58 protein-coding genes and 2 pseudogenes (1 of these 60 only partly in view) are annotated in these 53,805 nt (G+C 73.6%); 30 read left to right on the top strand and 30 right to left on the bottom strand.

Annotated elements, in window-relative coordinates:
- A protein-coding gene (locus tag ACWEN0_RS30100) for an MFS transporter (protein WP_451980891.1) crosses the window boundary here: on the top strand, positions 1–196 show its end. The gene continues 1,100 nt to the left of window position 1, outside the view; 196 of the gene's 1,296 nt are visible here — the last part of the coding sequence; its start codon lies off the left edge, out of view; its stop codon occupies positions 194–196.
- A gap of 4 nt (positions 197–200) precedes the next feature.
- Here the strand turns inward: ACWEN0_RS30100 and ACWEN0_RS30095 are convergent, their stop codons facing one another.
- A complete protein-coding gene (locus ACWEN0_RS30095) occupies positions 201–1,418 on the bottom strand; it encodes an oxygenase MpaB family protein (RefSeq protein WP_451980888.1) in 1,218 nt (405 codons plus the stop codon).
- A gap of 113 nt (positions 1,419–1,531) precedes the next feature.
- Here ACWEN0_RS30095 and ACWEN0_RS30090 point away from each other — a divergent pair, with 113 nt between their 5' ends.
- The 6 genes from ACWEN0_RS30090 (at position 1,532) to ACWEN0_RS30065 (ending at position 5,932) form a co-directional block, all read left to right on the top strand.
- The gene (locus ACWEN0_RS30090; RefSeq protein WP_451980885.1) at positions 1,532–2,203 is read left to right on the top strand and encodes a TetR/AcrR family transcriptional regulator; all 672 of its coding nucleotides are present in this window, start codon (positions 1,532–1,534) and stop codon (positions 2,201–2,203) included.
- A 147-nt stretch (positions 2,204–2,350) separates the two neighbouring features.
- The gene (locus ACWEN0_RS30085) at positions 2,351–3,070 is read left to right on the top strand and encodes a hypothetical protein (protein WP_451980882.1); all 720 of its coding nucleotides are present in this window, start codon (positions 2,351–2,353) and stop codon (positions 3,068–3,070) included.
- An 82-nt stretch (positions 3,071–3,152) separates the two neighbouring features.
- Entirely contained in the window at positions 3,153–3,710 is a 558-nt protein-coding gene (locus ACWEN0_RS30080; RefSeq protein ID WP_451980879.1) for a TetR/AcrR family transcriptional regulator, read from the top strand.
- A gap of 10 nt (positions 3,711–3,720) precedes the next feature.
- A complete protein-coding gene (locus tag ACWEN0_RS30075; protein WP_451980876.1) occupies positions 3,721–4,443 on the top strand; it encodes a cupin domain-containing protein in 723 nt (240 codons plus the stop codon).
- An 18-nt stretch (positions 4,444–4,461) separates the two neighbouring features.
- Entirely contained in the window at positions 4,462–5,166 is a 705-nt protein-coding gene (locus tag ACWEN0_RS30070) for a class I SAM-dependent methyltransferase (protein WP_451980873.1), read from the top strand.
- A gap of 1 nt (position 5,167) precedes the next feature.
- Positions 5,168–5,932 carry an SDR family NAD(P)-dependent oxidoreductase gene (locus ACWEN0_RS30065; protein WP_451980870.1) on the top strand — a complete coding sequence of 255 codons (765 nt, stop codon included), beginning with the start codon at positions 5,168–5,170 and terminating at the stop codon, positions 5,930–5,932.
- Between the two features lie 115 nt (positions 5,933–6,047).
- Here ACWEN0_RS30065 and ACWEN0_RS30060 read toward each other — a convergent pair whose 3' ends face one another.
- A complete protein-coding gene (locus tag ACWEN0_RS30060) occupies positions 6,048–9,668 on the bottom strand; it encodes an nSTAND1 domain-containing NTPase (RefSeq protein WP_451980867.1) in 3,621 nt (1,206 codons plus the stop codon).
- Positions 9,669–9,934: 266 nt separating this feature from the next.
- Here ACWEN0_RS30060 and ACWEN0_RS30055 point away from each other — a divergent pair, with 266 nt between their 5' ends.
- Positions 9,935–10,918, top strand: coding sequence for a DUF5937 family protein (locus ACWEN0_RS30055; RefSeq protein WP_451980864.1), 984 nt, complete (start codon positions 9,935–9,937; stop codon positions 10,916–10,918).
- Between the two features lie 46 nt (positions 10,919–10,964).
- On the opposite strand, the gene ACWEN0_RS30050 is transcribed toward ACWEN0_RS30055, so the two are convergent.
- The 6 genes from ACWEN0_RS30050 to ACWEN0_RS30025 all read right to left on the bottom strand — a co-directional run bounded on the left by ACWEN0_RS30050 (position 10,965) and on the right by ACWEN0_RS30025 (position 14,388).
- Complete coding sequence (locus tag ACWEN0_RS30050) at positions 10,965–11,282, bottom strand: hypothetical protein (RefSeq protein ID WP_451980861.1); 318 nt, start codon at positions 11,280–11,282, stop codon at positions 10,965–10,967.
- Between the two features lie 116 nt (positions 11,283–11,398).
- A complete protein-coding gene (locus ACWEN0_RS30045; RefSeq protein ID WP_451980858.1) occupies positions 11,399–11,773 on the bottom strand; it encodes a hypothetical protein in 375 nt (124 codons plus the stop codon).
- Complete coding sequence (locus ACWEN0_RS30040; RefSeq protein WP_451980855.1) at positions 11,770–12,708, bottom strand: metallophosphoesterase family protein; 939 nt, start codon at positions 12,706–12,708, stop codon at positions 11,770–11,772. Before ACWEN0_RS30040 ends, ACWEN0_RS30045 begins: the two co-directional genes overlap by 4 nt.
- On the bottom strand, positions 12,705–13,091 hold the full coding sequence (locus ACWEN0_RS30035) for a cupredoxin domain-containing protein (protein ID WP_451980852.1): 387 nt from the start codon (positions 13,089–13,091) through the stop codon (positions 12,705–12,707). The genes ACWEN0_RS30040 and ACWEN0_RS30035 overlap by 4 nt, the downstream gene beginning before the upstream one ends.
- A 38-nt stretch (positions 13,092–13,129) precedes the next feature.
- Entirely contained in the window at positions 13,130–13,810 is a 681-nt protein-coding gene (locus ACWEN0_RS30030) for a QcrA and Rieske domain-containing protein (RefSeq protein ID WP_451980849.1), read from the bottom strand.
- A complete protein-coding gene (locus ACWEN0_RS30025) occupies positions 13,807–14,388 on the bottom strand; it encodes an RNA polymerase sigma factor (protein ID WP_451980846.1) in 582 nt (193 codons plus the stop codon). The genes ACWEN0_RS30030 and ACWEN0_RS30025 overlap by 4 nt, the downstream gene beginning before the upstream one ends.
- 114 nt (positions 14,389–14,502) lie before the next feature.
- Between ACWEN0_RS30025 and ACWEN0_RS30020 the strand changes: the two genes are divergently transcribed.
- Positions 14,503–15,777: a vanadium-dependent haloperoxidase gene (locus ACWEN0_RS30020; protein WP_451980843.1), complete on the top strand. Its 1,275-nt coding sequence runs from the start codon at positions 14,503–14,505 to the stop codon at positions 15,775–15,777.
- 27 nt (positions 15,778–15,804) lie between these two features.
- Here ACWEN0_RS30020 and ACWEN0_RS30015 read toward each other — a convergent pair whose 3' ends face one another.
- A complete protein-coding gene (locus ACWEN0_RS30015) occupies positions 15,805–16,395 on the bottom strand; it encodes a TetR/AcrR family transcriptional regulator (protein ID WP_451980840.1) in 591 nt (196 codons plus the stop codon).
- 112 nt (positions 16,396–16,507) lie between these two features.
- Between ACWEN0_RS30015 and ACWEN0_RS30010 the strand changes: the two are divergent.
- Positions 16,508–18,418: pseudogene (locus tag ACWEN0_RS30010) on the top strand (primary-amine oxidase); the annotation flags it as partial.
- A gap of 14 nt (positions 18,419–18,432) precedes the next feature.
- On the opposite strand, the gene ACWEN0_RS30005 reads toward ACWEN0_RS30010, so the two are convergent.
- Positions 18,433–18,732 (bottom strand): EthD family reductase, encoded by a 300-nt coding sequence (locus tag ACWEN0_RS30005; protein WP_451980837.1) that lies wholly within the window; start codon positions 18,730–18,732, stop codon positions 18,433–18,435.
- Between the two features lie 64 nt (positions 18,733–18,796).
- Entirely contained in the window at positions 18,797–19,294 is a 498-nt protein-coding gene (locus tag ACWEN0_RS30000) for a MarR family winged helix-turn-helix transcriptional regulator (protein ID WP_451980835.1), read from the bottom strand.
- A gap of 65 nt (positions 19,295–19,359) precedes the next feature.
- Here ACWEN0_RS30000 and ACWEN0_RS29995 point away from each other — a divergent pair, with 65 nt between their 5' ends.
- Positions 19,360–19,734 (top strand): DUF6069 family protein, encoded by a 375-nt coding sequence (locus ACWEN0_RS29995; RefSeq protein WP_451980832.1) that lies wholly within the window; start codon positions 19,360–19,362, stop codon positions 19,732–19,734.
- Here ACWEN0_RS29995 and ACWEN0_RS29990 read toward each other — a convergent pair.
- Positions 19,718–20,842, bottom strand: a complete 1,125-nt coding sequence (locus tag ACWEN0_RS29990) for an FAD-dependent oxidoreductase (RefSeq protein WP_451980830.1) — start codon at positions 20,840–20,842, stop codon at positions 19,718–19,720. The genes ACWEN0_RS29995 and ACWEN0_RS29990 overlap by 17 nt on opposite strands.
- 74 nt (positions 20,843–20,916) lie before the next feature.
- Here ACWEN0_RS29990 and ACWEN0_RS29985 point away from each other — a divergent pair, with 74 nt between their 5' ends.
- The 3 genes from ACWEN0_RS29985 (at position 20,917) to ACWEN0_RS29975 (ending at position 23,443) form a co-directional block, all read left to right on the top strand.
- Positions 20,917–21,585: a TetR/AcrR family transcriptional regulator gene (locus ACWEN0_RS29985; RefSeq protein ID WP_451980827.1), complete on the top strand. Its 669-nt coding sequence runs from the start codon at positions 20,917–20,919 to the stop codon at positions 21,583–21,585.
- Positions 21,586–21,625: 40 nt separating this feature from the next.
- The gene (locus ACWEN0_RS29980) at positions 21,626–22,819 is read left to right on the top strand and encodes a GNAT family N-acetyltransferase (RefSeq protein WP_451980824.1); all 1,194 of its coding nucleotides are present in this window, start codon (positions 21,626–21,628) and stop codon (positions 22,817–22,819) included.
- A gap of 159 nt (positions 22,820–22,978) precedes the next feature.
- Positions 22,979–23,443, top strand: coding sequence for a mycothiol transferase (locus ACWEN0_RS29975; protein ID WP_451980821.1), 465 nt, complete (start codon positions 22,979–22,981; stop codon positions 23,441–23,443).
- A 94-nt stretch (positions 23,444–23,537) separates the two neighbouring features.
- Here ACWEN0_RS29975 and ACWEN0_RS29970 read toward each other — a convergent pair whose 3' ends face one another.
- Entirely contained in the window at positions 23,538–24,275 is a 738-nt protein-coding gene (locus ACWEN0_RS29970; RefSeq protein ID WP_451980818.1) for a TetR family transcriptional regulator, read from the bottom strand.
- Between the two features lie 87 nt (positions 24,276–24,362).
- Between ACWEN0_RS29970 and ACWEN0_RS29965 the strand changes: the two genes are divergently transcribed.
- Both ACWEN0_RS29965 and ACWEN0_RS29960 read left to right on the top strand, forming a co-directional pair.
- Entirely contained in the window at positions 24,363–24,830 is a 468-nt protein-coding gene (locus tag ACWEN0_RS29965; RefSeq protein ID WP_451980815.1) for a glycogen operon protein GlgX, read from the top strand.
- A 307-nt stretch (positions 24,831–25,137) separates the two neighbouring features.
- Entirely contained in the window at positions 25,138–25,800 is a 663-nt protein-coding gene (locus ACWEN0_RS29960; protein ID WP_451980812.1) for a signal peptidase II, read from the top strand.
- A 116-nt stretch (positions 25,801–25,916) separates the two neighbouring features.
- Here the strand turns inward: ACWEN0_RS29960 and ACWEN0_RS29955 are convergent, their stop codons facing one another.
- The gene (locus ACWEN0_RS29955) at positions 25,917–27,341 is read right to left on the bottom strand and encodes a hypothetical protein (protein ID WP_451980809.1); all 1,425 of its coding nucleotides are present in this window, start codon (positions 27,339–27,341) and stop codon (positions 25,917–25,919) included.
- A gap of 160 nt (positions 27,342–27,501) precedes the next feature.
- Here ACWEN0_RS29955 and ACWEN0_RS29950 point away from each other — a divergent pair, with 160 nt between their 5' ends.
- The 3 genes from ACWEN0_RS29950 to ACWEN0_RS29940 are packed head-to-tail and all read left to right on the top strand — an operon-like array spanning position 27,502 to position 29,832.
- Positions 27,502–28,026: an RNA polymerase sigma factor gene (locus tag ACWEN0_RS29950; protein ID WP_451980806.1), complete on the top strand. Its 525-nt coding sequence runs from the start codon at positions 27,502–27,504 to the stop codon at positions 28,024–28,026.
- Positions 28,023–28,682: a Rieske (2Fe-2S) protein gene (locus ACWEN0_RS29945; protein ID WP_451980803.1), complete on the top strand. Its 660-nt coding sequence runs from the start codon at positions 28,023–28,025 to the stop codon at positions 28,680–28,682. Before ACWEN0_RS29950 ends, ACWEN0_RS29945 begins: the two co-directional genes overlap by 4 nt.
- A gap of 55 nt (positions 28,683–28,737) precedes the next feature.
- The gene (locus ACWEN0_RS29940) at positions 28,738–29,832 is read left to right on the top strand and encodes an ANTAR domain-containing protein (protein WP_451980800.1); all 1,095 of its coding nucleotides are present in this window, start codon (positions 28,738–28,740) and stop codon (positions 29,830–29,832) included.
- A 5-nt stretch (positions 29,833–29,837) separates the two neighbouring features.
- Here ACWEN0_RS29940 and ACWEN0_RS29935 read toward each other — a convergent pair whose 3' ends face one another.
- From ACWEN0_RS29935 to ACWEN0_RS29925, 3 genes are read right to left on the bottom strand one after another with little or no spacing between them, the layout of a single operon-like run.
- Positions 29,838–30,794, bottom strand: a complete 957-nt coding sequence (locus ACWEN0_RS29935) for an anti-sigma factor RsbA family regulatory protein (RefSeq protein ID WP_451980797.1) — start codon at positions 30,792–30,794, stop codon at positions 29,838–29,840.
- Positions 30,791–31,630, bottom strand: coding sequence for an MEDS domain-containing protein (locus ACWEN0_RS29930; protein WP_451981540.1), 840 nt, complete (start codon positions 31,628–31,630; stop codon positions 30,791–30,793). Before ACWEN0_RS29930 ends, ACWEN0_RS29935 begins: the two co-directional genes overlap by 4 nt.
- A 29-nt stretch (positions 31,631–31,659) precedes the next feature.
- Positions 31,660–32,055: an STAS domain-containing protein gene (locus tag ACWEN0_RS29925; RefSeq protein ID WP_451980794.1), complete on the bottom strand. Its 396-nt coding sequence runs from the start codon at positions 32,053–32,055 to the stop codon at positions 31,660–31,662.
- 170 nt (positions 32,056–32,225) lie between these two features.
- Between ACWEN0_RS29925 and ACWEN0_RS29920 the strand changes: the two genes are divergently transcribed.
- Positions 32,226–33,347 carry an STAS domain-containing protein gene (locus ACWEN0_RS29920; protein ID WP_451980791.1) on the top strand — a complete coding sequence of 374 codons (1,122 nt, stop codon included), beginning with the start codon at positions 32,226–32,228 and terminating at the stop codon, positions 33,345–33,347.
- 239 nt (positions 33,348–33,586) lie between these two features.
- Here ACWEN0_RS29920 and ACWEN0_RS29915 read toward each other — a convergent pair whose 3' ends face one another.
- Entirely contained in the window at positions 33,587–34,714 is a 1,128-nt protein-coding gene (locus ACWEN0_RS29915; RefSeq protein WP_451980788.1) for a mandelate racemase/muconate lactonizing enzyme family protein, read from the bottom strand.
- Positions 34,711–35,460: a creatininase family protein gene (locus tag ACWEN0_RS29910; RefSeq protein ID WP_451980785.1), complete on the bottom strand. Its 750-nt coding sequence runs from the start codon at positions 35,458–35,460 to the stop codon at positions 34,711–34,713. Before ACWEN0_RS29910 ends, ACWEN0_RS29915 begins: the two co-directional genes overlap by 4 nt.
- Before the next feature lie 41 nt (positions 35,461–35,501).
- Between ACWEN0_RS29910 and ACWEN0_RS29905 the strand changes: the two genes are divergently transcribed.
- On the top strand, positions 35,502–36,428 hold the full coding sequence (locus ACWEN0_RS29905) for an ROK family protein (RefSeq protein ID WP_451980783.1): 927 nt from the start codon (positions 35,502–35,504) through the stop codon (positions 36,426–36,428).
- A 5-nt stretch (positions 36,429–36,433) separates the two neighbouring features.
- On the opposite strand, the pseudogene ACWEN0_RS29900 reads toward ACWEN0_RS29905, so the two are convergent.
- The 5 genes and pseudogenes from ACWEN0_RS29900 to ACWEN0_RS29880 all read right to left on the bottom strand — a co-directional run.
- A pseudogene (locus tag ACWEN0_RS29900) lies at positions 36,434–37,147 on the bottom strand (ATP-binding cassette domain-containing protein); the annotation flags it as partial.
- Between the two features lie 83 nt (positions 37,148–37,230).
- Positions 37,231–38,025, bottom strand: a complete 795-nt coding sequence (locus tag ACWEN0_RS29895) for an ATP-binding cassette domain-containing protein (RefSeq protein ID WP_451980780.1) — start codon at positions 38,023–38,025, stop codon at positions 37,231–37,233.
- The gene (locus tag ACWEN0_RS29890; protein ID WP_451980777.1) at positions 38,022–38,900 is read right to left on the bottom strand and encodes an ABC transporter permease; all 879 of its coding nucleotides are present in this window, start codon (positions 38,898–38,900) and stop codon (positions 38,022–38,024) included. Before ACWEN0_RS29890 ends, ACWEN0_RS29895 begins: the two co-directional genes overlap by 4 nt.
- Complete coding sequence (locus ACWEN0_RS29885) at positions 38,897–39,862, bottom strand: ABC transporter permease (protein WP_451980774.1); 966 nt, start codon at positions 39,860–39,862, stop codon at positions 38,897–38,899. The genes ACWEN0_RS29890 and ACWEN0_RS29885 overlap by 4 nt, the downstream gene beginning before the upstream one ends.
- Complete coding sequence (locus ACWEN0_RS29880) at positions 39,859–41,394, bottom strand: ABC transporter substrate-binding protein (RefSeq protein ID WP_451980771.1); 1,536 nt, start codon at positions 41,392–41,394, stop codon at positions 39,859–39,861. Before ACWEN0_RS29880 ends, ACWEN0_RS29885 begins: the two co-directional genes overlap by 4 nt.
- Positions 41,395–41,463: 69 nt before the next feature.
- On the opposite strand from ACWEN0_RS29880, the gene ACWEN0_RS29875 reads away from it, so the two are divergent.
- Positions 41,464–42,252, top strand: a complete 789-nt coding sequence (locus tag ACWEN0_RS29875) for an IclR family transcriptional regulator (protein ID WP_451980768.1) — start codon at positions 41,464–41,466, stop codon at positions 42,250–42,252.
- Positions 42,242–43,240: a serine hydrolase domain-containing protein gene (locus tag ACWEN0_RS29870; RefSeq protein ID WP_451980765.1), complete on the top strand. Its 999-nt coding sequence runs from the start codon at positions 42,242–42,244 to the stop codon at positions 43,238–43,240. The genes ACWEN0_RS29875 and ACWEN0_RS29870 overlap by 11 nt, the downstream gene beginning before the upstream one ends.
- Here ACWEN0_RS29870 and ACWEN0_RS29865 read toward each other — a convergent pair whose 3' ends face one another.
- Positions 43,241–43,699 carry an ATP-binding protein gene (locus ACWEN0_RS29865; RefSeq protein WP_451980762.1) on the bottom strand — a complete coding sequence of 153 codons (459 nt, stop codon included), beginning with the start codon at positions 43,697–43,699 and terminating at the stop codon, positions 43,241–43,243.
- Positions 43,700–43,714: 15 nt separating this feature from the next.
- On the bottom strand, positions 43,715–44,092 hold the full coding sequence (locus ACWEN0_RS29860) for an STAS domain-containing protein (RefSeq protein ID WP_451980759.1): 378 nt from the start codon (positions 44,090–44,092) through the stop codon (positions 43,715–43,717).
- 200 nt (positions 44,093–44,292) lie between these two features.
- Between ACWEN0_RS29860 and ACWEN0_RS29855 the strand changes: the two genes are divergently transcribed.
- Complete coding sequence (locus tag ACWEN0_RS29855) at positions 44,293–44,667, top strand: STAS domain-containing protein (protein WP_451980756.1); 375 nt, start codon at positions 44,293–44,295, stop codon at positions 44,665–44,667.
- On the opposite strand, the gene ACWEN0_RS29850 is transcribed toward ACWEN0_RS29855, so the two are convergent.
- Positions 44,664–45,236, bottom strand: coding sequence for a TetR/AcrR family transcriptional regulator (locus ACWEN0_RS29850; RefSeq protein WP_451980754.1), 573 nt, complete (start codon positions 45,234–45,236; stop codon positions 44,664–44,666). The genes ACWEN0_RS29855 and ACWEN0_RS29850 overlap by 4 nt on opposite strands.
- A 110-nt stretch (positions 45,237–45,346) precedes the next feature.
- On the opposite strand from ACWEN0_RS29850, the gene ACWEN0_RS29845 reads away from it, so the two are divergent.
- Both ACWEN0_RS29845 and ACWEN0_RS29840 read left to right on the top strand, forming a co-directional pair.
- Positions 45,347–46,636: an alpha/beta fold hydrolase gene (locus ACWEN0_RS29845; protein ID WP_451980751.1), complete on the top strand. Its 1,290-nt coding sequence runs from the start codon at positions 45,347–45,349 to the stop codon at positions 46,634–46,636.
- Positions 46,637–46,647: 11 nt separating this feature from the next.
- Positions 46,648–48,042 carry an MDR family MFS transporter gene (locus ACWEN0_RS29840; RefSeq protein ID WP_451980748.1) on the top strand — a complete coding sequence of 465 codons (1,395 nt, stop codon included), beginning with the start codon at positions 46,648–46,650 and terminating at the stop codon, positions 48,040–48,042.
- Between the two features lie 14 nt (positions 48,043–48,056).
- On the opposite strand, the gene ACWEN0_RS29835 is transcribed toward ACWEN0_RS29840, so the two are convergent.
- Positions 48,057–49,073 carry a sigma-70 family RNA polymerase sigma factor gene (locus ACWEN0_RS29835; RefSeq protein ID WP_451980745.1) on the bottom strand — a complete coding sequence of 339 codons (1,017 nt, stop codon included), beginning with the start codon at positions 49,071–49,073 and terminating at the stop codon, positions 48,057–48,059.
- A gap of 73 nt (positions 49,074–49,146) precedes the next feature.
- Between ACWEN0_RS29835 and ACWEN0_RS29830 the strand changes: the two genes are divergently transcribed.
- Positions 49,147–49,728, top strand: coding sequence for a dihydrofolate reductase family protein (locus ACWEN0_RS29830; protein WP_451980743.1), 582 nt, complete (start codon positions 49,147–49,149; stop codon positions 49,726–49,728).
- Between the two features lie 115 nt (positions 49,729–49,843).
- Positions 49,844–50,281 carry a hypothetical protein gene (locus ACWEN0_RS29825; protein ID WP_451980740.1) on the top strand — a complete coding sequence of 146 codons (438 nt, stop codon included), beginning with the start codon at positions 49,844–49,846 and terminating at the stop codon, positions 50,279–50,281.
- On the opposite strand, the gene ACWEN0_RS29820 is transcribed toward ACWEN0_RS29825, so the two are convergent.
- Both ACWEN0_RS29820 and ACWEN0_RS29815 read right to left on the bottom strand, forming a co-directional pair.
- Positions 50,265–50,885, bottom strand: coding sequence for an NAD(P)-dependent oxidoreductase (locus tag ACWEN0_RS29820; RefSeq protein WP_451980737.1), 621 nt, complete (start codon positions 50,883–50,885; stop codon positions 50,265–50,267). The genes ACWEN0_RS29825 and ACWEN0_RS29820 overlap by 17 nt on opposite strands.
- On the bottom strand, positions 50,882–51,799 hold the full coding sequence (locus ACWEN0_RS29815; RefSeq protein ID WP_451980734.1) for an EamA family transporter: 918 nt from the start codon (positions 51,797–51,799) through the stop codon (positions 50,882–50,884). Before ACWEN0_RS29815 ends, ACWEN0_RS29820 begins: the two co-directional genes overlap by 4 nt.
- Positions 51,800–51,877: 78 nt before the next feature.
- Here ACWEN0_RS29815 and ACWEN0_RS29810 point away from each other — a divergent pair, with 78 nt between their 5' ends.
- Together ACWEN0_RS29810 and ACWEN0_RS29805 are read left to right on the top strand one after the other, a co-directional pair.
- The gene (locus tag ACWEN0_RS29810) at positions 51,878–52,759 is read left to right on the top strand and encodes a LysR family transcriptional regulator (RefSeq protein WP_451980731.1); all 882 of its coding nucleotides are present in this window, start codon (positions 51,878–51,880) and stop codon (positions 52,757–52,759) included.
- Between the two features lie 212 nt (positions 52,760–52,971).
- The gene (locus ACWEN0_RS29805) at positions 52,972–53,706 is read left to right on the top strand and encodes an ATP-binding protein (RefSeq protein ID WP_451980728.1); all 735 of its coding nucleotides are present in this window, start codon (positions 52,972–52,974) and stop codon (positions 53,704–53,706) included.
- The last annotated feature ends 99 nt before the right edge of the window (positions 53,707–53,805 follow it).

Below are 53,805 nucleotides of genomic sequence, written 5' to 3'. Positions count from 1 at the left end.
CCTGCGCAGCTCGGGTGTCGGGCTGCTGAACGGCTTGAGCCGCGTGGGCTCGGCGATCGGCACGTTCCTGCTCCCGCTGGCCCTGGACGGAATCGGCTTCTCCCCGACGATGCTGATCCTGACCCTGGTCCTCGTCGTGGGGCTGGTGGTGTCGGTCCTGTGGGCCCCGGAGACGAAGAACTCGATGCTGGACTGACCCTTCAGGAGGGCCGGTTGGTCTCGGGGATCTCGATGCTGATCGGCTTTCCCTCCGACAGGAACAGCAGTGCCGCCTGGCGGAGGAACTCGTCGAAGGTCCAGTACGCCGCCGGGGCCAGGGGGAACGGCAGCAGTCCTTCGCGGACCGCGACGAACGGGCCCCAGGACGTGCTCAGCAGCGGGTCCCAGACCGGTTCGCGCGGGATGCGCAGCCAGCCTGCGATCCGATCACCCAGCACGTACCGCGTGAACGCGCCCAGGACGTGCGTGCTCAGCACGCCACCGTCCACTGTGGACCCGAGGTTGAGCAGGATGCGGGCCAGCTCGATGCCCTCGTCCGTCGGGGCCAGGATCGGCGTGAGGACCTGGTCGGCCTGCGCGTCGGCTTCCGCCCAGGACGCCGGGATGTATTCGTCCACCACGCCGAGCATGTGCGCCGTCAGCTGCCAGGAGTGCAGGTACGCCTCGGACTCCGCGCGCGGGATCGGGATCTCCCACGCGACCAGCTTCCGCATCACGGTCGTGGGCAGGCTGTGCCAGGTGACGAGCAGGTCCCGCTGGCTGATCGGCACCGCCTGGTCGGCCGTGCCCGTCCACTGCGGCGACCGCGGCAGGAGGTGGCGCACGGCGGCGTGCACCAGCCGCGTCTTGACGCACGTCACGATCATCTCGCCGTCGGGGTCGAAGGCGTTGCGCGTCATGATGTCGTAGCCGAGCTTGGCGGTCTTGGAGATACGGTCCTTCATGGCCGCGCCGCCCTTGGAGTAGTACACCGCGCGGGCCTCGTGCGGGATGACCGTGCTGATCATGCCGCTCGCCAGGCCGTACAACAGGCCGAGGTAGAGCCCGCGCTTCTCGGTGAACGCGAACGACGTGGCCAGCTTGCCCGGGTCGGCCCACGACGGCAGCTGCCGCGCCCGTTCGACGAAGTCGTGCACGTCCGCGGGCAGCCCGTCCGGCAGGGGCTGGCCGTTCGTCTTCCACGTCCGCAGCAGCGCGTTGACCTTCGGCACGTCGCCGCGGTCGATGACGGCCGCGAGCAGCGGGTCGGCCTCGGGGTCCCACACCCACCGGGGATCCGCGCCCGCCCCGACGCGGGCGACCGATGCCTCCGCCGGCCACGTCCACAACGCCGGCGACGCCACCGTCACCGCGCCCAGGATGCCCAGCGCCCCACCGCGCTTCAACGCGAGCCGGCGACTGACTTCGTCCTTGGCCATCGCTTCTCCTCCCGGAGCTGAGATCACCGTGATACTCTGATACGCGATCTGGCACTCTGTATCAGACCATGCCGGGGCGCCGGTCACAAGACCTAAGCTGACAGGATCAGGAGGTGGCTGTGGAACCCGCGGCGTCGCCGTTCACCGCCGCGCCCGGCGCGGAATCCCTGCTGGCGCGCGCCTACACCGACGCGCTCGAGCAGGTCGACGACGCGGACCGGATCCGCGTCCGGGTGCTCGACGCGGCCTACGAGCAGTTCTGCCGGATGGGCATCCAGCGCTCCACGATGGAAGACGTCGCCAAGCGCGCCGGGCTCTCGCGCATCACGGTCTACCGGCGGTTCGCCACGAAGGACACGCTCGTCGAACACGTGGTGCGCCGGGAGTACCGCCGCTACTTCGACCGGTTCCTCGTCGAGATCAAGCAGGCCGAGACGGTCGCCGATCGGGTGGTGCTCGGCTTCGTCAGCTCGCTGCGCGCCATCCGCGGCAACCCGCTGATCGGCGGGCTCATCGCCGCGGAACCGGGCCTGCTCGCGTCGTCCATGATCACCGACGACGGGCGGACCCTCGCGACCGTGCGGGAGTTCGTGGCCGGCCAGCTCCGGCAGGAGCAGCACGCCGGGACGGTGCCGGCCGCGCTCGACCCTGACGTCGTGGCCGAGCTGATGGTCCGGCTGTCCGCATCGTTCCTGGCGATCCCGAGCCACGTCATCGACCTCGACGACGACGAGCAGCTGGCCACCCTCGCGCGCCGCTACCTCGTGCCCATGCTCGAAGCCTGACCGCGGCCCGGCCGGTCGATCTGCGGGATGCCTGCTGCGCTCCCCATCGGCAAGACCCACGGCTGATGACCAGCTGTAACGGATCACCCGTTCGGTCGATACACCGTTCGTGTCCGGGACGCCCGGACCCTTCACGAACGGACTCCGATGCCTCGTCTTCACCTGGCGGCACTCGTCGCTGTCGCCGCTCTCTGCGCGGCCTGCTCCAGCACTTCCGGCACCACCGCGCCGGCCGCCGACACCTCGTCCGCCGCCGCCGCGCCGTCGTCGACCGCCGCGCCCGCCGGCCTCGACGCCGCCAAGGTCGGCCAGGCCGTCGCCGACGCCGCCAAGAAGGCCTCCGCCGTGCACGTCCGGGGCACCATCACCCAGGAAGGCACCATCAACCTGGACCTGCAGCTCAACCAGGACAGCGCGAGCGGCACCGTGGTCAAGGACGGCATCGAGATCCCGGTGCTGCGCGTCGGCGACAAGTACTACTTCCGCTTCACCGACTCGCTGATCAAGGAAGCCGGCGTGCCCTCCAGCGCGGCCAAGCTCCTCAAGGACAAGTGGGTGCCCTCGACCGCCAAGATCGGGGCCGGCATCGGCGAGGCCTTCAAGGAGTTCATGGACTACAAGACGTTCACCGACAACACGGTCGGGCAGCTGGCCACGACGACCTTCACCGAAGGCCAGCCGGCCGGCGTGACGGCCCAGACCTACAGCAGCTCGGAGGGCACCGCCACGGTGTCCACCACCGAGCCGCACTACCTGCTGCGCATCGTGCAGCCCAAGACCGGCACGATCGACTTCGCCGACTGGGACAAGCCGGCGCCGGTCAAGGAGCCCGCGAAGGCGGACATCTACTCGGGCCCCGGCGCCTGACACCGGCGGAACGGCGAGCCCGGCTCCGGGCTCGCCGTTTTTCTCGCTGGATTCTGTACCTACTGGTATGTACAGTACCGGCATGGACACCCGGGACCAGCTCGTCGACAGCACGCGGGAGCTGCTGTGGGAACGCGGCTACGTCGGCACCAGCCCCAAGGCCATCCAGCAGCGCGCCGGCGCCGGCCAGGGCAGCATGTACCACCACTTCAGCGGCAAGCGGGAGCTCGCCCTGGCAGCCGTGCGGCGCAGCGCGGAAGAGCTGCTGGCCGCGGCCGAAGCCCAGCTGGGCCGGCCCGGGACCGCCGTCGAGCGGATCACCGCGTACCTGCGCCGCGAGCGCGAAGTGCTGCGGGGGTGCCCCATCGGCCGGCTCACCCAGGACCCGGAGGTCGTCGCCGACCCCGAACTGCGCGCACCCGTCGACGAGACGCTCACCCGGCTCCAGGCCCGCCTCGCCGAGGTCCTCGACGACGGCCGGGCCGCGGGTGAGCTGCCCGCGGACCTCGACCCCGCGGCCTTGGCCGCCACTGTCGTGGCCGTCCTGCAGGGCGGCTACGTGCTGGCTCGCGCCGCGAACTCCCCCGAACCGTTCGACCGGGCCGTTTCCGGTGTCCTCGCCCTGCTCGTCACCCACTGAGGAGTCCTTCGTGCCCGTCCGCCCCAGCACCCCCGCACCCGCCGGCGCGGTCACCGGCAGCGCGTGGATCACCTCGCTCGCCGTCCCGTCCGGGCCGTCGCGCACCCGGGTCGACCGCGTGCAGTTCGCGCCGGGCGCCCGCACGCGCTGGCACCGGCACCCGCTCGGCCAGGTCCTCGTCGTCACCGAAGGCACCGGGTACGTCCAGTGCCGCGGCGGTGCGGCCCGGCTGGTCCGGGCCGGCGACACGGTCCGCGTCGCCGCCGGCGAGTGGCACTGGCACGGCGCCACCGACACCACCGCGATGACGCACCTGGCCATCGAAGAAATCCCCGAAGACGGCACGGGGACCGAGCTCGGCGAGCCGGTGGCCGGCGCCGAACCCGCCCCCGTCCCCACCCCGCCCGTCACGCGGACGCTGGTCATGGCGCAGCAGCTCCCGGCACCGCGCCTGGTCGACCACGTCGAGATCCGCCGCATCACCATCGCCCCGGACCAAGGCTCCGGCCTGCACGTCCACAATGGACCGGTGTTCGGCAGCATCGAGACCGGTTCGGCCGTCTTCCAGATCGAGGGCGAACCCGAGGCGGTGCTCACCCCCGGCGACGTCTTCTACGAACCGGAAGCGGCCCGGATCGCCCGCTTCGACGCCCAGGAAGAGGGCGTCACGTTCCTCGCCCACTTCCCCGCCGGACCGGGCGAGACCCCGCGCCTGGACCCGCTCGAAAGCTAGCTGTGCCACGATGGCCGCATGGCCACCGGTTACGACGGTTTCGCCGAGGCTTACACGGCCGAGAACGAAACCAGCCTGATGAACGCGTACTACGAGCGGCCGGCGACCTTGGACCTCGCCGGGGACGTGGCCGGGCGGCGGATCCTCGACGCCGGCTGCGGCTCGGGCCTGCTGGCCGCGCAGCTGCGCTCCCGGGGCGCGGTCGTGAGCGGCTTCGACAGCAGCGCGGGGATGCTGGCCCAGGCCCGGCAGCGGCTCGGCGAGGACGCGGACCTGCGGGTCGCCGACCTGGCCGAGCCCCTGCCCTTCGCCGACGGCTCGTTCGACGACGTCGTGGCGTCCCTGGTGCTGCACTACCTGCGGGACTGGACGCCGCCGCTCGCCGAACTGCGGCGGGTGCTGCGGGCCGGCGGGCGGCTCATCGTGTCGGTCGACCACCCGTTCGCGATCAACCTCCTGCACCGCGCGGCCGGGCCCCGGCCCGACTACTTCGCGACCTACGAGTGGACCGAGGACTGGACGATGGGCGGCCGGCGCGTTCCGATGGCCTTCTGGCACCGGCCCCTGCACGCGATGACCGACGCCTTCACCGCGGCCGGCTTCGGGATCGCCGTCATCAGGGAACCCCGGCCGGTGCCGGCCGCCCAGGAGCGCTATCCCGAGGACTTCCCGATCCTCGACACCTTCCCGAGCTTCGTCCACTTCGTCCTCGAGGCCCGTTGAGATGACCGGGAAAGGCGTGCTCGTGACCGGCGGTTCGCGCGGCATCGGCCGGGCCACCGCCCGGGCGTTCGCGGCCCGCGGCTACCGCGTGGCGGTCCACTACGGCACGCGCCGCGAGGACGCCGAAACGACGTTGGGCGAGCTGGCGGGGTCCGGCCACACGTGCCTGCCCGGCGACCTGGGCGACCCGGCCGCAGCGCGGCGGGTCGCCGACGAGGCGGTCGCGGCGCTCGGCCGGGTCGACGTCCTGGTCAACAACGCCGCCCAGGCCCCGACCGAGCGGACCCGGCACGCCGTCGCCGAAGTCGGCTACGACCGGTGGGTGGAGGTCTGGCGGCGGACCGTCGAGGTCAACCTCCTCGGCGCCGCGAACGTCACCTGGGCGGTGGCGCAGCACCTGATCGAGGCGGGCCGGCCGGGCAGCATCGTGAACGTCGGCTCGCGTGGCGCGTTCCGCGGCGAACCCGAGCACCCGGCCTACGGGGCGAGCAAGGCGGCGCTGCAGGCGTTCGGCCAGTCGATGGCGATCGCCTTGGCGCCGCACGGGATTTCGGTGACGTCGGTCGCGCCGGGGTTCATCGCGACCGAACGCCAGGAGCAGGCCCTCGCCGGCCCGCGCGGCGACGGGCTGCGGGAGCAGAGCCCGTTCGGCCGGGTCGGCACGGCCGAGGACGTCGCGGCGGCGATCGTCCACCTCGCCTCGCCGGAGGCGGCGTGGAGCTCCGGCGCCGTCCTCGACGTCAACGGCGCGTCCCACCTGCGCTGAACCAGCTGCGGCCGCACCGGGAATCCCGGCACGGCCGCAGCGTCCTCCCCCGGGCGTGATCATCGGGGGCGCCCGCCGTCGCGGGCAACCCTTTCGAGCACCGTCGAAACCCGGGTCAGCACAGCGTGCGGAACGGCGCGCCTTCGACGTACTGGTCCCACTCCTGCGGCGTCAGCGCCGGGCCGGCCAGCTCGCAGATCCGCGCCGCGGCTGCTTCCGGGCTGGTCTGCCAGAACCGGACCGCCTTGTCCTCGCTGCCCGTCGCCAGCTCGCCGCCGCCCGGGGCGAACGCGAGCGCCGCCGCGAGGCCGGTGTGGCCGGCGAACGTCGCCGTCGGGGCCGGGTCGCGGGGGTCGGCCAGGTCCCACAGGCGGGCCGAGCCGTCCACGGCCACGGTCGCGACCTGCCGGCCGTCCGGGCTGAACGCCACCCGCTGCACCGAGCTCGCCTGGGTGAGCACGGCCAGCGCCGCCGGCTGCGGACCCGTGACGTCCCAGAGCCGGACCGTGTGGTCGTCGCCGCCGGTCGCCAGCGTGCGGCCGTCCGGGGTGAAGGCGACCGTGTTGATCGCGTTGGCCTGCCAGGGGATCTTCACGCCCTCGCCCGGGTGGGCCGGGTCGTGGACGTCCCACAGGCGGGCGCTGTAGTCGTCGCTCGCGCTGGCCAGCCGCCGCCCGTCCGGCGCGAACGCGAGCCCCCGGATGATGTTGTTGTGCCCGGCCAGCCGCGCCAGCGGCGCCGGGAGGCGCGGGTCCGCGATCGACCAGAGGCCGATCACCTGGCTGTCGCCGCCGACGGCCAGTTCGCGGCCGGACGGGGCGAACGCGAGGGCCTCGAGCTGCTTGTCGCCGGGGGTGAACGTCGCCAGCGGGGCGAGCCCGGCCGTGCTCCACAGCCGGACGGCGCCGTCCTCCCCCGCGGCCGCGAGCAGGGTGCCGTCGGGGCTGAACCCGACCGCGCGGACCGGCGCGTTCCCGGCGGGCAGCCGCGTGAACGTGGTGCCGTCACGCAGTTCCACCGTGCCGTCCTCCTCGCCGAGCGCGAGGGTGCCGGTGCCCGGGCGGTACGCGAGCGAGTCGACACCGGCGGCGCGGGAGAACATCGGCGGCGGCAGGCGCCAGAGCCAGAGCCCGCCGACGTCGTCGCCGGTCACGAGCAGCCGCCCGCCGTCGGCGAACGCCGCGCCGCGGGCGGGCGCGGGGACGTGCAGCGTGGTGATCGCCGTGCCGCCGACGTCCCACAGCCGGACGGTCTGGTCGTCGCCGACCGCGGCGATGGTCCGGCCGTCCGGGCCGAACGTGAAGTGGTGCACGGACATGGTGTCCTCGGCCAGCGGGCCGGTCCGGACGAGGTGCGCCGGCCCGGCCGGGGCCCAGAGATCGGCCGTGTGGTCGTCACTGGCGACGACGGCGTGGCCGTCCGGGCCGAACGCGACCGACCGGACCGCGGCAAGCTTCGTGGCCAGGACGACGCCGGTGCGGGCCGGACCGGTCAGGTCCCACAGCCGGGCCGTGAAGTCCTCGCCGCCGCTGAGCAGCACCCGCGCGTGCGGCGCGAACGCCAAGCCGGCGACCTTGCCGGTGTGCCCGGTCAGGACGCCGAGCGCGGCGGGCTTCGCGGGATCGGTGGTGTCCCACACCGAGATCGTCCCGTCGGCGCGGCCCAGGGCGAGCACCTTGCCGTCGTCCCCGAACGCGGCGGATTCGACCGGCGGGCCGTCCGGAACGGACCCCAGCGCGACCGGCTGCGCGCCCAGCCGCCACAGCCGGGTGCTCCCGGACTCGCCGGTCTTCGCCAGCAGCGTGCCCGCGAGCGCGAGCGTCGTGAGCTGCTCCGGACCGGGGATGGTCGCGACCGGGGCGAGCGTGTCGCCGGCGGTCACGGACCAGACGCGGGCCGAGCCGTCCTCCCCCGTCGTGACGACCGTCCGGCCGTCCGGGGTCGTGACGATCTTCGTGATCGACCCCGGCTGCCCGGCCAGCTGCCGCACCGGCGTGGACCCGGAGGACGCGAGCACGGCGCTGCGGGCCTCCGGGGTGTCGGCGATCCGGTAGGCGGCCAGGCTGAGGCGGGTCGCGAGGGCCGGGTCGGTGGAGCGCAGGTCGCCCGCCTGCCCGGCGACCGCGCGGGAGATCGCCAGGTCGCGCTGGCGGGTCGCGGCGCCGCCCTGTTCGACGGCGACGACCGTGGCGGTGACCGCGAGCAGCGTCATCGCGGTGAGCCCGGCGACGAGCCGCCGCAGCCGCCGGGTCCGCCGCCGGGCGGCGAGCCGGCCGGCGTCCTCCTCGGCGCGGGCGGCGGCCAGGAAGTCGTGTTCGACCTCGCCGAGCCGGGACCGGTGCCCGGCCGCCCAGCCGGACGTGAGCTCCAGCCGGGCGCCGCGGTAGAGCAGGCCCGGGTCGCGCCGCTCGCGGTCCCAGGCTTCGGCGGCCTCGCGCAGCTGCTGGTGCAGCCGGAGGCCGGAGCGGTCGGACTCGATCCAGTCGTGCAGCCGCGGCCAGGCGTGCAGCAGCGCTTCGTGCGCGATCGTCACGGTCTCGCCGTCGACGGTCAGCAGGCGGGCGGCGGCGAACGCCTCGACGGCGGTCTCGACGTGGCCGGGGTCGGGCAGCTGCCTCCCCAGCGCGGCGCGCCCGGCCGGGCGGCGGGAGTCCTGCTCCTGCTCGCCGACGCGCACCAGGTGCAGCAGCAACGCGCGCGCCGCGTCCCGGGCCTCGGCGGGCAGCTCGGCGTAGGCGCGCTCGGCGGTCTCGGCGACGGCGTTGCCGATGCCGCCGGTCCGGCGGTACCCCGCGACGGTGAGCGTGGTGCCTTCGCGTTCCTGCCAGGTCGCCAGCAGGGCGTGGGAAAGCAGCGGCAGCGAACCCGGCCCGACCTCGGCGAGCAGGACGTCGACGAGGCCCGGTTCCAGCGTCAGCCCGGCCAGCTCGGCGGGCCGGGAGATCGCGGCGCGCAGCTGCGTCCCGGTCATCGGGCCGACCGTGACCTGGTTGCCGCGCAACGCTTCGAGCAGGTCCGGGTAGGCCAGGCAGCGGTCGTAGAAGTCGGCGCGCAACGCGAGCACGACGAGCGCGCGGCCGGTCGCGGCGATCCCGGCGAGCGCGCGGACGAACGCGGCACGTTCGCTTTCGTCCGGGCAGAGGGTGAACAGCTCTTCGAACTGGTCGACGACGAGCACGATCCGCTCGGCCGGGGTCGTGGGCACGGTGCCGGCGCGGCGGGCGAGCTCGGCGCCGGGGTCCGCGGTCGGCGTCATCGTCAGCACGGGCCAGCCCGCCGACCCGGGCAGGGCGTCGCGGGCCAGTGCCGGCAGCAGGGCCGCATGCACCAGGGACGACTTGCCGACGCCCGAGGGCCCGACCAGCACGGCCGGTTTGCCGTTGCGCAGGGCGCCGGCGACCGCGCCGAGGATCTCCCCGGTCGTCTCCTCACGCCCGAAGAACCACTGCGCGTCGGCCTCTTCGAAGGCGGCCAGGCCGCGGTACGGGCAGACGTCGGCGCGCGGCGGGCCGGGCACGGCCGCCAGCAGGCGCACGAGGTGGCCCCCGGCGTCGAGGACGTCGTCGAGGCGGCCGGCCAGCTCGGCGGACGCCGGCTTCGCGCCGTTCTCGATCTTGCTCAGGTAGCCCTTGCTGTAGTGCGTGATCTCGGCGAGCCGGGCGAGGGAAAGGCCCCGCGCGGTGCGGATGCGCCGCAGTTCGCGGCCGAAGGGCGCCCGGATGTCCTGCTCAGCCACGATTCCCTGTCCAGCCTCGACGACGTTCCCGCCGCCGAACCGCGGCCGGCCAAGGCTAGCGGAGCCCGCGATCAGGACATCCGCGGCGGCGAGTGTCACTCAGCTCTCAACGGCTCCTTTGCGCTGGTCGGACCGGGTTTCCCGACGTCGCCGGCCAAGAGGCAACCCCGGGGATCTTCTCCGCCGTCGGTGCCGCCTCCATGATCGGACAGCCGCCGCCGATGCCCGAGCCGTCTCGCGGCGTTCCCGAAAGGTGCCCACCGACCATGCCGCTGCGCATCCGCTTCGCCACCGCGGACCTGACCCGGCTCACCCTCGCCCCGCGTCCCGACCCGCTGTGGGAGCTGCTGCTCAGCCTGCACGCGCTGCAGAGCCGGGCCGCCGACCCCCGGCTGGACCGCTGGCGCGCCGGCGTCACGATCGACGCGAAGACCCGGGCGCTGTTCCGGCTCGCGCCCCCGCGCGGCTACTCCCCCGACTTCCTGACGCCGGCCGAAACGGCGACGGGGTTCGAAGCGGGTCTCGACGCGGTGCTGCGGACCCCGGCGACCCGGCTCTCGGGTGAGCTGGCCCAGCTGACCGGCCGCCCGGCGCCGCCGTCCTGGGCCACCCGCCTCGCTTGCGGTGACCGGCACGAACTCGGCGAACTGGGCCGCGGCCTGGCCGAGTACCACCGGCGGACGCTGCGGCCGTACTGGACGCGGGTCGAGAAGGTCGTCGACGACGAGGTCGCCGCGCGCACCCGGGTGCTGGCGACCCGCGGCACCGACGGGCTGCTGGCGTCCCTGCACCCGGCGATCACCTGGCGCGATCAGGTCCTCGAGCTGGCCGGCGACCACGTCCAGGGCGACCTCGACCTCGCCGGCCGCGGGCTCCGGCTGATCCCGGCCTACTTCTGCCGGCACGCCCCGACGGTGCTGGCCGACCCCGGCCTCCCACCGGTCCTGGTCTACCCCGCCGAGGTCCGCGCGGCGCCGGCACCCGCGTCCCCGGCCGCGCTGCCCGATCCGGCGGCGCTGGCCGACCTCCTGGGCGCGACGCGGGCGACGGTGCTGCGCGTGCTCGCCGAGGGCTGCACGACGACCGAGCTGGGCCGGCGGACCGGGATCACGACGTCGGCCGCGAGCTACCACGCGTCGATCCTGCGCTCCTCCGGCCTGGTGTCGAGCGAGCGCCGCGGCGGCGCGGTCCTGCACCGGCTGACGGTGCTGGGCGCGGATCTGCTGGGCCGCCGCGAGGCCCGCTCCTGAACGAGCGGTGCCTCCGGCACGGGGGGTGTGCCGGAGGCATCGCGGGTTACGGCCGGTGCCAGTAGAGCCCGACGTTCAAGCCGCCGCTGAACTGGAAGCAGTCGGCCGTGTCGTACTTGCTGTGGTCGAAGTTCCGGTTCCTCGGGTCGGCGCGGCAGTTCGAATAGGTCCAGAACCAGTCGACGTAGTCCCAGCAGTTGTGCTGCTGGCCCGACTGTTCGCATTCGTTCGGCGTGGTCAGCACCGACGCCGGTTTCGCGACGGGCGCGATTTCCGCGGCCGACGCCGTCCCCGCCGTCACCGTGCCCAGCAGCGCCATCGCCGCCAGGCCCGCCCCCGCGGTTTTCGCGAATGTGAAACGCATTCTGCTCCCCTTTTCCGTCCGGAACCCGGTTCCCTCCGAACCGGGTTCCATGATCGAGAGTGGGGTGCGGGAAGGGGGCGGGGCAAGGCCTTTCGAAGCTCGTCGAAAGGTACCGCTCAGCGGGCCCGGGACCGCCGCAGCCGGTAAAGCGTGATCGCGACGAGAACGAGTACCGCGGCTTCGGCCAAGACGCTCAGCAATGCCTCCGGCGCGGGCTGGAAACCACGTTCGGAAAAGCCGAACAACCCCGTCGTCCGCGAAAGCACGAAGCCCGCCAGCGCCCCCGCCGCCAGCGCGGCCGCCGCCAGCCGCAGCAGGACCGGACCACCCAACGCCACCAGCACGGCCACCGCGAACGCCGCGGACGCCTGAAGGAGGAACGACGGCCCGATCACCGGGATCACGCGGTAGCCACCGACGTACAGCTGCGCGTGGAGATAGCCGCTCACCGCGAGGCACACCGCCGTCGCGAGGCGGAGGACGGTGTTCATGCCAGCTTCACGTCCTTCACCGCCAGGCCCGGCCCGCCCGGGCGGTAGGACACCTCGCGGATGCCGAGCGCGTCCTTGAGCTTGCCCGCGGGCAGGGTCACCGGCGTCGGCGCCGGCCGCGATCCCGGCTGGGGCAACGGGTACGCGGTCGTCGTCGCGCTGTGGAAGGTGATGTTCCCTTCGGTCTTCGTGAACAGCTGGTGCACGTGCCCGTTGAGGCAGGTCACCGACGAGAACCGCCGCAGGTACGAAAGCGCCTGGGTCGCGTCGTCGGTGCCCCAGCCCCACGCCGGGTACATCGCGAACAACGGGATGTGGCTGAACACCACGATCGGCGTGTCCGAGCCGAGCTTCGCGACGTCCTTGCGCACGAACTCCAGCTGGTCCGGCCCGAGGTGGCCGAGCTTCTCCAGGCTCAGCGTGTTCACCAGCGCGATGAAGTGGAGGCCCTTGACGTCGAAGCTGTACCAGCCGTCGCCCGCGGTGCCCGCGCCGAACGCCTTGCGGTACTTCTGGCCGGAGTCGTCGATCGAGTCGTGCTCGCCGGGCACCGTGGACACGTGCCCGGTGTCGAGGGTGCCCATCATCTGCTTGACCTGGTCGAACTGGGCGGCCGTCGAAAGGTGCGTCAGGTCGCCGGTGTGCATGACGAAGTCCGGGCGGCGGCCGAGCGCGTTGATCTGCGTGATGGCCTCGGAAAACGACGACTCGACGGCGGTGTTCGCGGGCCCGGTGAAGCCGAGGTGGCTGTCGCTGACCTGGACGAACCGCAGCGCGTTCGGGTCGTCGTCGGCGGCCGCGTCGCCCGGCGTGGCGATCCGGCTGATGACCTCGCCGCCGGCGACGGTCAGCACCACGGCGGCACCGAACCACGCCGTGTGGCGCAGGAGCTGGCGCCGGGTCATGCCTTCCAGGCCGTGGTCGTCTTCGGTCACGGGGTCACCGTCACGGTCGCGGTCATGAACGGGTGGATGGTGCACAGGTACTCGAACGTGCCGGGCGTGCCGAAGGTGTACTGGTAGGACTGTCCGGTTTGGAGGGTCGGCGACCGCAGCGGGCCGCCGGATCCCGTGCTGGTGACGGTGTGCGCGTCCTGGTCCTGGTTGGTCCAGGTGACGGTGGTGCCCTTCTTCACCGTCGTCGCGGCGGGCGCGAAGGCGAAGTCCTTGATGGCCACGGCGTTCGCCGTCGAGTTCGCGGCGGAGGTCGGCGACGGCGGCGTCATCCCGGGCATCGACGTCATGGGCGCGGCGGGCGGCGACGCGGCACAGGCCGTCAACGTCAGCGCGGCCGCGGTGACGAGCAGGAAGTGTTTCACCCCAACGGATTTCCTCATGCCAGGAATACGCCCGGGGGTTACGCTCCCTCCGGCGGCACCAGGACCTCGACGACCCCGCCCGCCTCGCGCACCACCAGGTGCGGCAGCGGCGGCGGGGTCACCGGCAGCTGGTGCATGAGGACCGCGCCGTCGACGGCGAACGACGTCCGGTGGCACGGGCAGTCCAGCCGCCGCGCCGGCGCGTCCAGGTTCAGCCGGCAGCCGAGGTGCGTGCACGTCGCCGACACCGCGCGCACCTGCCCGCCGGAGCGCTGCACGAACCCGGCGATGGCCCCGAAGTCGAACGGCAGCACCCCGCCCTCGGGCAGGTCGTGCGCCGCCACGACGGCGCGCCACTGGCCGTTCTCCGGCCGCAGGGTTTCCTCTTCCGGAGGCGCGGCGGCCGGTTCGGCTCCGGACGTCACCAGGTACTCGACGCCCGCGCCGGCCGCGGCCGCCACCGCGGCGGCCGAGGACACCTGGATGAACCGGCGGCGGGTGCCGCCCCGCACGGGAGCCGGGTCCCCGAGCTCCTGGGCGAGCCTGCGGTGCAGCGCGGCGACGAACTCCTCGCCCGCGGCCGCGCCCCCGGGCCGGGCGGCGCGCAGCAGCACCGCGGTCCGCAGCTCGGCCTCGTCGCCGGGACCGGCTTCGAACGGGCGCGGCCGGCGCCGGCGCAGGAGGTCCTTGACGAACCGGCGGACGCCTCGAGTGCTCACGTCTCCATCCCTTCCGCCAGCTGGGCCGCCTGGCGCAACGCGCGGTGCTGCAGCACCTTCGCGTTGCCGACGGTGGTGCCCAGCTCGGCCGCCGCCTCCTTCAACGAGCAGGCCTGCAGGAACCGCAGGCGCAGGATCCGGCCGTAGCGCTCGGGCAGCTGCGCGAGGATCGCCTCGGCGCGGGCGAGCACGCCCGGGTCCACGGTGTCCGCCTCGAACGCGGCGACGTCGCGCTCCTCGTCCAGGGTCGTGATCTCCCGGCCGAGCGTGCGCCGCCAGTGCCCGGCCAGCACGGTCCGCGCGGTGGCCAGCAGGTAGGCCCGCACCTCGCCCACGCTCGCCGAGACCCGAAGCGGCCGCAACGCCGTCAGGAAGACCTCCGTGGTGAGGTCCTCCGCGTCGGGCCGGTTGCCGACCTTCGAGAACATCAGCCGGAACACGCGGTCGACGTTGTCGCGGTAGACCGCCTCCCAGTCCGGGTAGACGTCCGCGCCGACCGCGTGCAGCCGCGCACGGGGCGCGTCGCCCGCTTCGTCCTGTTCGGCGCGTCTGCGCCGGAACCGCTGTGCCACCGGCACCGCCCGCCTTCTCCCCACCGGTCTCTTCCCGCCACCAAGGGGATAAGGGTTGGGGTTACGCCGTAACTCGGAACCGTATCGATGAACGGAGTTTCCGACGACCCGGGGAGCGAAATGACCACATCGATGTCACGCCGGCAGCTGCTCGTCACCAGCGGGGCGGCCGCCGCCGTGCTCGCCACCACCGGCCTGCCGGGGCCCGCGGCCGCCGCGGTGACGCCGATCCGGCCGGGCGGTGCGGACGTCGTGCTCGCCTGGAACCGCGAGCTGCTGGCCATCGTGCGCACGCCCGGCCTCCAGCCCGCGACCGTGCACCCGACGCGCGGCTTCGCGCTGCTGCACGCCGCGATCCACGACGCCGTCGTCGCGACGACCGGCACCGGGCACCCCTCCCTGTTCACCCTCGACGTCCGGGGCCCGGCGGCTCCGGAAGCGGCGGCGGCGCAGGCCGCGCACGACGTCCTGGCCGCGCTCTACCCGACCCGGTCGGCGGAGCTGGCGGCCCTGCTGGCCGGGCAGCTGACCGCCGTGCCACCGGCGGCCCGCGACGGCGGCGTGCGGGCCGGGCGGCTGGTGGCCCGGCTCCTGCTGGGCCTGCGCGCGGACGACGGCTCCGCGGCGACCCCGCCGGTGCTGACGCCGGGCACGGCACCCGGCCAGTACCGGCCGACGCCACCCGCGTTCGCGCCCGCGGTGTTCACCCACTGGCCCGCCGTGACGCCGTTCGTGCTCGACCGGGCCGGGCAGTTCCGGCCTGGTCCGTACCCCGCCCTGGACGGCCCTCGGTACGCGAGAGCGCTGAACGAGGTCGCCGCGATTGGCCGGGACGCGAGCACCACGCGCACCGCGGACCAGACCGTGCAGGCGAGGTTCTGGGCGGCGCCGATCTGGAACTACTGGAACGAGATCGCGCAGTCGGTCGTCGCCGGTTCGCGCAGCAGCCTGCTCGTCGCGGCCCGGGTGTTCGCGCGGCTGAACCTCACCTTCGCCGATGCCGTGATCGCGTTCTACGAGGCGAAGTACCACTACCGGATCTGGCGGCCGATCACCGCGGTCCGGCTCGCCGCCGACGACGGGAACCCGGCGACGGACGCGGTCCCGGACTGGTCGAGCCTCGCCACCACGCCGGCGGATCCGGCGTACCCCGGCGCGCACAGCGTCGTCTCGCAGGCGGGCGCGCTGGTCCTGCGGCAGGAGTACGGGCCGCGGTGGGCACTGGAGGTCACGTCCGAGGCGCTGCCGGGCGTGGTCCGGCGGTTCGGCACGTTCCAGGACGCGGCCGACGAAGCCGGGTTGAGCCGCATCGCCGCGGGCGTCCACACGCGGCTCGACCACGAGGCCGGCCGCCAGTTGGGCCTCGACGTCGCGGCGTTCGTCCTGCACTCCTGAAGCCTTCGCGGCTGAGGACGCCCGTCCTCAGCCGCGCAGCCGGGCGAAGAACTCGTCCAGCTGCGCCAGCTGCCGTTCCGGCGTCGCTTCCCGGGGCGAAAGCACGCCGAGGATCTGCAGCCCCATGAGCATCGCGAGCAGCTCGTCCACGACCGCGTCGACGCTCGGCGGCTCGGCGATCTCACCGCCCGCCGCGGCCTCCGCGAGGCGGGCGCTCATCTCGACGCGCCAGTGGTTCACGAAGCCCGCGTGCAGCTCGGCCTTCTCCGGGGAGTTCAGGGCCTGCTGCCAGAAGGTGATGGCCAGCCGCGCTTCCGTGAGGCGTTCTTCGTCCAGCGGCATGATCTCCAGGCACAGCGTGCGGAGCCCGGCCAGCCCGCGGCGGTCGCCCTCCACCTTGTCGGCGCGGGTGTTCGTCGCTTCGAAGATGTGCCGGAAGGCGGCGGTGAGGACGGCGTCCTTGTTCGGGAAGTAGTAGAGCAGGGCGCCGTTCGCGAAGCCGGCCGCCTCGGCGATGCGCCGGGTGGTCACCGACTGGATGCCTTCTTCGGCGACCAGCTTCCACACCACGCCGATGATCTCCCGACGGCGCGCGTCGTGATCGACAACCTTGGGCACGCGTGCTCTCTTTCCGCCGGCGGCTCGACTCCCCCAGCCTAGGCCGTGACCCAGCCGTTACTGGCGAGGCGCTTTATTTTGTACAGGTGTTCAGTATAGTTGCGCCACGCGCTCAAGGAGGACGCCGATGCCGCAGCATCCGCTCGCCCCGGTGACAGCCGAAGAGATCCGCACCGTCCGCCGGACGGCCGAGCAGGCCGGGCTGGCCGCCGACAGCACCCGGTTCGTCTACATCGGACTCGAAGAACCCCCGAAGGCGGACGTGCTCGCCGGCACCGCGGACCGCCGGTTCCGCGCCCTGTTGCTCGATCTGGCGACGCAGGTCTCCCGCGACGTCGTCGTCGACGTGGTCGCCGGGGAAGTCGTCTCCGCCACCGAGCTCGACACCGCGACCAGCGGCCAGCTGCCCGTGCTGGACGAGGAGTTCGAGCTCGTCGAGCAGGTGCTGGCCACCGACGAGCGCTGGCTCGCCGCGCTCGAGGCGCGCGGGCTGGCGGTCGAGAACGTCCGCGTGGCACCGCTTTCGGCGGGCGTCTACGCCGGCGAGTACCCGGAGGAGTCCGGCCGGCGGATCCTGCGCGGCCTGGCCTTCCTGCAGGAGAGGAAAACCGACTCCGCGTGGGCGCACCCGATCGACGGTCTCGTCGCCTACGTCGACACGCTGAACCGGGTGGTCGACCAGGTCATCGACAGCGGGCCCGTGCCCGTGCCGCGTGAATCCGGCAACTTCGACGATCCGGCCGTCACCGGGCCGCCGCGCACGACGCAGAAGCCGATCGAGATCACCCAGCCCGAGGGGTCGAGCCTGCACCTCGACGGCAACCTCCTCACCTGGGAGAAGTGGTCGCTGCGCGTCGGCTTCGACGCGCGAGAAGGCCTGGTGCTGCACCAGATCGGCTTCGACGAGGGCGACGGCGTCCGCCCGGTGGTCCACCGCGCGTCGATCGCCGAAATGGTGGTGCCGTACGCGGACCCGGCGCCGGTGCGGTCGTGGCAGAACTACTTCGACACCGGCGAATACCTGGTCGGCCGGTACGCGAACGCGCTGGAGCTCGGCTGCGACTGCCTCGGCGAGATCACCTACCTGGACGCCGTGATCGCCGACGAACGCGGCGAACCCAAGACGCTCCCGAACGCCATCTGCATCCACGAAGAGGACTTCGGGATCCTGTGGAAGCACACGGACCTGTGGTCCGGCTCGGCCCAGACGCGCCGCCAGCGCCGGCTGGTCGTGTCGTTCTTCACGACGGTCGGCAACTACGACTACGGCTTCTACTGGTACTTCTCCCTCGACGGCACGATCGCGTTCGAGGCCAAGGCGACGGGCGTCGTCTTCACGTCGGCCCACGACGGCGGCGACTACCCGTACGCGTCGCAGATCGCCCCCGGGCTCGGCGCGCCGCTGCACCAGCACCTGTTCAGCGCCCGGCTCGACATGACCGTCGACGGCGTGCGCAACCGCGTCGAGGAGGTCGACGTCGCCCGGGTGCCGATCGGGCCGGACAACCCGCGCGGTAACGCGTTCACCACCCGCACCACGGTTCTAGCAAAGGAGTCCGAAGCCCGGCGCGACGCCGATCCCGCCCGCAACCGCGTGTGGCACATCGTCAACCCCGGCCGCGAGAACCGGCTCGGCCGGCCGGTGGCCTACGCGCTGGTCCCCGAAGGCCTCCCGACCCTGCTGGCCGACCCGGGCTCGTCGATCGCGCACCGGGCCGGGTTCGCCACGAAACACCTGTGGGTGACGCGTTACGACCCGGCCGAGCGGTATTCGGCGGGCGACTTCGTCAACCAGCACGCGGGCGGCGCCGGTCTCCCCGCCTACGCGGCCCAGGACCGGCCGCTGGACGGCGAGGACATCGTCGTCTGGCACACCTTCGGCCTCACGCACGTGCCCCGGCCCGAGGACTGGCCGATCATGCCGGTCGACTGCACGGGATTCACCTTGAAGCCGGTGGGGTTCTTCGACCGCAACCCGACGCTGGACGTCCCGCCGTCCGCGGGCCCGCACTGCCACCGCTGACCATGCCCCGCGCCTCAGCCGAGCGGGTAGTGGATCATCTCCACGCCGCCGGTGGCGTAGTTCGGCACGTCCGCGGCGACGGCTTTGCCCGCTTCGGAGCCGAGCGCGGCGGCCATGGCTTCGGCGGACTCGAAGTCGGCGTTGAAGACGGCGAAGTACTTGCTGTCGCCGGCGAGCGAGGCGACGTCGAACGAGTACTGCGACTTCACGAGGCCGGGGAGCTTCGCGGCCAGCGGCAGGTGGGTGCTGACGTAGTACTCGCGGAAGTGGGCTTCGTCGGCGGGCGGCGGGTAGAGCACGGTGAGCCGGTGCATCGGGTTCCTCTCGCTGCGGGTACGCGCTGCCGACCTTAGTCCCACACGGCGGCCCGGCGCCGGATCAGGACTCCGGAGCCTTGAGGACTTCGGTCGGCAGGCCCAGGTTCTCCACGATCCGCTCGACCGCCGCCCCGAGCCGCGCGAAGTCGTCGCCGAGGGGGTCGAGAACCAAGCGCCGCACCGTCTCCACGTGGGCCGGCGCCGCGGCCGCCAGGTGCGCGCGACCGGCGTCGGTGAGGGTCGCCGTCGTGAACCGGCGGCCCTGGCCCGTGCAGACCTTGCGCGTCACCCAGCCGCGGTCCTCCAGGCGGGCCACCGCGTGCGAGATCCGCGGGAGCGAGCCGTTGGCCATCTCCGCGATCACGCTCATCCGCAGGGTTTCCCGCGGCACCACCGAAAGCCGGGCCAGGATCATGTAGCCGAGCAGCGTCAGGTCGGCGTCGCGCAGCAGCTGGCTCTCCAGCGCACCCGGCAGCGTCAGCAGGACCTTGGCCAGGTTGATCCAGGTCCGCTGCTCGTCGTCGTCGAGCCAGCGGACCGGCTCCTCCTGATCGCTCATCCTCTTGACTTTAACACGCAACCCAACCTACCGTTTGGGTTGAACACGCAACCCAAGGAGGAGCGATGACCACCACCGCCACCCGTACCCCGGTCACGGCCCTCCGGCTGGGCCTCGCCGTCCTGGCGGCCGCCGCCGTCAACACCGTCATCGCGCTCGCGGCGTCGGCCCTCGACGACGGCGGGATCGGCATGGGCCTCGCCCCCGTCGCCTACCTGCCCGCGACCGTCGCCGGCCTCCTCGTGGGCGCGGCCGGCTGGACGCTGGTCGCCCGCCGCGCCCCGAAGCTGCTGCGCGTGCTCGTCCCCGCGGTCCTCGTCCTGACCTGGGTCCCGGACCTGCTGCTCCTGACCGCGGGGGCCACGGCCGCCAACGTCGTCGGGCTGATGCTGATGCACCTGGCCGTCACGACGGCGATCGTCGTCACGATGCGCCGCTGAACATGGCGATCAGGCGGTGCGGCGCGTCGTCGCCGAAGAGGAACTCGTGCAGTTCGTCGCCGTCCGCGGCCGCCTCGGCGCTGCGGACGAACATAGCCGCCTCGTACTCGGCCAGGGCCGTCTCGACGTCTTCGGGGTGCGCCGCGAGGGCCTTGCCGAGTTCGGCGCCGTCGAGCATCGCCAGGTTGGCGCCCTCGCCGTTCGGGGCGGCGAGGTGCGCGGCGTCGCCGACCAGCGTCACCCCGGGGACCCGCTCCCACCGGTGCCCGGCCGGCAGCTCGTAGAGCGGGCGCAGCACCGGCGCCGTGTCGCCGCCGGTGATCAGCTCGGTGAGCTCCGGCGCCCAGCCGTCGAACTCCGCCGCGACGCGCGCCGCGGCGGCTTCGGGGTCGGTGAAGTCGATGGCGGCGAACCACTCCGGTGACTCCGTCAGGGCCACGTACGTGTGCAGGGTGTCCCCCTTTTCGCGGTGGGCCTGGATGCCCTTGCCCGGCACGACCGCGAGCAGCGACCCGCCGCCGACCGCCTCGGCCGCGGCCGGGTGCCGGGTGTCGCCGTCGTGGAGGAACGTCTCGACGTACGACCGGCCGGTGTACTCCGGCTTGGCCGCCGAGAGCAGCGGCCGGACCTTGGACCAGGCGCCGTCCGCGCCGACCAGCAGGCTCGTGACGATGGTGGCGCCGTCGGCGAAGGTCACTTCGTGGCGCCCCTCGCCCAGCGCGCGGACGCCGCCGACCTTGTGCCCCCACCGGACCGTGTCTTCGGGCAGCGAGTCGAGCAGCAGCTGCCGCAGCTCGCCGCGTTGCACTTCGGGACGTCCGCCGGTGCCGTCGTCGGCTTCTTCGTAGAGGACGGCACCGTCGCTGCCCAGGATCCGGACGGCCTGCCGGCCCTCCAGGACGAGCTCGCGGAACTCGGCCGTCAGGCCGGCCGCTTCGAGGGCGGGCTGGCCGTTGTCTTCGTGGATGTCGAGCATCCCGCCCTGGGCTCGCGCGGTCGGCGAGGCCTCCGCCTCGTAGACCGTGGCCGGGATGCCGTGGACGTGCAGGACGCGGGCGAGCACGAGGCCGCCGAGACCGGCACCGATGATCGTGACGTGGGTGGTCATGAGGACTCCTCCGGGTCGTTCTGGAATGATGTTCCAATCTTGGAACACCGTTCCAGATATGTCAAGATGGCGGTATGTCACGACGCACCGAAGCGCTCTCCCGCGAGCGGATCGTGGAGACCGCCGTCGAGCTGCTCGACAACGACGGCGAGAGCGGCCTGACGTTCCGGGCGCTGACCGAGCGCCTCGCCACCGGCGCCGGCGCGATCTACTGGCACGTGGCGAACAAAGGCGAGCTGCTCGACGCCGCGACCGAAGGCGTCGTGACCGCCGCGCTGGCCGTCGAGCCCGCCGCGTCCTCGCCGAAAGAGGAGATCCGTGCCGTCGCGCTGAGCCTGTTCGACGCGATCGAGGCGCACTCCTGGCTCGCCACGCAGCTCGCCCTGAACCTCTCGCGCAGCTCCTGGGGATCGCTGACCCCGCGGATCTTCGAACGCTTCGGACGGCCGGTGCGCGCGCTCGGCGTGCCCGCGGGAAGCCTGTTCACGGCGACGTCGGCGCTGGTGCACTACGTCCTCGGCGCCGCCGGGCAGAACGCCGCGAACGCCCACAGCCCGGTGACCGCCGCCGGCCGCGCCGAGTTCCTCGACTCCGTGGCGAAGGCCTGGGAAGACCTGGACCCGGACGAGTACCAGGTCGCCCGGTCCATCGCGGCGGAACTGCGCGAGCACGACGACCGCGAGCAGTTCCTCGCCGGGATCGACCTCGTGCTCGCCGGTATCACCGCCCTCCACCCGGCGTAAATCGCTTGCCCCGGGCCGAAGACGGCGCTGGACTGCCGCCATGGAGATCCGCTCTGCGACCGACGAGGACTTCGCCGTCTTCGTCGACACGGTCCACGCCGCGTTCGGCCGCTTCCCGGAGCCCGGCGGCACGCTCTTCTCGGCGTTCGAACCGGACCGCGCCCTGCTCGCGGTGGCGGACGGACGCCCGGTCGGCACCACCGCCGCGTACTCGTTCGAGCTGACGCTGCCCGGGGAGGTCGTCGTCCCGGCCGCCGGGGTGAGCGCGGTCGGCGTCCTGCCGACGCACCGGCGCCGGGGCGTGCTCAGCGCGATGATGCGCCGCCAGCTCGCCGACGTGCGGGCGCGCGGAGAGTTCCTCGCGGTGCTGCTGGCCTCCGAAGCCCCGATCTACGGCCGGTTCGGCTACGGCCCGGCGACCACCACGCAGCGCGTGACGGTGCCGCGCCGCCAGGCGGAGTTCGCCCCGCCGCGGGGCGCGTCCGAGGGGACCGGCTCGGTCGAGCTGCTGCGCCGCGACGCCTGCACGGAGCTCATGGAAGAGGTCTACGACCGGTACCGCCGCGCTCAACCCGGCGCGCTGTCCCGGCCGCACCGCTGGTGGGCCGCGGGTGCGGGCCGGCCGCCGGTGGCCCGGACGCCGCGCTACGTCGCCGTCCACCGGGACGCCGACGGCGTCGCGGACGGGTACGCGAGCTATTCGCTGAGCGACTCCGGCACCTTGACGGTCGACGAGACGATCGCGGCCGCCGACGACGTCTCCACGGCGCTGACCCGGTTCGTGCTCGGGCACGACCTGGTCACCGAGATCGTGTTCAAGCAGCTCCCGGCCGACCACCCGCTGCGCTGGCAGCTGGCGGACTCCCGCGCGGCCCGGCTGACCGACGACACCGACTGGCTCTGGGTGCGGCTGCTGGACGTCCCGCGCGCCTTGACGGCCCGTGGCTGGTTCACCGACGGCGAGCTGGTCCTCGACGTCACCGACCCGTTCCTCGCCGAGGGCGGCCGCTACCTGCTGAGCGTCCGGGAGGGCAAGCCCGCGTGCGTCCCGACCGACCGGGACCCGGACCTGTCCCTGGACGTCCGGGACCTGGGTTCGGTGTACCTGGGCGGTACGGCGCCGAGCACCCTGGTGCGCGCCGGCCACATCCGCGCCCACCACCCGGAGGCCGCGGCCCGTGCGGACGCCCTGTTCCGCGGGGAGCGGGCGCCGCACTGCCTGCACTGGTTCTGACCGCGTGACACACCCACGAAGAACGGGTTCTCCCCGCCTCCGGAAACGGCGTCGGTTTGACGTTCTTCATGGCGGTCCGCCGATCGACGACCTCTCCGGGCTACGTCGTCCGGCGCGCTAAGTTGTCGCCGGACGACGGTCGATGCGGAGGTGCCGGTGGTGCGGATCAGCGACGAGGACTTTCTCTGGTTCACCGGACGAGCCCTCGACGGGATGTCGGCGATCCTCGCCTCCCTGGGCGACGAGGACGCCAACCGGCGACCGCCGCTGCCCGGAGCCAACACGCCCTACGCGATCGTCACGCACTGCTTGGGCGTGCTCGAGTTCTGGGTGGGGTCGCTGGTCGCCGGGCGTTCGGTGCACCGGGACCGCGCCGCCGAGTTCACGGCGGCGGGTCCGGTGGCCGGCCTGCTCGAACGTGTCGAGCGGGCCAGGGAGCAGCTGCGCGCCGATCTTGCGGCGGCCGACTCGACGGCGCCGCTGCGGGCCGAGGCGCCACCCAAGTACCGGGACACCCCGGCGGGGCGAACCCAGGGTGGGGCGTTGCAGCACGTGTACGAGGAGCTGGCGCAGCACCACGGCCAGCTCGAGCTGACCAGGGACGTTCTTGCGAGCCGCGTATGACACTCAGTGCCAGCTCCGCTCGGTGAGCCGACCGGCCACCGTCACGCAAGGCGGCACTCGCCTGGAAGGCAACCTCACCCGCCGCATCCCGCGCTCAGCGCGCCGGCTGGCCGCCGTCGCGCAGAGCGGCGCTCACCTGGGCGACGACCTCGTGCAGGGGCGTCGCCGTGCTCATCACCGCGACCACCGTCGACTCGTCGCGGCCGGCGGGGCGGAATGCGTCCGCGACCAGGGCGAATGCCTCCGCCGCACTGGTCTTGATGTCGTCCTGGCCGCCCGTGCGCAGCCAGCGCCGGAGCACGTGGTTGTTGGCCGCCGCGATGGCTGCCGCCGCCACCGCCGCGCGCAGGCTGGCCGTGTCGTCGCCCTGCTGCTCGAACCGGGCCTGCAGGTAGCGCGTCAGCACGCGCTGGTAGCGGTCGACCGTCGCGACCTCCTTGTCGCGCAGCGACGGGACCGCGCGCGTGAGGGCGAAGCGCTTGAGTGACACGTCCAAGTCGGCGGCGTAGGAGTCGAGGACCAGGCCGACCGCCGAACACGCCACCTCCACCGGGTCGCGCGACGGGTCCGCGTTCGCGAAGGCCTCCTCCATCTCCGCCACGATCTCGTCGTGGTTGGCGAACAGCACGTCGTCCTTCGCGTCGAAGTACCGGAAGAACGTGCGGCGCCCGACCCCCGCGGCGGCCGCGATGTCGTCCACCGTGGTCGCCTCGTAGCCGTTGGCCGCGAAGAGGTCCACGGCCGCGGAGGCGAGCGCGCGGCGCAGCCTTCGCCGGCCCGCGGGGGTCGCCCCGACCCGGGTGGCCGGCGCGCGGCGCGGCGAATCCGTCATAGCCGGACGGTAGCAGCCGGGCTTGCTAACGGCACTGAGTGCCGTTACAGTGAGACGAACCTCCCACCGAGCGGAAAGGCGTCGACGATGTCGCTCGACCAGAAGGTGCCGACGAGCTCCTCAGCACCCCGGGACCCGGCCGGCGACCGGGTCGACGCCTACTACGGCCGGCTCTTCGGCTGGCCGGTGAAGTGGCGCGGGACGCATCCGTTCCTCGCGCTGGAGAACGGGATCTGCGCGGTGACGCTGCCCAAGCTCAGCGCGGGCCCGGTCCTCTCCCGGCTCGCCGCGACCGGCTGCCAGGGCCCGGCCATGCACCTCCCGACCCCGCACGGCCCGCGCGTGGCCCTGCTCGCGGAAACCGACGGCCTCTTCCCCGCGCGCGACGCCCTGCCCAAGGACGTCGAAGTGCTGGCCTGGGGAACGTTGCTGCCGTTGCCGGTGGGCGCCCGCCGCGTGGAGGTCGCGACGGAGTGGCTCACCGCGCCGGACCCGCACCAGCGGTGGCTGCCCAGCCTCGGCGCGGTCCTCGCCGCCGTCCCCGCCCGGTTCTGACCGGCAGGCCGCCGGGCTCCGGCCGGCCGGCCCAGTCCTGACCGGCCGTGCCCGCCCTGCACTGACCCGCCGCACGGGCACGCGAGCGGGTCCGGGTCGCCCCTGCCCCGCCCGGACCCGCTCCCCCGGCTGCCGACGAAGCTCGACGGGCGGGAATCGCGGCTCGGCCGGGCATCCCCGACCTCAGTCCACAAAGGACAATTGTTTGACGGCACCGCCGGTGGGGTATTCACCACCCGGCGATCCCACGCAGCCCCCGTTGCCCGGGTCACGGCCGTGGTCGCTCCGGCCGCGCTGTGAGGACACCATGACCCGTGACGAAGCCGCGACGGTCCGGCTCGAGGAGCCGGTCTTCCGCCTGCCCTGGACGGCGTTCGCTCTGCTGCTGGTCGTCGTGGCGGATCAGGTGACCAAGTGGTGGGCCTGGCGCGAAGTACCCCGCACGCACATCAACTTCGGCGGCAACCCGCTGGTCGGACCGGTTGTCGACGCCTGGTACGCCGATCCGGTGACCGGCGCGGTGCTCGACCTCGCCGGCAGCGTGACCCTGACCGCGGCCGTGCTGCTCCTCCTGCGCCGCGGGCACCCGGTGTTCCTGCGGGCGCCGGCCGCGCTGGCGATCGGCGGCTGGACGAGCAACCTGCTCGACCGCCTCGGCCTGCACCACCTCACCGCGCCGGGCAGCGTCCGCGGCGCGATCGACTTCGTGCCCGTCGGGCGGTATTCCTTCAACGTCGCGGACTTCTTCATCGTCGGCGCCACCCTGGCGTTCGCGCTCGCCCAGGGCTACCGGTGGCTTTCCCGCGCCACGAACGAGGTCCCGCGCATCCCGCTCCGGCTGCGCACCCCGGCCCGGATCGCGACGGCGACCGGCGTGGTGGCGCTCGTGGCCGCGGTGACGCTGGGCGCGACCCACTACGGCGGAGCGACGCATCCCCCGCGCGGCCACCGGATCTCGGCGACCCCCTGACTCATCGCGGTGTCTTGGCACTGGTTTCCCAGACGCGCATGTTCACCCCCTCGACAGCCGCTTGGTGCGGCGGTCGGACACCGCCGCACCAAGCGCTCCCCTCGATCTGGGCCGCCCTACCGGTTGTCGCCGTCCTGGGGGATCGACGCCGGGACGGACGGGCTCACGCGAGCGATGTCACCGCTGAGCACCCACGCGCGCTGGCTCGGCGCGAACCGCGGCGAAAGCAGCCCGTCGTTGATCTCCCGGGTGACCGCGATGCGGTTGTAGGCCGTCGCGGGCAGGAACAGCCGGTCGTTGGACTGGCCACCGTCGGACGTGCCCTCCAGGTCCGCCTCGACCGCGTCGACGATGCCGTCGTGGTTGCCGTCGACCCGGGCGACTTCGGCCGCGTAGGCGTCGAAGATCCGCTGGCTCAGGTTGTGCTCGTACGGTTCGAACGACGCCGTCCGCAGGTAGACGTCCAGCATCACTTCGTTGCCCAGCCCGCTCGGGATGAAGCGGAGCCGCTTCTCCTTGTGGTCGTCGTTGTTCGGCATCGGGCGGTCCGGGTCGTCCGGGCTGGTGTTGAGCAGCCGGTCCGGGTCGCGCGGGATGTTCGGGTTGTCGCCGTCGACCTGGGGCCTGTTCTGCACGCCCGCGGGCCCCGAGCCCGGCACGATCGAGGACAGCGCACCGATCTTGCCCTTCTCGAACGTCCCGGGGGCACCGCCGGTGAACGGCAGCTCGTAGGCGGGCGGCACCCAGTTCGTGTACTGGTTCAGCTCCCAGTAGGAGTGGAGGTCGCTCTGCTGCGTCGCGTTGTAGGCACCCAGCGACAGCTGGATCGGCACGAGGTTGGACACCCGGTCCGGCCAGTGGTCGGTCGCGGACGGTTCGCGCGGTGCCTTGCCGTCGGTGGTGAACACCGCGCCGGGCCGGTTGTGGTGGTCACCGGCCTTCGCCAGCGCGGCGGCGTCGGCGGCGGTGACCGTCCCGAACGTGGCGTGCCCGTCCGGCCGCGGCGCCGCGACGGCCGGCACCGTCACGTCGTGGATCATCCAGCCCTCGTACCAGCCGGACTCGTTGTTGATGACGAACAGCCCCGAGATGTCGGTGAACATGTCGACGAACGAGCCGGGGTCGTTCGGATCGGTCGGCAGCCCCGGTTTCGGTTCGACGACCACCCGCGTCGCGCCCAGTGTGGGCAGGTCGTGGTTCGGCCCGGTGGCGGTCGGCGCGACACCGTCGTTGATTCCCGGAATGGTCGTCGTGAACACATTCGGTTGGAAATTCTTCGTGTCCATCAAGTAGTACTGGAATAACTGACTCGGCGACGGCGCTTCGGAAAACGCGGTCATCGGCGGGAACGTGCTCGGCCGGCCGGCCAGCACCGCCAGCCGGTCCTTCAGCGGCTGCGGCAGCTGCCGGATGTCCCCGCGATCGGTGAATCCCCCTCCCCCTTGCTGCGTAACGGCTCCGGCCCCACTCGCGAACGTGGCGGTCGCCCCCAGCGTCAGTGCCGCGACCACCGCGGTCGCGGCCTTGCGCTTGCTCCTCATGATCGCTCCTCGCATGAAACGGGCAGTCCCCGCGCTCGCCGGCAGGGGCGCGGAGGAGAAATCAAGGTGGCCCCTCGCCGAGAGATATGCACCGGGGTTACACCACCCCCGGTCCGCCGGTATGGTGGGGAACCATCGGAAACACGGATGTGGAGTCCCGATGGAGGGGAAGTCCGAATCGGACTGGGAAACCGTCTACCGCGAGAACGTCGTCTGGATCTACCGGCTGATGCTGACCAAAGTGGGAAACCCGGCGGACGCCGAAGACCTCACCGGCGAGGTGTTCCTCGCCGCACTGAAACCGTTGCGGCTCACGGCCCGCAGCGAAGAGGTGCGCGCCTACCTGCTCGCCACCGCGCGGACGGTGCTCGCCGCGCACTGGCGTCGGCTGTTCGGCCGGGAAATCACCACGATCGGCCTCGACGAAACGACGGAAATACCCGATCGCGACGACGAAACGCCTAACGGCTCGCCCCGGCACGCGACGGATCGGCGGATCACGGCAATTCTCGCCGAATTGCCCGAGCGTGCCCGGAAAGTCCTGCAACTACGGTTCCTGGAGTCGTACTCGCTGCAGGACGCCGCCGACGAACTCGGCGTCACCTTGGCCAACGTGAAGGTGATCCAGCACCGGGCGCTGCGGCTCGCCGCGCAGGCCGCGGCCCGGATCGAGGAGGGGGCATGAACGACGTCGAGCACTTCGCCGAGAGCCTGATCAGGGAGCGCACGCCGGAACCGTTCCGGCCCGACGACGAGCAGGTCGCGCAGATGCGCGCCGCCATCGAACTGCGTGCCGTGCACGGCGGGGCGGCCGACGCGGTGCCGGACCCGGACTTCGTCGCCGGCCTCGGCCACCGGCTCGCGGCCCGGCTCGACGCACCCGCCGCCGGCCGGCCGCGCACCCGCCGCACCGTGGTCCGGACCGCGGGCGTCGCCGCGGCCTCCCTCGCGGCGGGCGCCGGGATCGACCGGCTCGTCCGCGGCACGGACACGCCAGCGTCACCACCGGCCGCCGCGGGCACCTGGCGCACGGTCGCGGCGAGCGCCGACCTGCCCGCCGGGGGTGTGCGCGAGTTCGAGCTGGACACCTTGATCGGCTTCGTCCAGCGGACCCCGGACGGCCTGCGCGCGGTCTCCTCGACCTGCACGCACCTGGGCTGCCGGCTGCAGCTCCTCGCTTCCGCACGCCGGCTGCAGTGCCCGTGCCACAACGCGATCTTCGCGCTGACCGGCGAGATCGTGCACTACGACCTGCCGGTGGACATCCCGCCCCTGCCGCAGTTCGAAGCGCGGGAACAAGACGGCGAGATCCAGGTCTACGCGCCGGTGAGACGCGCGTGAGCGGCTGCCGAAGTCGGCGGGGATAGCCACGGGTCATCCGGGGTACCCCCTCGAGATGGCTGAAGGACGGCACGGCGGGATCGAGGTTCTCCCCGTGGACGCGGAACAGGCTCTCGTGCTGCAGATGAGCGGCACGCTCGACGCGGCGACCGCCGAGACCGCGCGCGGCAAACTGCTCGACGCGACCGTCACCCTCCCGCCACCGCGGCTCGTGCTGCTCGACCTGCGGGACGTCGACGTGATCTCCGCGGCCGGGGTGCGGGCGCTGGGCGAGTTCGCGGTGACCCGCGGGCGGACCGGCGTCCGGTCGGCCGTGCTGCTCGAGCCGCACACGCTCAACGCGAAGGTCCTGCGCGGCGGCCACCTGCCCGTGCACGGCAGCGTGGCCGAGGCGATCCGGACCGAAGCACCCGGCGGAGCCGACGAGGACCGGCTCGGGGAGCAGCTCGCGGCGCTGACCCGGGTGCTGCTGGACGCCCCCAGCGTCACCCGCGCCCTGGAGCAGGTGGTTGCCGCGACGACCGTCGTCGTCCCGCACGCGCGGCTGGTCAGCATCACCCTGCGGGATCCCGGGGGCCGCTTCTTCACCCCCGTCGAAATCCCCGACATCGCCGCCGACCTCGACGACGTCCAGTACCGCACCGGCGCGGGCCCCTGCCTGGACGCCGCCACGCCCGACGGGCCCGCCTACGCGCTCGACCAGGACCTCGCCCGGCCCTCGGCGTGGCCGCAGTTCGCCGCGGTCGCGACGGCGCACGGCCTCGGCGCGGTGCTGTCGACGGCCCTGCTGCCGGCCTCCCGCCCGGGCGGGCTCACCGGCGCCCTCAACATCTACGCCCACCGCGGCGGCATCACCCCGACCGACCGCCACCGCTCGCTGCTGCTCGCCACGCACGCCTCGCTGGCCCTGGAGCACGCCCGCGGGGCCGAGGTCGCCGAGCTGGAGCGCACGCACCTCAAGGAGGCGATCGGGTCCCGGGACGTGATCGGCCAGGCGAAGGGGATCTTGATGGCCCGCCAGGGCCTCGACGCCGAAGGCGCGTTCGCCCTGCTCCGCCGCACTTCGCAGGACCTCAACGTCAAGCTGGCCGAGATCGCGGAAGCCCTGGTCCAGAACCACGCGAAGCTGGCTCCGGTCGAAGACAACTGACCGGCTCAGATCCAGGGGTTGCCCGCGGCGAGCCGGGCGGTGAAGCCCGTGTCGTCGCGGTGGAGGACGACCTCGCTGCAGACCTGGTGCGCGATCCACAGCCCACGGCCACCGATGTCCTGCCCGGCGGGCAGCAGGCCGGCGAACGGGTCGCCCGGGCCCTCGCCGGTGTCGTGCACCGTGACGACCGCGTGGCCGGCTCCCGCCCAGATCCGCACCCGGACCGGCGGGCGCCCGTGGCGCAGGGCGTTGTCGACGATCTCGCTGACCGCCAGCACGAGGTCGTCGGCCTCGGCCGCGGGCAGGTGCGGCTGGACGGCGTCCGCGACGGCCCGGCGGGCGGCCGAGGGCGTCGGGTCGGCGAGTTCGGCCAGCGGCGCGTTGCGCTGGATCGCGAGCAGCACCGGCGGCCGCGGGCCGGCGAGGAACGCGGTCGGGTCGACGTACCCGGCGTTGGGGTGGTACCCACCGCCGGGCGTGGCGAGGAACGGGTGGGTGCGGGCGACGTCGTCGAGCACGTGCCGCGGGGTCGTGCGGGTGTCGTAGGCGCACATGCTGCGCAGGGGGAACTCGTCGTAGGCGTGGTTCACCGCGGACTCGTAGCGGGCCCACCAGTCCCAGGAGGTCCCGATCACGGCCGGCGGGATCTCGCCGAAGACGCGGATGCCGGTGGCGCCCTCGCCGACGAGCCCGGCCAGCAGCTCGCGGTAGGACTTGATCGCCGTGGCGGGCCGCGTGTAGAGGTCGCCGGTCGGCAGGAAGTGCACGGCGCCGGCCTCGGGAAGTGCGTCGCGCACGAGCTCGGCCCGGTCCGGTACCAGGGAAACGAGGGTCGGCTCGCCCGCACCGAGCCCGCCGCGGAGGAACGGCACGGCGACGGCGAGCAGCTCTTCGTCGGAGGAGTAGTGGACGGCGGCGTGGTCGTAGCCGCGCCGGGTGGTGGCCGGGTCGGTGGTCGTCACGGGCGCTCCACCCGCACCCCCGGGACGTCGAACAGCTCAAGCAGCCGCGCCGGGGTGCTCAGCCGCGTCCGCAGGACGACCGTGGTGCCGTGCCGCTCGGCGTGGTCGGAGACGGCGAGCAGGCCGCGGTGGTCGATGAAGTCCAGGCCGGTCGCGTCGATCGCGACCGGGTCCGCGGCCGAGCCCAGCCCGGCGCGCTCCAGCGCGAGCGGCCACAACCGGCGGACCGCGACGTCCAGCTCCCCGTCGAGGGCGGCGGAGTCCCCGGGCCCGGCGTGCCCGTGCAGGTGGAACGGCGTCGCGCCGTCATGGGCGAAGGGGTGCATGCAGGCCAGTTGCGCGACGGCTTCGTCGCCCAGTTCGGTCCGGTCGTAGCCGCACATCGCCGACATCGGGTGGGCCGCCATGTAGCGGTCCACGCTGTGCTCGTAGCGGGCGAAGGCGTCCAGCTGGGCGGGCGTGCGCACCAGCGAGGTCGCGTCCGCGGCCACCCGCAGCCCGGTGAACCCGGCCGCCAGCGCCGCCTCGGTCGCCGCGGCGTAGAACCGGACCTGGCCGGCGGGGTCGACGACGGCTCCCGCCGGGTAGGTCGAGTCCACAGAGGACACCCGCACGGCACCGCGCCGCAGCCCGTCGTCGAACTCGCCGGTGCCCTGCAGCTGCCGGGTCAGGGCGATCTCGTCACCCCGGCCCACGTAGAGGACCCGCTTCCCCGCGGCGAGGCCCTCGGCCAGGAACTCCCGCGCCCGCGAGACGAACTCGTCCCGCCGCCGGTAGCCCCAGCACACGTGGTCGCGGAGCGGCGTCGGCAGCCCGCGGTCCCGCTGTGTCGGCATCTGCACGGGCTGAGACTACGCCGCCCGCCTCAAAGTCCGGGGTGCTCACCCGCCGCGCGCAGGCCGGGCACCCAGGCCACCGCCTGGTCCACGTCGTCGGCGAGCAGCACGACCTCGATCAGCCGGCCCATCTCGAGGGCCCGTGCGACGTTCGGCCGCGCGCCGGCGACGACGAACGGCACCCCGGCCTCGGCCGCCGCCATCGCGGTCTCCGCGAGCACCCGCAGGCCGGGCGAGGCGCAGAACTCGACGTGCTCGAAGTCGACGACCAGCCCGGCCACACCCGGCCGGATCCGGGTGGCCAGCTCGGCCCGCAGCGGCTGGGCACCGACCACGTCGAGCTCCCCGGCCACCGCGACCACGACGACGTCCGACACGGTGCGGACGCTGATCCGCGTGTCGTCGCTGGGGCTCGGGACCGGCATGACACCACCGTAGCCCGCTCGTCCGATCGCGCGCCGCGCGACGGTCCGCGCGGCGCTACCCTGACCTCGGGACGCGGTGAGCGCGGTGGCTCGTACTCGTACGTTCTCCGACCGGCCAGGTCGACCATCGTCACCGGTGGCCACCCGACAGTGCGCACACAGGGGACGGAATGCGGCGATGGGAGGCGTGGGCCGAGCCGGCGGACGGCAGCCCACGGAGGCAGGTGATCGTGGTCCGCGGCGGCATCGACGACACGGTCGCCACGGCGTTCGAGCGGCGGTTGCGCGAGCTGGCGGGCTCCGGGCCGGCCGACGTCGTCGTCGACCTCTCCGCCACCTCGCTGGTGAGCGCCGCAGCGGTGCGGGCGATCGCGCGGACCGCCACCGGCTGGCGCGCGCACCACCGCCGGACCCGGGTCGTCATCAGCCCCGGCAGTCCGGCCGGCCGGGTCGTTCCCCTGGTCACCTCGCTCGGGCTGATCGCGGTGCACGACTCGCGCGGCGCCGCGCTCGCCGCCAACGGCCAGGCCGTGCTCCGCCCCGCGCAGACGCCCAGGGCCGGGACCATGGCCGAGCTCGTCCAGGCCGTCCAGCAGCTCCAGCGCCGCTACTCGCTGAGCGACATCGAAACGGCGGTCGGCCTCCTGCGGGACGCCGCGACCCGGCACCGGATCCACGCCGGTCAGCTGGCCGCCGCCGCGGCGGGCGAGCTGCTCGTCCCGGCCACGCGCAGCGCCGTTCCCGACGGCGCGCCGCCGGCCATGCCGTTCCCCGTCCGCGCCAGCCCCGCCCCGAAACTGCTCACGGTGCTCGACGCCGCGCTCAAGGCCACGATGAACGTCATGGGGGCCCCGGCCGGCTACGCCCAGGTCGCCACCGCGAACGCGCTGCTGCTGGTCGGCGGCCACGGCTTGGACCGCGAGCTCTGGCGAACCCTCGGCCGGATCGGCCGGTTCGACACCGCGTGCGCGCGGGCCAGCCTCTACGGCACCCGCGTCGTCGTCCCGGACCTGAGCACCGACACCCTGCTCACCGGCACCCGCACCCGGGAGGTCCTGCTCGCCGACCGGTTCCGCTTCGCGCAGAGCACCCCGGTGCTCGACCACGACAGCCTGGAGTGCCGGGCCGTGCTCTCCACCCTCGACCGCCGGTCCGGCCGGGTCGTCACGGCGGCGGAAGCCACCGAGCTCGACCGCATCGCCCACTCGGTGAGCCGCTGGGAAGCGTGGGACGACCGGCGGCGCCTGCGCGCGGCCCTGCGGGACCTGCACGACACCCTGGCCGCCGGCTGAGGATCGCGACCACGAGCTTCCGGCGCTCCGGGCACGGCAGCACCGCGCCGGAGAACGCGTCCGTGGTCACCGGCGGGTTTGAGTCCCGTCCGGCCGGGCACCCGGCTCGACGGGTCACCGACCACACGGGCGGTCGCGCGCTCCCGGTACCGCGCGCCGGGCCGCCTTGCGCGAGGGTGACCCGGCCCGCGGGGCTGCAGGGGGCCGCCGCCGGCCGGGCCACCCTCCCGGTCGCCGGATCAGCCGGTCAGGTCGCCCTCCTCGGCGTTGCGCCGGGCGTAGTGGGCCAGCTTGTCCTCGTCCACCGTCACGCCCAGGCCCGGCCCGGACGGCACGCGCAGCCGGCCACCGGTGAGCTCGAGGGGCTCGACGATGTCGTCCGCGTGCAGGTAGTACATGCTGTCGATGGCCCGCGACAGGACCGGCGTGCTCGCCACGACCGCCAGGTGCGCGGCGGTCGCGATGCCCAGTTCGCCGCCGCTGTGCAGGTTCATCCCGAGGCCGAACGTCTCGCAGTGCGCGGCCAGGGCCTTCGTCGCCGCGATGCCGCCCCACTTGTAGACGTCGCCGTGGACCACGTCGACCGCACCCAGCCGCACGGCCGGTGCGAACTCTTCGAACCGCACCACGCACATGTTGGTGCACAACGGAATCCGCACCTTCGCGCGCACCTGGGCCATGCCTTCGATGCCGGCGCACGGGTCTTCGAGGTACTCCAGGTCCAGCTCCTCCAGCGCGAGCCCGGCACGGATCGAGTCGGGCACCGACCAGGCGGCGTTCGGGTCGACGCGCAGCTCGACGTCCGGCAGCGCGCGCCGCAGCTCGCGCATGATCGCGACGTCGCCGCGGACGTCCGTGGTGCCCTTGAGCTTCACCGCCGTGAACCCGCCCCGGGCGACCACCTTCGCCGCGTGCTCGGCGACCCCCTGGGCCAGTTCGCGGCCCGCCGCGCCCGGGGCGTCGGCACGCGTGACGAGCGCGGTGATCGGGACCTCGTCGCGGACGCGGCCGCCGAGCAGGTCCGCCACGGACTGGCCGGTGACGTGCCCGATCAGGTCCCAGCAGGCGACGTCGAGCGCGGCCAAGGCGGCGTAGCCGAGGTAGCCGTGGAAGAACGGCACCATGTGGTGGCGCCGGTGGAACGCCTCGAGCGCGAACGGGCTGGTGCCCACCAGGCTCGCGCCGAGCTTGCGCACCAGCTCGGCGACCGGGCGGCCCCACATCGTCTCGCCCCAGCCGGTCACGCCGGTGTCGGTGCGCAGCCGCACCACGGTGCGCGTTTCGCCCGTCTTGGTCTCGAACGAGCTGGTGAACGGGTTGGTCAACGGCAGGTTCACGACGAGCGCGTCGACTTCGGTGATCTTCATGCCTCCCCTTCGGCGTGGGTTGCGCGGGTGGCCGCGTCGAACGCGCGGATCGCGTCCGCCAGCGCGGTCACCCGGTCTTCGAGCAGGGCGGCGCCGCCTTCCGCGGTCGCTTCGCCGGCGTCGTCGGTGCTGCCGCCGGCGCGGGCCCATTCGCCGTGGCGTTCGGCGGTCAGGCCCGGGTACGGCGGTTCGGCGAACAGCGGTGGCGGCGTGACGTCCGGCCGCGGTTCGCGCGGGCGGACGAGGTCCGGGTGCGCGGCGAGCATCAGGGACGTCTCGTAGTGGCCGGCGTGGCCGGGTGAGCCGCTGTGCTCGCCGAGCGAAAAGTACGAGCACGCACCCACGGCTACGTCCGCGCGCAGGGCGTGCTCCTTGACGGCCAGGCGCATGATCTCGTCGTTGCCGCCGTGGCCGTTGACCACGAGCACGCGGCGGAACCCGCTGGTGACGAGCGAATCGAGCACGTCGGCGAGGACGGCCTGCAGGGTCGCGGCCCGCAGCGAGACCGCCGCGGCGAACAGGTGGTGCGGGCTGTGGCCGAAGGGCAGGGCGGGCAGCCGCACCACGGCCGGCGTCCCGCCGAGGCGGTCGAGGGCGCGGTCGGTGACGGCCTCGGCGAGCAGCGTGTCGGTGCCCATCGGCAGGTGGCCCGCGTGCTGCTCCTGCGAACCGATCGGCAGCAGTGCGATGGCGTCGCGCGCTTCGGCACGGACTTCCCGCGCGGACATCCGCGTCAGTTCGGGCATCGGGTCTCCCCTGTCGTCGCGGGTCGTGGCATCGTGGCCGCATGAGCACCGGCGAACGCCCGGCCCTGCGGCTGGTCCCGGCGCCGGCCCCCGAGGCCGGCGGCCCGGTGCTGGGGGCCGTCGAGCTGCTGCCCGGCCGCGTCCGGGCGGCGCTGGTCGAGCTGTCCGGCGCGGTGCGGTGGCGCGCCGAGGCGGCGTACCCGCGCGACACGGCGGACCCGGCCGAGATCGACGCGGCCCTCGAGGCGGTCGCGCGGTTCCCCGAACGCCCGGTCGGCGTCGGCGTGGCCGCCGCCGGCCTCGTCGACGCCGCGGCGGGCGTGATCATCGAGGTCAACGAAGTGCCCGCGCTGCGCGGCTACCCGGTCGCCGCGAGACTGTCCACTGTGGCCGGTGTGCCGGTGCACGTCGAACACCGGGCGCGGCTGCAGGTCATGGGCGACCGCTGGTTCGGCGAGGGCCGCGGCCGGACGGCGTTCGCGTCCGTGTCCACCGGAGAAGTGCTGGGCGTCGGGATCCTGTACGGCGGCGAGGTCCTGGCGCCACCGGGCGGCCGCAGCGGCGCGCACATGACGGTCGCGGCGAGCGGCCGCCGCTGCACCTGCGGCGCCCGCGGCTGCTGGAAGACGGTCGCGACGACACCGTGGCTGCGCGCCGAGGCCGCGCGGCGCGGGCTGGCCGCGCAGTCGGTGCGCGAACTGGCCGGCGACCCCCTGCTCGACGAGTACGCGGCCAACATCGCGCTGGGCCTGGTGAACGTGCAGCAGCTGTTCGCCCCGGGCCTGTTCGTCCTCCACGGCGAGGCCGCGGACGGCGGCGAGCACTTCCGCGCCCGCATCGAAGCCCGGCTGCGCGAAGACTCGTCGTGGGCCAGCGGCGCCGCACCGCCGAGGGTGGTGGTGAGCCCGGGCCCGGCCGACGACGTCGCCCTGCTCGGCGGCGCGGGTCTCGTGCTTTCGCACCGCTGAGGCCGTCATCGGGCCACCCGGCGGCGCGCCAGCCGCGGGTCCGGATTCGGCACCGCGTCGAGCAGGCTCCGCGTGTACTCGTGCGAAGGCGAGCGGAACAGCGTGGCCGCGTCCGCCAGTTCGACGATCTTTCCCGCGCGCATCACCGCCACGCGGTCGGCGATCTGCTGGACCACCGCCAGGTTGTGCGACACGAACACGTACGTCAGGCTCAGCCGCTCCTGCAGCGCGCCCAGCAGGTCCAGCACCTGGGCCTGTACCGAGACGTCGAGGGCGCTCGTCGGCTCGTCCAGCACCACCAGCCGCGGCTCCAGGGCCAGCGCCCGCGCGATGGAGACGCGCTGGCGCTGGCCGCCGGAGAACTCGTGCGGGTAGCGGTCCTGGACCTGCGAGGGCAGGCCGACCGCTTCGAGCAGGTCCGCCACCCGCTCGCGGACCCGGGCCCGGGCGCGGCGGCCGCGCATCGACGGGTCGTGCGTCAGCAGGGGTTCGCCGACGATCTCCGTGACGCGCAGCCGCGGGTTCATGCTCGAGTACGGGTCCTGCAGCACCACCTGCATCTCGCGCCGGACCTTGCGCAGCCGCCGGGCCGGCATGGTGAGCAGGTCGGCGCCGTCGAAGCGGACCGTGCCCGCCGTCGGCTCGACCAGCCGCAGCAGCAGGCGGGTCAGCGTCGTCTTGCCGCTGCCCGACTCCCCCACCACCGCGAGGGTTTCGCCCGCGACGACGTCGAGGTCGACTCCGTCCACGGCGGACAGTGCGCCGTAGTCCTTGCGCAGCCCGCGGATCTCGGCCAGGTTCGTCATGCCCGCTCCAGCTTCGGTGTCGCGCGCAGCAGCTCGCGCGTGTAGTCCTCCCGCGGCGCCTCGAACAACGGCACGACGTCGCCGGTCTCCACGACCCGGCCCGCGCTCATGACCACCACCCGGTCCGCGACCTCCGCGACGACCCCCAGGTCGTGCGTGATGAGCAGGATCGCCATCCCGTGCCGGGCCTGCAGGTCCACCAGCAGCTCGAGGATCTGCGCCTGGACGGTCACGTCGAGCGCGGTCGTCGGCTCGTCGGCGATGAGCACCCGCGGCCGGCCGACCAGCGCCATCGCGATCATCACCCGCTGCCGCAGCCCGCCGGAAAGCTGGTGCGGGTACTGCGACGCCCGGCGTCGGGCGTCCGGGATACCGGCTTCCTCCAACGCCGAGACGGCCGCCGCGCGCGCCTCGGCCCGGGACGCGCCGTGGTGCTTCCGGACCACCTCGGCGACCTGGACGCCGACGCGCCGCACCGGGTTGAGGCTCGTCATCGGGTCCTGGAAGACCATGGCGACGTCGTTGCCGCGGACGCGCCGGAGCTCCTTTTCGGGCAGCCGCAGGATGTCCCGGCCGTCGAGCAGCACGGAGCCGCCCGCGTAGACGCACGGCGGCTCGGGGTTGAGCCGCAGCACCGACAGCGCCGTCGCGGTCTTGCCGCTGCCGGACTCCCCCACCAGCGCCAGGGTTTCGCCTTCGGCCACCGACAGGCTCACGCCGTCGGCCGCGGTCACCGCGCCGGTGTCGACGTGGAACTCGACGCGCAGGTCGTTGATCTCCAGCAGGCTCATGAGCGGTACGCCTTCGGGTCCGCGACGTCCCGCAGCACGTCGCCGGTGATGTTGACGGCCAGCGCGGTGAGCATCAGCGCGATGCCCGGGAACACCGCCACCCACCACGACGTGCCGAGGTAGAGCTGGCCGTCGGCGAGCATGCCGCCCCAGGTCACGGTCTGCTTCGGCACGCCGAGGCCGAGGTAGCTCAGGGACGCCTCCGCGACGATCGCCGCGGCGACGTGCAGGGTGCCGATGGTCGCCAGCGGTGCCATGACGTTGGGCAGCAGGTGCCGCCGCATGATCGTGAAGTCCGTGACGCCGATCGCGCGGGCCTCGGTGACGAACTCCCTGGTGCGCAGCGAAAGCACCTCGGACCGGATGACGCGGGCGTAGGAGACCCAGCCCGTGAAGCCGAGCACCAGCACGACGTACCACAGGCCGGAGCCGAGGAACCCGACGATGGCCAGGGCGAGCAGGATCGACGGGAACGCGAGCTGGATGTCGGCCAGCCGCATGAGGATCCGGTCGAACCAGCCGCCGAGGAACCCGGCGACCAGGCCGATCGCGGCCCCGGCGAGGCCCGCGAGCAGCGCCGCGCACGCACCGACGAGCAGCGAGACGCGGGCGCCGTAGCAGAGCCGGGACAGGATGTCGCGGCCCAGCTGGTCCGTGCCGAGCAGATGGGCGGAGTCGCCGCCGGCCGCCCACGCGGGCGGGTGCAGGCGCACCAGCAGGTCCTGCGCGCCCGGGTCGTAGGGCGCGATGACCGGCGCGAACAGGGCGACGAGCACCATGAGCGTCAGCACGGCGAGCGCGACGGCGCCGAGCTTGCTGCGCAGCACCGCGCGGGCCATCTTCGGGCGGGCGGCGGGCAGGGCGACGGCAGTCATGCGGTCACCCGCACCCTCGGGTCGAGCAGCGCATAGGACAGGTCCACCAGCAGGTTGACCAGGACGAACGTGGCGGCGAAGAACAACACCGCGGCCTGGACCAGCGGGAAGTCGCGGTTCTGGATCGCCTCCACGGTGAGCCGGCCGAGGCCGGGCCAGGAGAACACCTGCTCGGTGAGGATCGCGCCGCCGAGCAGCGAGCCGACCTCCAGGCCGACCACCGTGACGACCGGCAGCGCGGCGTTGCGCAGGCCGTGGGACAGCACGACGCCGGCCGTACCGAGGCCCTTCGCGCGGGCCGTGCGGATGTAGTCGGCGCCGAGCACGTCGATCAGCGACGTCCGCAGCAGCCGCGCGATCACCGCGACCGAGTAGACGGCGAGGGTGATCGCGGGCAGCACGAGGTGGTCGAACCCGCCGTAGCCGGACGCGGGCAGCAGCTGCAGCCGCACGGCGAAGACGAGGATCAGCAGGATCCCCACCCAGAACGCCGGCGTCGACTGGCCGACCAGGACGCTGGTCATCACGCCGGTGTCGCCGGCTCGGCCGCGGCGCACCGCGGCGAACGTGCCCGCCGGGACGGCGACGACCAGCGCCAGCAGCAGGGCCGCGCCGGCCAGTTCGAGCGTCGCGGGGACGCGGGCGAACAGCACGTCGGCGACGGGCTGGTCGTAGACGAGCGACGTGCCCAGGCGCAGCCGCGGCAGGCCGCCGAGGTAGTCGAGGTACTGGATGAGCAGCGGGCGGTCCAGGCCGAGGCTCGCGCGCAGCGTCGCCTCCTGCGCGGCGTCCGCGTCGGGCGGCAGGATCAGCTTGACCGGGTCGCCCGACAGGCGGACCAGGAAGAACGCCGCCGTGGCGACGAAGAACAGCACGACGACCGCGGTCAGCACCTTGGTGGCGACCGTGCGGAGCACCCCGCTCCCGGCGGCGGCCGGGCGGCTCAGCGCGAGCGCGGTCATGGCGTCACCGTCGCCTTCGCCATGTTCAGCACGCCGACCACGCCCGGTGTCCACTGTGGACGGGCGTTGACCGCGTGGACGTTGTCGATCTGGTAGAGGAACACGAACGGCGCCTCCTCCTTGAGAAGGTGCTGCAGCCGCGTGAACGCGCGCTGCCGCTCGGCGGGGGCGGGTGACAGCTCTTCGGCGTCGACGAGCCGGTCGGCTTCGGTGTTGTGCCAGCGGCTCTGCCGCCGGTCGTGGCGGACGTTGGACTGCACGAGACTTTCCGCGTCGAGCGTCCAGCCGGTGCTGGCGGCCAGGTAGATCGGGCCGAGCGCGGCGCGGTTGCTCGAGGTGAGCCGGCTCGTGTACGTGCCGGCGTCGACGAGGTCCACCTTGGCCCGGACGCCGGCGCGGGCGAGCAGGCCGGAGATCGCCTCGGCGAGGTTGGCGTCGGCGGTCTGCGCGGTGAGCGAGGTGTCGAAGCCGTCGGGGAAGCCGGCCTCGGCGAGCAGTTGCTTGGCCAGGCCGAGGTCGCGGGTGAACGGCGTGACCGAGGCGTCGAAGCCGAAGGACTCGCGCGGGAACATCGTCGGCACCTCGCGGGCCTTGCCGTCGAGCACCGCCGTGATCAGCAGCGGCACGTCGACGGCGTGGTTGAGCGCCCGGCGGACGCGCACGTCGCGCAGGGGGCCGCTGGTGGTGTCCAGCGACAGGTAGGACGTGCGGATGCCCGGGTAGTGCTTGATCGAGACGCCCTTGTAGCCCTGCAGCTGCAGGGCGGCGTCCGGGGTCAGGTTGGCGACGATGTCCACTTCGTCGCTCTGCAGCGAGGCGAGTGCCGAGGACGGGTCGGGCATCGGGAGGAACACCAGCTCGTCGTAGGCCGGTTTGCCGCCCCAGTAGGCGGGGTTGGCGCGCATCCGCAGCCGGTGGTCGCGCTGGAACTCGGCGAAGGTGAACGGCCCGGTGCCGACGGGGTGCTTCGCGAACCCGGCGTTGCCGACCTGCTTCAGGTAGCCCGGCGGGACGACGACGCCGCCGAACAGCGACACCTTCGCCGGGATGATCGGGTCGGGCTGGCTGCAGCGCAGGTCCACGGTGAGCGGGCCGGTCGCGACGGCCTGCTTGACGTAGCGCAGCTCGACGATCGGCGACTTCGTGGCCGGGTCGAGCAGCCGGTTGATGCTGAAGGCCACGGCCTGGGCGTCGCACGGCTCCCCGTTGTGGAACCGTACGCCGGAGCGCAGCTTGAACCGCCAGGTCAGCGGGTCGGGCGAGGACCACTCCAGGGCCAGCCCCGGCGCGAGCCGGTTGTCCGGGCCCCGGGTGGTGAGCGTGTCGAACAGGTTGGTCAGCACGTTCATCGAGGTCAGGTCGCCCTGCTTCTGCGGGTCGAGCGTCTTCGGGTCCGACGTCTGCGCGACGCGCAGCACGCTGCCGGTGGCGCCCGCGGCGGTGCCGCACGCGCTCAGCAGGCCGGGCAGGGCCAGCGCGGGGAGCGCGAGCCCGCCCAGCCGCAGGGCGTCGCGGCGCGACAGTGGGGACACGGCGCCTCCTTTCCGTCTTGCGGAAGAGCGTTCCGCCACACGGAACGCGATTGCGCTAAGCTAGGCGCCGTGAACAAGGCTGTCAACGCTTCCCCCGCCGCCCGGGGCGCGGTCGAGAAGGCCCTGGAGGTGCTCGCGACGCTCGCGGGACCCGGCGGGCCGCACCGGCTGGCGGACCTCGCGCAGGCCTGCGACCTGCCGAAACCGTCCGTGCACCGGATGCTGCAGTCGTTCACCGACGCCGGTTACGCGGTCAGTGCGGGCAGCGGCCGCTACACCGTCGGGCCGCGGCTGCTGGGGCTGTCCGCGGCGGCGCTGGCGGGCCTGAAACCGGCGCGGCCGGTGCTGGCCGAGCTGCAGCGGCGCACCGGCCACACGGTCCACTACGCGGTGCGCCACGGCGACCGGGCGGTGTACGTCGAGAAGCTGGAGCCGGAGCAGGCCTACCAGCTCGCCACCCGGCCGGGCGGCGAGGTGCCGCTGTACTGCACCGCGGTCGGCCGCGCGATCCTGTCGCGGCTGTCCGAGTCCGAAGTGGACGCCGTACTGGCCGCGCCGCTCGCCGCCCGCACGGCCAAGACGTTGACGGACCCGGCGGCTCTGCGCGCCGAGCTGGCCACTGTGGACAGTGCGGGGTACGTCGTGGACGACGAGCAGTTCGAGGCGCACGTCCGCTGCCTGGGTGCGCCGGTGCTGGCCGCGGACGGCGCGGTCCTGGGCGCGGTGAGCGTGTCCGGGCTGACGTTCACGCTGCAGCCGTCGAGCTTCGACGTGCTGGGCCCGCTGGTCGCCGAGGCCGCGAACCGGCTTTCGGCGGTGCTCGCCGGAACGACGCTGCGAGCCGTCGATGCTCGCTGAGCTGCTGCACCAGGCCCGTGCCGACCGGGTCTTCTCCGCGGCGGCGTGGTCGGTCGGCACCGCGGACGGCGTGCTGGACCGCGGTTTCCTCGGGACGCGCTGGTGGGATGGGCCGCCGGCCGGCGAGGCGAGCCGGTGGGACCTGGCGTCGGTGACCAAGCCGGTGACCGGCCTGGTGGTCGCGGCCTTGGCCGAGCGCGGCGCGCTGTCCTTCGACGACCCCCTCCCCCGGTTTCTCCCGGCGTACGCGGGCACCGACAAGGCGTCGATCACGGTCCGGCAGCTGCTCACCCACACGTCGGGCCTGCCGGGCGGAACGCCGCTGTGGCGGGAGTTCCCGACGCGCGAAGCGCTGCTCGAAGCGATCCGGGTGACGCCGCTGGCGGGCGTACCGGGTGAAGTCGAGTACTCGTCGCAGGGGTTCATCCTGCTCGGCCTGATCGCGTCGGCGGCGGCCGGCGCTCCCCTGGACCGCCTGGTCGCCGACCTCGTGACCACCCCGGCCGGGCTGAGCCGCACGACGTTCGGCCCGGTCGGGGCCGCCGTGGCCACCGAGGACTGCGCGTGGCGCGGCCGGGTCGTGACCGGCGAGGTGCACGACGAGAACGCGGTGGTGCTGGGCGGGATCTGCGGCCACGCGGGCCTGTTCGCGCCGCTGGCCGACGTCGAACGCCTCGGCCGGATCCTCGCGGGCGGCGCGTCGCCGCTGCTGAAGCCGGAGACGCACGCGGAGATGATCGCGTGCCACACGCGCGGGCCGCGCCGCGGCCTGGCGTGGCAGGGCCTGGACGTCCCGGGCTCACCGGTCGGTACGGCGTTGCAGCCGGATTCCTACGGCCACACGGGGTTCACGGGCACGAGCCTGTGGGTCGAGCCGTCGCGCGGCCGTTACTACGTGCTGCTGACCAACCGCGTCCACCCGAGCCGGGACCGCGACGTTTCCGCCGTGCGGCGGGCGTTCCACGACGCGGCGGCCGTGCTCGGCTGATCAGCACGGTTCCGGGTCCATGGCGATCGGCTCCGCGCGCACCGCGCAGGCCTTGATCGTCCCGGTCCCGCACTCGATCCGCGCCCAGACGGTCTTCCCCGGGTCCGCGGCCCGCACGCCCCACGCCCGCGAGAGGTCCCGGACCAGCACCAGCCCCCGGCCCCGGCCGCTCGCCGGCGCGCGGTTCCCCGCCACCGGGGCGTCCTCGCCCTCGTCGTGGACCTCCAGCAGCGCCGAGCACGGCCGCGGCGTCGCCTCGGCGGTGACCGTCACCAGGCCGGTCCCGTGTTCGTAGGCATTCGTGGCCAGCTCGGTGACCACCAGCTGCACCGCCCAGAGGTGGTCGGCGCCGAGCAGCGGCAGCGCGCGGGCGGTCCACCTCCGGAGCGCGCTGAGCGGGGGCGGCGCGTCCCGCTCGATCGTGAACGCCGACCAGTCGCCCGAACCCGAGGACGTCATCCGACCAGTGTGCCCTCACTCCGGGTTCGCTTGCAGGGCCTCGGACAGCGTCGGGTAGAGGAGGACGCTGTCGTCGTTCCACAAGCTCAGCAGCACCATCGAAACCGGGCGGGGCGGGACGACGAAGCACAGCCGCCACCCTTCGACTCGGGCACGCTGCGCCGTCTGGCCGAGCACGCGCAGGCCCGCCGCGCCGAGGAAGGTCACCCGGGACAGGTCCAGCACGGTGACCGGGGCCAGCTCCTGCCAGGTCTCGTGCTGCAGCGCGCGCACCGAAACGGTGTCGATCTCACCGGCCGCGCTGATGACCAGCAGGTCCGGCCGCACCTCGAGCCGCTCGACCGCGAGGATCTCCGCGGCGGCCTGCCGGGGGACGCGCCGGTCGGTCGACATGGAGAGCCCTCCCGTCCCGGGCCGCGCACCCGAACACCCAGTCAAGCAGGCCGGTCGGGAAAGGGGAATCCGCCCGTCACGCGGATGGCGGCGTTTGCCGCCCCGGCGCCCGGGTAGCCGATCCGACAGAGGTCTCTCCACCGAAGACGCAGGGGAGCGTGGTGACGGTGAAAGGTACGTTTCACCCGGAACGTCTCCGGGTGGTCCGGACACGCGGGGAGTCCGATGTCGTGGTCCTCGCCCTGTCCGGCGAACTCGACGCGGGCACGACGCCCAAGCTCGCCGAAGCCGCCGCGCAGGTGCTCGCGGCCGATCCCGAGGTGCTGGTCCTCGACCTGACCGAGCTGTCGTTCCTGTCCCTCGCCGGGGCCCGCCAGGTCCGCGCGACCCACGACGCCACGGCCACCAGCCGCCTGCGCGTGGTGACCGGCGAGCGCCCGGTGGTGCGCGACTTCCTGCACGCCACGGGGTTCGAGGCGGTGCTGGACTGCTACCGCACGCGGCTGGGCGCGCTCACCGCGGGCAGCCGCGCGGAGTTCGTCCGCCAGGCGAACGCCGCCTGGGACGGGCGCTAGCCGAGCGCGGCCCGCGTCAGCGTCTTCGCCGTGTGGACGATGCTGCGCACGGCTTCCTCGGCCGGCAACCCGTGGAGATCGGTCAGCCCGAACAACGCTTCCGCGCTCATCACCACCGCAAGATCCCGCTTCAGCTGGGCCACGTCGGTTCCCCGCAGGTCGGCCGGCGGCGCGAGCGCCTGGTCGATGAGCCCGAACCGCAGGCCGGGCCGGGCGGCGGTGTCTGCGGGCCGGGTGATCGTCGCCGCGATCATCGCGCGGACCGCGCCTTCGTGGGTCAGCACGTGCCGCAGCAGGTGTTCCGTCGCCGTCGCGACGCGCGTGACGGGGTCCGTCGCGTCCGCCACCGGGGCGAGCGCCTCGGCCGGGTCGAACAGCGTCCCGGCGACGGCCTCGCGCAGCAGGCTCGCCAGGTCGGGGAAGTACCGGTAGGCCGTCGCCTCCGACACCTCGGCCGCCTTGGCGACCTCCGGCATCGTCACCGTGGCGCCGCCGCGGACCAGTTCGGTCGCGGCCGCCAGGATCGCGTTGCGCGTGCGCCGCTTCTGGTTGACCCGTCCGCCGTCCATGTCCGCCGCCTTTCGCAGTCAAGCCGGCTCTCATCATAAGAGTGCACTTGCACGAACGCCAGATGAGGGTTTACCTTCTTCGTGACAGTTCACTCTCATGAGGAGTCGGCATGACGCGCATCTCGATCGTCGGGCCCGAAGCGGGCGAAACCACCCTGACCGGCCCGATCCGGCTGCGGATCCTCGAGGACGGCAGCACCACCGGGCACCGGCTGGGCCTGGGCGAGATCGTCGTCGCCCCGCACACCCCCGGCCCGCCGCAGCACCGGCACGCCCAGCACGACGAAGGTTTCTACGTCGTCCGCGGCACCGTTCGCTTCACCGTGGGCGAGGAAAGCCACGACGCTCCGGCCGGCACCCTCGTCATGGTGCCGCCGGGCGCGCCGCACACCTTCGCCAACCCGGGCGACGAGCCCGCCGTCATGCTCAACACGTTCACGCCGGACCTGTACGTCCAGTACTTCCGCGACCTGCGCGCGTTCGCCGCCGAAGCCGGGCGGCCCGCGCAGGGCACCGAACTTACCGAGATCATGGCCCGCTACCACACGGAACCGGCGACCACCTACGCCGGCGAGACACCCGTGGCCGGGCCGCGGACCGTCGACGTCCGCGTCGGCGACCTGAGCGTCCGGGTCGAAGACCGCGGGGCCGGGCGGCCGGTCCTGCTGCTGCACGGCGGCGCGGGCCCGGCTTCGGTGGCCGGCCTGGCCGGGTTGCTCGCCGCGCGGGGCACGCGGGTGCTCGCGCCCGTCATCCCCGGCTTCGACGGCACCGCGGCGTCGGACGCCGTCGCCGACGTGCCCGCGCTCGCCAGGCTCTTCCGGGCGCTGCTCGGCGAACTCGGCGTGCACGACGTCCTCGTCGCCGGCAACTCCGTCGGCGGGTGGATCGCGGCGCAGATGGGCGTCGACGAGCAGGCGGCCCGCGACACCGGGGACGTTTCGGCGCACCGCGTCGGCCGGCTCGCGCTGCTGGACCCGATGGGGATCACCGTCGACGGGCACCCGATCACCGACCTTTCCGCGACGCCGCCGGACAAGCTCGCCGACGTCGTCTTCCACTCCCCCGACCGGTTCCGGCTCGACCCGGCCCTGCTCCCGCCGGAACGCCTCGCCGCGATGCAGGGCGACGCCGTGGCCCTGAACCGCTACGCGGGCGACCCGTACATGCACGACCCCGCTCTGCGCGCCCGGCTGGAAGCGGTGCGGCTGCCGGTGCGGGTCGTCTGGGGCGAAAGCGACGGGGTCGCCGACCTGTCCTACGGACGCGCGTACGCGGCCGCTTTCGCCGGGGAGAACGACGAAGGCGCCGAGTTCACGGTCGTGCGCGGCGCCGGGCACCAGCCGCAGCTGGAGCAGCCGGACCGCGTCGCCGAGCTCGTCCTCGGCACGCCGGCCTGAGGGGCGCGATCGTGGTCGTCTCCCCGCCGCGTCCCGGCCGGGCACCGATGAGCCCGGCCCGGCTGCGCGCCGCCTTCGCCGTGCTGTTGCTCGCCATGCTGCTCGCGATGCTCGACAACACGGTCGTCGGCACCGCGATGCCCACGATCGTCACCCAGCTCGGCGGCCTCGACCGGCTGTCGTGGGTCGTCACCGCCTACACCCTCACCACCGCCGCCTCCACGCCGATCTGGGGCAAGCTCGGCGACCTCTACGGCCGCAAGCGCGTGCACCTGTACGCGATCGCACTGTTCACCGCCGCCTCCGTGGCGTGCGGCTTCGCCCAGGACATGACGCAGCTGATCGCGTTCCGCGCGGTGCAGGGCCTCGGCGGCGGCGGGCTCGCGGTCGGCGCGCTGTCGCTGATCGGCGTCCTGGTCCCGCCCCGTGACCGCGGCCGCTACCAGGGCATGACGGCGAGCGTGATGGCCGCCGGGCAGATCGGCGGCCCGCTCTTCGGCGGCCTGGTGACGAGCCTGCTCGGCTGGCGCTGGACGTTCTACCTCAACCTCCCGCTCGGCCTGGCGGTGTTCGCGGCCACCGCGGTCGTCCTGCTGGTGCCGGCGACGCCGCGGCGCCGGGTGCACCTGGACGTCGGCGGCGCGTTGCTGCTCACGACCGCCGTGACGGGCCTGCTCCTGCTCACCGACCGCACGGGCCCGGCGGTGGCGCTGGTGCCGGTGACCGTCGTGGCGTTCGCCGCTTTCGTGGCCGTGGAACGCCGAAGCAGCGAACCGGTGCTTCCGCTGAGCCTGTTCGCCCGGCGCGACATCCGGCTCACGACGGTGATCATCTTCGTCGTCGGCGTCGTCAGCTTCGGGACGATCACGTTCGTGCCCCTGTTCCAGCAGACCGTGCAGGGCGCCTCGGCTTCCGGCTCCGGGACGCTGCTGCTGCCGATGACGCTCGCGGTCGTCGTCGCGTCGCAGGTGGCCGGCCGGATCAGCAGCCGGACCGGCCGGTACCGCGTCTTCCCGATCGCCGGCGCGGTGGCCATGGCCGCCGGGTGCGGCGTGCTCACGACCGCGCACGCCGGCACGCCGGTCTGGCTCACCAGCGGCGCCCTCGTGCTGATCGGTGCCGGGCTCGGCCTGAGCACGCAGATGATGACGCTGATCGCGCAGAACACGGTGCCGGTGGCGGAAATCGGCGTGGCGACGGCGAACACGACGATGTTCCGCACGATCGGCGGCGCGGTCGGCACGTCGGTGTTCGGCGCGTTGCTGGCCACCGGCCCGGCACCGCTGGAGACAGGGATGGCGCGCATCTTCACGGTCGCCGCCGTCGCGGCGGGGCTGGCGGCCGTCGCCGCCTGGCGCATCCGGGAAACCCCGCTCCGCGGAACGGACTCCGGCCAGCCGGAGTGACGCCTGCGTCGGCGCTAGCCGGGCAGCGAGCGCGGCAGGCCGAATGCCGGGAAGACGCTGTTCTCGAACCGCGCCAGGGCGGCGATCCGGTCACCGGCGAGGGTGAGGACGTACAACCCGGTGCCGTGCCGCGTGCCCGAAGCCGTGCGCAGGTACGCCCCGAAAGCGGGCTGGCCGTTGGCGCGCGCCGGGACGAGGTCGAAGCGGCGGCCGGCCCCGAAGAGGGCCGCGCAGAAGCGGGCCACGACCTCCCGGCCCTCGTATTCGAACGGCAGCGGCGGCATCGAGACGAAGACGTCGTCGGTCAGCAGGTCCACCAGCGCGCCGACGTCCGCGGCCTCCCAAGCGCGCACGAAGTCCGCCACGAGCGCGTTCTCCCCCGGCGAGCCGGTGGCGGGCGCCGGTTCCGCCGGGCGCTGCCGCAGGCCGGCTCGCGCCCGCTTGAGGGCGCTCTTGACCGACTCGACCGTCGTGTCCAGCATCGCGGCCACCTCGCCCGCCGGGAACGCGAGCACGTCGCGCAGGACGAGCACGGCCAGCTGGCGGGGTGGCAGCGCTTGCAGTGCCGTCACGAAGGCGAGCGAGACGGATTCCCGTTGCTCGTAACGGGCCTCCGGGCCGAGCGGAACCGGGAACGCCCCCTCCAGCAGGGCGTCGGGAAAGGGTTCGAGCCAGACGGCTTCGCCCAGCCGGGTCGGCTCGGGGGGTTCGACGCCGGGGATGTCCCACGCCTTCGCGGGCCGTCGTCCGGCCGCGCGAAGCTCGCTGAGGCACCGGTTCGTCGCGATCCGGTAGAGCCAGGTGCGGACCGACGCGCGGCCGTCGAAGCCACCGAGCCCGCGCCACGCGGACAGCAACGTCTCCTGCAGCGCGTCTTCGGCGTCCTGGAACGAGCCGAGCATCCGGTAGCAGTGCAGCCGGAGCTCGCGGCCGTACGGCTCGGTCAGCGCCCGGAACGCCTCGCCGTCCCCCGCCCGCGCCCGGCCGATCAGGTCGGCTTCCACCAGTTCTCTCCCCTCTTCGCGTTCCATCCTGTACTGACGCCGCCGTGCGCGCGAAGGGGGCGGCCGCCCCCTTTTCCGAAGCCGCGGCGTCGGAACCGGCATGGGAAAACTCATCATCAGTGAAAACATCACGCTCGACGGAGTCGTCCAGGACCCGACCGGCGAGGGCGCGTCGGGCCGCGGCAGCTGGTTCACGGGCATCGCGGACAAGGACCGCGAAGCGTGGGCCAAGGCCGAGTTCGAGGAGGCGCTGGCCGCCGGAGCCCTGCTCATGGGCCGCCGGACGCACGAGTACTTCCTCGGCCGCGGCTGGGCTTCACGCCCCGGGGAGTGGGCCGATCGCCTGCGTGACCTGCCCAAGTACGTCGTCTCCTCCAGCCCGCTCGAGGGCGACTGGGGCGAGACGACGGTGCTGAAGGGAGACGTCGTCGAGGAGGTGACGACGCTGAAGCGGCGTGTGAAGGGCGAAATCGTCGTGTACGGCAGCGGCCGCCTCGCGCACACCCTGATCGAGCACGACCTCGCCGACGAGCTGCGGCTGATGACCTACCCGTTCGTCGTCGGCACGGGCGACCGGCTCTTTCCCGCGACGAGTGCGGTCAAGGCGCTGCACCTGGTCGGCATGCGCACGGTCGGCGACAGCCTCGCCCTGCTGACCTACCGGATGGCCGAGCCCCGCTGAGCGCAGGTGCCGTCGACAGTTGTCCGAGACAACGATCCACCTCGGCCGAAAGGATGAGACTGCCCTGTCCCTTCGGCCGAAGTGGGCGGCCCGGTCACCGCCCTAGCTTGAGGACATGGGATACCCACGAGCCGGGGTCGTCGCCGTCGCGGCCGGGGCCGCGGTGGTGGCGGCCGGGGCGAACGTGCTCGCCGCCACCGCGGACCCCGTCGCGCCGGAGGTCTTCAGCGCGACGCCCGCCGAGCCCGGGCACGCGAACGAGGGCAAGTACACCGCCGCCGGCTACCGGCTGCACGTCCACGAGGTGACCGGCGACGGCGCGGGCATGGGCACCAGCGTCGAGCCGCACACCGCGTACTACTCGGAGAACCTGCACGGCGACGGCGCCTGGCGGCCGAAGCTCCTGAAGTTCTCGGTCGGCCGGGACACCGACGGGGCGACCGTGTTCACCTACCCGGTACCCGCCCCGGGCCGGGGCGTCGACTGCGTCGCCTCCGGCACGGAGCAGGCCCCGCGGGTCCGCTGCGAAACCAAGCTCAGTACCCGACCGTGAAGTGCCGGTCGGTCCCGGCGTTCTCGAGCTCGTCCACGACAGCCACCGCGAGATCCTCCGCGGAGATGCGGGACGAGCCGTCGGGCCGCGTGAGCAACGTCGTGGTCCCGCGGCGGTAGGCGCCCGTGCGCGGGCCGGGCTCCAGCAGCGCCGGCGGACTGAGGTAGACCCAGCCGGCGGCCGGGTGCGCCCGGCAGGCGGCCAGCTGCGCGGCGCTCGCTTCGGCGATCGCCCGGTACTCGGCGGGGACGTACCGCGGGTCGTCGAGCACCCGGCCGGCGCCCGTGCGCAGCGGGGCCGCACCGCCGACGACGAGGAGCCGGGTACCCGCCTTCGCGGCCGCGTCGAGCAGGGCCGTCGTCGTCGCGACGACCGTGTGCTCCTGCCCGGGCGCCGGCCGGGCGGCGGCCACGACCGCGTCCGTCCCGGCGAACAGCGTGGCCATCCGGTGCGGGTCGCCCGCGTCGCCTTCGACGGTGACGACCCCGGGGACGTCGGGGCGCCGCGTCCGCACGACGGCGACGAGGTCGTGGCCGCGCCGGGCGGCTTCGGCCAGGACGCGGGAGCCGACCATGCCGGCCGCGCCGACCACGGCGATCTTCACGGGAGCCTGCCTTTCCGGGGGAACGGGGCGGGGAGCTGGCCGGCGACGAGCGCGGCCAGGGCGAGCGCGAACCCGGCGAGCTGGACCGGCCCGAGCGTCTGGTCCAGGACGACCGCGCCGAGCACGGCCGCGACCAGTGGTGAGAGCAGCGCCAGCACGGCCACCGACGCGACCGGCAGCGTCGTGACGCCCCGGAACCACAGCGCGTAGGTGACGAGCCCGCCGACCAGGCCCAGCCACAGGTAACCCAGCACGGCCCGGCCGTCGATCGGCGGCGGTGCCCCTTCGAAGAGGACCGTCACCGGCAGCAGGACCAGGCCGCCCGCGGTCAGCTGCCACCCGGCGAACGCGGTCGCGCCGACGCCTTCGGGCCGTCCCCAGCGCTTCGTCAGCGTCACGCCGAGCGCCATCGTCGCCGCGCCGCCCAGGCCGGCCGCGACGCCGACGCCGTCGAACGCCGCTTCGGGCCCGATCACCACCAGGCCGACGCCCGTCATGCCGACCGCGCCCCACAGCAGCCGCCAGCCGGACAGCCGTTCGCGCAGCACGGCGACCGACAGCACGGCGACGGCGAGCGGTTGCGCGGCGGCCAGGGTCGCGGCCACGCCGCCGGGCAGGCGTTCGGCGGCGACGAACAGCAGCGGCAGGAACAGCCCGATGTTGAGCACCCCGAGCGCGGCGGCCTTCCCCCACCACGCGCCGCGCGGCAGCGTCCGGGTGAGCGCGAGCGCGATCACGCCCGCGGGCAACGCGCGCAGCAGGCCCGCGAACAGCGGATGGCCCGGCGGGAGGAATTCGGTGGTGACGACGTAGGTCGTCCCCCAGACCGCGGGCGCGAACGCGGTGAGCGCGACGCGCGGCAGGTCCGCGCGGCGGGTCCCCCCGGCGTCCGGCCGCAGGAGTTGGCTTGTCATACCCCGATCCCACCGGAGCCCGATCCATGAGTCCAATACATGTTTGTCACGGCAGCGATCGTGATCCAAGATAAATCGGTGGAACTGCAGCAGCTGCGCTACGTCGTCGCCGTCGCCGAAACGTCCAGCTTCACCCGTGCCGCCGAGCGGTGCCTGGTCGTCCAGTCGGCGCTCAGCCACCAGGTCGCCCGGCTGGAGCGCGAGCTCGGGGCGCGGCTGTTCGAACGGACCAGCCGCCGCGTGCGGCTGACCCCCGCCGGCGAAGCGTTCCTGCCGTCGGCGCGCCAGTGCCTGGACGCGGCCGAGCGCGCGGCCGCCGAGGTCGCGGCCGCCGTGGGCGAGGTGCGCGGGCGCCTGGCCGTCGGCCTGATCCCGACGGTCACCGCGGCCGACGTCCCGGCCGCGCTGCGCGAGCTCCACGAACGCTTCCCGCAGGTGCGCATCAGCCTCCGGGTCGGCGCCAGCGACGACCTCATCGAGCAGGTCGCCGACGGCCGCCTCGACGTCGCCTTCCTCGGCCTGCCGACCACGGCACACCCGCGCGGCGTCGCGGTCCACGAACTGGCGCGCGGCCACCTGGTCGCCGTCGTCGCGCCGGACCACCCGCTGGCCGGCGAAGCGACGGTCAGCCTGCGGCGCCTGGCTTCCGAGGTGTTCGTCGACCTCCCGGCCGGCACCGCCGGGCGCCTGCAGTCCGACCAGGCCTTCGCCGCGGCGGGCCTGGACCGCGACGTCGCCTACGAAGTCACCAGCGCCGACTACATCGCGCGCCTGGTCGGCCCCGGCCTGGGCGTCGCCATGGTGCCGGCCGGGTACGCGCCGCAGCTGACGGGCGTGGTGACGATCGAGATCACCGACGCCCCGGCCCGCGTCGAGTACGTCATCTGGGACCGGGCGAACCCGACACCGGCCGCGAGCGCGTTCGTCGCCCTGCTGGGCATCGACACCCGCCAGGACTGACGCCCTGACTCTCTACTGTGGACAGTGCGGAGCAGGGCGAACTGCTCCACTCGGCGGCGGCCGGCGCCCTGACCGTCCACTGTGGTCTGAAGAGAGGTTCGGCGAGACTTTACCTACTGGCGTGTAATGCTTTGCTGCCCACAGGGCCACCCGGGTGAATTCGAGGCGGTCCCCGGCGGAGCATTGCCAACGCCCGGCCACGGACTAACGTGATGGGCATCGAACTGACAGCGAAACGCCACCGCACCACCATCTTGGCGACCGCGAAGGGAGAACTCGACCTCGCCGGCTACGCGCTCCTAAGGGACGGGCTGCTGAAGATCGCCGCGGACGCACCGAACGGGCTGATCGCCGACGTCGACGACCTCGTCATCGGCGCCGCTTCGCCCGCCACCGTGTTCGCGCTCGTCGCCAAGCGGATCGGCGAATGGCCGGGCGTCCCGTTCGCATTGGTCACCCGGCGGCCCGAGCACGCGACGCTGTTCCGCAAGTCCGCGCTCGATCGCTACGTCTCGGTCAACCCCGACGCCGACGCGGCCGTCGAGGCGTTGCGCCGCCCGTTCCGCCGGCGGGCCGGCCGGACCGTACCCCGAACCCGCGACGCGACGGAGCACGCCCGCGAGTTCGTCCGGCAGTGCTGCCACGACTGGGCGATCGCCAAGTCGGTCTACGACGGCACCATCGTCGCGGCCGAGCTGGTCGGCAACGCGATCCAGCACACGGCCTCGGTTCCCCGGCTGGAACTGGACCTCCGCCGCGGCCTGCTGTCGATCGCGGTCCTCGACGACGACCCGCGGCCCGCCGTGCTCATCGACCGGCCCGACCCCCGCGGCCCGGGCCTCGGCCTGCGCCTGGTGGCCCACGCGGCGAAGACGTGGGGCAGCAGCCAGCGCTGGTCCGGCGGCAAGGTCGTCTGGGCCGTGCTCGGGGTCGGCCGCATCGGCTGACCGGGGGAGCCAGCAGCACCCGGTCCACGGCCTCGCGCAACGCCTTCGCGGCCAGCACGTTCCCCGCCGTCACACGCACTTCGCCCGTCGTGAACCCGG

Source organism: Amycolatopsis sp. NPDC004378 (genome assembly GCF_053602455.1).
This window is presented reverse-complemented; position numbering and strand designations above follow the sequence as displayed.

Bases quoted from the DNA above. Each gene is read 5' to 3' on its own strand.
- ACWEN0_RS30095 (WP_451980888.1), bottom strand. From the start codon at position 1,418: ATGGCCAAGGACGAAGTCAGTCGCCGGCTCGCGTTGAAGCGCGGTGGG.
- ACWEN0_RS30085 (WP_451980882.1), top strand. From the start codon at position 2,351: ATGCCTCGTCTTCACCTGGCGGCACTCGTCGCTGTCGCCGCTCTCTGC.
- ACWEN0_RS30080 (WP_451980879.1), top strand. From the start codon at position 3,153: ATGGACACCCGGGACCAGCTCGTCGACAGCACGCGGGAGCTGCTGTGG.
- ACWEN0_RS30070 (WP_451980873.1), top strand. From the start codon at position 4,462: ATGGCCACCGGTTACGACGGTTTCGCCGAGGCTTACACGGCCGAGAAC.
- ACWEN0_RS30065 (WP_451980870.1), top strand. From the start codon at position 5,168: ATGACCGGGAAAGGCGTGCTCGTGACCGGCGGTTCGCGCGGCATCGGC.
- ACWEN0_RS30055 (WP_451980864.1), top strand. From the start codon at position 9,935: ATGCCGCTGCGCATCCGCTTCGCCACCGCGGACCTGACCCGGCTCACC.
- ACWEN0_RS30050 (WP_451980861.1), bottom strand. From the start codon at position 11,282: ATGCGTTTCACATTCGCGAAAACCGCGGGGGCGGGCCTGGCGGCGATG.
- ACWEN0_RS30045 (WP_451980858.1), bottom strand. From the start codon at position 11,773: ATGAACACCGTCCTCCGCCTCGCGACGGCGGTGTGCCTCGCGGTGAGC.
- ACWEN0_RS30020 (WP_451980843.1), top strand. From the start codon at position 14,503: ATGACCACATCGATGTCACGCCGGCAGCTGCTCGTCACCAGCGGGGCG.
- ACWEN0_RS30005 (WP_451980837.1), bottom strand. From the start codon at position 18,732: ATGCACCGGCTCACCGTGCTCTACCCGCCGCCCGCCGACGAAGCCCAC.
- ACWEN0_RS30000 (WP_451980835.1), bottom strand. From the start codon at position 19,294: ATGAGCGATCAGGAGGAGCCGGTCCGCTGGCTCGACGACGACGAGCAG.
- ACWEN0_RS29995 (WP_451980832.1), top strand. From the start codon at position 19,360: ATGACCACCACCGCCACCCGTACCCCGGTCACGGCCCTCCGGCTGGGC.
- ACWEN0_RS29990 (WP_451980830.1), bottom strand. From the start codon at position 20,842: ATGACCACCCACGTCACGATCATCGGTGCCGGTCTCGGCGGCCTCGTG.
- ACWEN0_RS29985 (WP_451980827.1), top strand. From the start codon at position 20,917: ATGTCACGACGCACCGAAGCGCTCTCCCGCGAGCGGATCGTGGAGACC.
- ACWEN0_RS29980 (WP_451980824.1), top strand. From the start codon at position 21,626: ATGGAGATCCGCTCTGCGACCGACGAGGACTTCGCCGTCTTCGTCGAC.
- ACWEN0_RS29970 (WP_451980818.1), bottom strand. From the start codon at position 24,275: ATGACGGATTCGCCGCGCCGCGCGCCGGCCACCCGGGTCGGGGCGACC.
- ACWEN0_RS29965 (WP_451980815.1), top strand. From the start codon at position 24,363: ATGTCGCTCGACCAGAAGGTGCCGACGAGCTCCTCAGCACCCCGGGAC.
- ACWEN0_RS29960 (WP_451980812.1), top strand. From the start codon at position 25,138: ATGACCCGTGACGAAGCCGCGACGGTCCGGCTCGAGGAGCCGGTCTTC.
- ACWEN0_RS29955 (WP_451980809.1), bottom strand. From the start codon at position 27,341: ATGAGGAGCAAGCGCAAGGCCGCGACCGCGGTGGTCGCGGCACTGACG.
- ACWEN0_RS29950 (WP_451980806.1), top strand. From the start codon at position 27,502: ATGGAGGGGAAGTCCGAATCGGACTGGGAAACCGTCTACCGCGAGAAC.
- ACWEN0_RS29945 (WP_451980803.1), top strand. From the start codon at position 28,023: ATGAACGACGTCGAGCACTTCGCCGAGAGCCTGATCAGGGAGCGCACG.
- ACWEN0_RS29940 (WP_451980800.1), top strand. From the start codon at position 28,738: ATGGCTGAAGGACGGCACGGCGGGATCGAGGTTCTCCCCGTGGACGCG.
- ACWEN0_RS29930 (WP_451981540.1), bottom strand. From the start codon at position 31,630: ATGCCGACACAGCGGGACCGCGGGCTGCCGACGCCGCTCCGCGACCAC.
- ACWEN0_RS29925 (WP_451980794.1), bottom strand. From the start codon at position 32,055: ATGCCGGTCCCGAGCCCCAGCGACGACACGCGGATCAGCGTCCGCACC.
- ACWEN0_RS29920 (WP_451980791.1), top strand. From the start codon at position 32,226: ATGCGGCGATGGGAGGCGTGGGCCGAGCCGGCGGACGGCAGCCCACGG.
- ACWEN0_RS29915 (WP_451980788.1), bottom strand. From the start codon at position 34,714: ATGAAGATCACCGAAGTCGACGCGCTCGTCGTGAACCTGCCGTTGACC.
- ACWEN0_RS29910 (WP_451980785.1), bottom strand. From the start codon at position 35,460: ATGCCCGAACTGACGCGGATGTCCGCGCGGGAAGTCCGTGCCGAAGCG.
- ACWEN0_RS29905 (WP_451980783.1), top strand. From the start codon at position 35,502: ATGAGCACCGGCGAACGCCCGGCCCTGCGGCTGGTCCCGGCGCCGGCC.
- ACWEN0_RS29895 (WP_451980780.1), bottom strand. From the start codon at position 38,025: ATGAGCCTGCTGGAGATCAACGACCTGCGCGTCGAGTTCCACGTCGAC.
- ACWEN0_RS29890 (WP_451980777.1), bottom strand. From the start codon at position 38,900: ATGACTGCCGTCGCCCTGCCCGCCGCCCGCCCGAAGATGGCCCGCGCG.
- ACWEN0_RS29885 (WP_451980774.1), bottom strand. From the start codon at position 39,862: ATGACCGCGCTCGCGCTGAGCCGCCCGGCCGCCGCCGGGAGCGGGGTG.
- ACWEN0_RS29870 (WP_451980765.1), top strand. From the start codon at position 42,242: ATGCTCGCTGAGCTGCTGCACCAGGCCCGTGCCGACCGGGTCTTCTCC.
- ACWEN0_RS29865 (WP_451980762.1), bottom strand. From the start codon at position 43,699: ATGACGTCCTCGGGTTCGGGCGACTGGTCGGCGTTCACGATCGAGCGG.
- ACWEN0_RS29860 (WP_451980759.1), bottom strand. From the start codon at position 44,092: ATGTCGACCGACCGGCGCGTCCCCCGGCAGGCCGCCGCGGAGATCCTC.
- ACWEN0_RS29850 (WP_451980754.1), bottom strand. From the start codon at position 45,236: ATGGACGGCGGACGGGTCAACCAGAAGCGGCGCACGCGCAACGCGATC.
- ACWEN0_RS29845 (WP_451980751.1), top strand. From the start codon at position 45,347: ATGACGCGCATCTCGATCGTCGGGCCCGAAGCGGGCGAAACCACCCTG.
- ACWEN0_RS29835 (WP_451980745.1), bottom strand. From the start codon at position 49,073: ATGGAACGCGAAGAGGGGAGAGAACTGGTGGAAGCCGACCTGATCGGC.
- ACWEN0_RS29830 (WP_451980743.1), top strand. From the start codon at position 49,147: ATGGGAAAACTCATCATCAGTGAAAACATCACGCTCGACGGAGTCGTC.
- ACWEN0_RS29825 (WP_451980740.1), top strand. From the start codon at position 49,844: ATGGGATACCCACGAGCCGGGGTCGTCGCCGTCGCGGCCGGGGCCGCG.
- ACWEN0_RS29815 (WP_451980734.1), bottom strand. From the start codon at position 51,799: ATGACAAGCCAACTCCTGCGGCCGGACGCCGGGGGGACCCGCCGCGCG.
- ACWEN0_RS29805 (WP_451980728.1), top strand. From the start codon at position 52,972: ATGGGCATCGAACTGACAGCGAAACGCCACCGCACCACCATCTTGGCG.